This window comes from Stappia sp. MMSF_3263 (genome assembly GCF_030733745.1).
In the GTDB taxonomy this organism is placed as follows: domain Bacteria; phylum Pseudomonadota; class Alphaproteobacteria; order Rhizobiales; family Stappiaceae; genus Stappia.
In genome coordinates this window covers 282,550-338,249 of sequence record NZ_JASHIK010000001.1, presented here as the reverse complement: position 1 = coordinate 338,249, position 55,700 = coordinate 282,550, and the positions used below count along the sequence as shown (strand labels likewise).

Annotated in this window: 55 protein-coding genes (2 of these 55 only partly in view); 30 read left to right on the top strand and 25 right to left on the bottom strand. The window is 67.6% G+C overall.

Annotated elements, in window-relative coordinates; translation table 11 throughout:
- The 9 genes from RBB46_RS01610 to coxB all read right to left on the bottom strand — a co-directional run.
- Window positions 1–144, bottom strand: partial view of an SURF1 family protein gene (locus RBB46_RS01610; RefSeq protein WP_306027088.1) — the 5' portion only. 624 nt of this gene lie to the left of the window's left edge; only the first 144 of its 768 coding nucleotides appear in the window; the start codon lies at window positions 142–144; the stop codon falls past the left edge of the window.
- Complete coding sequence (locus RBB46_RS01605; protein ID WP_306027087.1) at window positions 134–565, bottom strand: DUF983 domain-containing protein; 432 nt, start codon at window positions 563–565, stop codon at window positions 134–136. The genes RBB46_RS01610 and RBB46_RS01605 overlap by 11 nt, the downstream gene beginning before the upstream one ends.
- Before the next feature lie 58 nt (window positions 566–623).
- Entirely contained in the window at window positions 624–1,112 is a 489-nt protein-coding gene (locus RBB46_RS01600) for a murein L,D-transpeptidase family protein (protein WP_306027086.1), read from the bottom strand.
- Window positions 1,113–1,150: 38 nt separating this feature from the next.
- Window positions 1,151–2,011 carry a cytochrome c oxidase subunit 3 gene (locus RBB46_RS01595; protein WP_306027085.1) on the bottom strand — a complete coding sequence of 287 codons (861 nt, stop codon included), beginning with the start codon at window positions 2,009–2,011 and terminating at the stop codon, window positions 1,151–1,153.
- A 68-nt stretch (window positions 2,012–2,079) separates the two neighbouring features.
- On the bottom strand, window positions 2,080–2,658 hold the full coding sequence (locus tag RBB46_RS01590) for a cytochrome c oxidase assembly protein (RefSeq protein ID WP_306027339.1): 579 nt from the start codon (window positions 2,656–2,658) through the stop codon (window positions 2,080–2,082).
- 103 nt (window positions 2,659–2,761) lie between these two features.
- Entirely contained in the window at window positions 2,762–2,917 is a 156-nt protein-coding gene (locus RBB46_RS01585) for a hypothetical protein (protein ID WP_306027084.1), read from the bottom strand.
- A complete protein-coding gene (locus RBB46_RS01580; protein ID WP_306027083.1) occupies window positions 2,914–3,864 on the bottom strand; it encodes a heme o synthase in 951 nt (316 codons plus the stop codon). The genes RBB46_RS01585 and RBB46_RS01580 overlap by 4 nt, the downstream gene beginning before the upstream one ends.
- A 97-nt stretch (window positions 3,865–3,961) precedes the next feature.
- Window positions 3,962–5,560 carry a cytochrome c oxidase subunit I gene (gene ctaD, locus RBB46_RS01575; RefSeq protein ID WP_306027082.1) on the bottom strand — a complete coding sequence of 533 codons (1,599 nt, stop codon included), beginning with the start codon at window positions 5,558–5,560 and terminating at the stop codon, window positions 3,962–3,964.
- Window positions 5,561–5,668: 108 nt separating this feature from the next.
- Window positions 5,669–6,556, bottom strand: a complete 888-nt coding sequence (gene coxB, locus RBB46_RS01570) for a cytochrome c oxidase subunit II (protein ID WP_306027338.1) — start codon at window positions 6,554–6,556, stop codon at window positions 5,669–5,671.
- Window positions 6,557–7,163: 607 nt separating this feature from the next.
- On the opposite strand from coxB, the gene RBB46_RS01565 reads away from it, so the two are divergent.
- The gene (locus RBB46_RS01565; RefSeq protein WP_306027337.1) at window positions 7,164–7,616 is read left to right on the top strand and encodes an invasion associated locus B family protein; all 453 of its coding nucleotides are present in this window, start codon (window positions 7,164–7,166) and stop codon (window positions 7,614–7,616) included.
- Window positions 7,617–7,689: 73 nt separating this feature from the next.
- Window positions 7,690–9,114, top strand: a complete 1,425-nt coding sequence (gene tldD / locus RBB46_RS01560) for a metalloprotease TldD (protein ID WP_306027081.1) — start codon at window positions 7,690–7,692, stop codon at window positions 9,112–9,114.
- 34 nt (window positions 9,115–9,148) lie between these two features.
- On the opposite strand, the gene RBB46_RS01555 is transcribed toward tldD, so the two are convergent.
- The 3 genes from RBB46_RS01555 to purD form a co-directional block, all read right to left on the bottom strand.
- Window positions 9,149–10,246 (bottom strand): phosphotransferase family protein, encoded by a 1,098-nt coding sequence (locus RBB46_RS01555; protein ID WP_306027080.1) that lies wholly within the window; start codon window positions 10,244–10,246, stop codon window positions 9,149–9,151.
- A complete protein-coding gene (locus tag RBB46_RS01550; RefSeq protein WP_306027079.1) occupies window positions 10,243–11,172 on the bottom strand; it encodes an alpha/beta fold hydrolase in 930 nt (309 codons plus the stop codon). Before RBB46_RS01550 ends, RBB46_RS01555 begins: the two co-directional genes overlap by 4 nt.
- Window positions 11,173–11,290: 118 nt before the next feature.
- Window positions 11,291–12,574, bottom strand: coding sequence for a phosphoribosylamine--glycine ligase (gene purD, locus RBB46_RS01545; RefSeq protein ID WP_306027078.1), 1,284 nt, complete (start codon window positions 12,572–12,574; stop codon window positions 11,291–11,293).
- Between the two features lie 168 nt (window positions 12,575–12,742).
- Between purD and ubiA the strand changes: the two genes are divergently transcribed.
- Window positions 12,743–13,687, top strand: coding sequence for a 4-hydroxybenzoate octaprenyltransferase (ubiA, locus tag RBB46_RS01540; protein WP_306027077.1), 945 nt, complete (start codon window positions 12,743–12,745; stop codon window positions 13,685–13,687).
- Between the two features lie 20 nt (window positions 13,688–13,707).
- On the opposite strand, the gene RBB46_RS01535 is transcribed toward ubiA, so the two are convergent.
- Window positions 13,708–14,292 (bottom strand): DUF6101 family protein, encoded by a 585-nt coding sequence (locus tag RBB46_RS01535; protein WP_306027076.1) that lies wholly within the window; start codon window positions 14,290–14,292, stop codon window positions 13,708–13,710.
- 229 nt (window positions 14,293–14,521) lie between these two features.
- On the opposite strand from RBB46_RS01535, the gene RBB46_RS01530 reads away from it, so the two are divergent.
- The 6 genes from RBB46_RS01530 (at window position 14,522) to lpxK (ending at window position 20,045) form a co-directional block, all read left to right on the top strand.
- Window positions 14,522–15,865, top strand: a complete 1,344-nt coding sequence (locus RBB46_RS01530) for a TldD/PmbA family protein (RefSeq protein WP_306027075.1) — start codon at window positions 14,522–14,524, stop codon at window positions 15,863–15,865.
- Window positions 15,858–16,649 carry a 3'(2'),5'-bisphosphate nucleotidase CysQ gene (locus RBB46_RS01525; protein WP_336623128.1) on the top strand — a complete coding sequence of 264 codons (792 nt, stop codon included), beginning with the start codon at window positions 15,858–15,860 and terminating at the stop codon, window positions 16,647–16,649. Before RBB46_RS01530 ends, RBB46_RS01525 begins: the two co-directional genes overlap by 8 nt.
- Window positions 16,650–16,711: 62 nt before the next feature.
- Complete coding sequence (locus RBB46_RS01520) at window positions 16,712–16,954, top strand: DUF4170 domain-containing protein (RefSeq protein ID WP_306027072.1); 243 nt, start codon at window positions 16,712–16,714, stop codon at window positions 16,952–16,954.
- A 54-nt stretch (window positions 16,955–17,008) separates the two neighbouring features.
- Window positions 17,009–17,698, top strand: coding sequence for a lysophospholipid acyltransferase family protein (locus tag RBB46_RS01515; protein WP_306027071.1), 690 nt, complete (start codon window positions 17,009–17,011; stop codon window positions 17,696–17,698).
- Complete coding sequence (locus RBB46_RS01510) at window positions 17,695–19,020, top strand: 3-deoxy-D-manno-octulosonic acid transferase (RefSeq protein ID WP_306027070.1); 1,326 nt, start codon at window positions 17,695–17,697, stop codon at window positions 19,018–19,020. The genes RBB46_RS01515 and RBB46_RS01510 overlap by 4 nt, the downstream gene beginning before the upstream one ends.
- Window positions 19,017–20,045, top strand: a complete 1,029-nt coding sequence (gene lpxK / locus RBB46_RS01505) for a tetraacyldisaccharide 4'-kinase (protein ID WP_306027069.1) — start codon at window positions 19,017–19,019, stop codon at window positions 20,043–20,045. The genes RBB46_RS01510 and lpxK overlap by 4 nt, the downstream gene beginning before the upstream one ends.
- 2 nt (window positions 20,046–20,047) lie before the next feature.
- Here lpxK and RBB46_RS01500 read toward each other — a convergent pair whose 3' ends face one another.
- On the bottom strand, window positions 20,048–20,269 hold the full coding sequence (locus RBB46_RS01500; protein WP_306027068.1) for a DUF2093 domain-containing protein: 222 nt from the start codon (window positions 20,267–20,269) through the stop codon (window positions 20,048–20,050).
- A gap of 113 nt (window positions 20,270–20,382) precedes the next feature.
- Window positions 20,383–22,176, bottom strand: a complete 1,794-nt coding sequence (locus RBB46_RS01495) for a monovalent cation:proton antiporter-2 (CPA2) family protein (protein WP_306027067.1) — start codon at window positions 22,174–22,176, stop codon at window positions 20,383–20,385.
- A 152-nt stretch (window positions 22,177–22,328) separates the two neighbouring features.
- Here RBB46_RS01495 and RBB46_RS01490 point away from each other — a divergent pair, with 152 nt between their 5' ends.
- From RBB46_RS01490 to RBB46_RS01480, 3 genes are all read left to right on the top strand, one after another.
- Complete coding sequence (locus RBB46_RS01490) at window positions 22,329–22,805, top strand: MOSC domain-containing protein (protein WP_306027065.1); 477 nt, start codon at window positions 22,329–22,331, stop codon at window positions 22,803–22,805.
- A 129-nt stretch (window positions 22,806–22,934) separates the two neighbouring features.
- Window positions 22,935–23,789 (top strand): patatin-like phospholipase family protein, encoded by an 855-nt coding sequence (locus RBB46_RS01485; protein WP_306027064.1) that lies wholly within the window; start codon window positions 22,935–22,937, stop codon window positions 23,787–23,789.
- Window positions 23,790–23,873: 84 nt separating this feature from the next.
- Window positions 23,874–24,800 carry an MBL fold metallo-hydrolase gene (locus RBB46_RS01480; RefSeq protein WP_306027063.1) on the top strand — a complete coding sequence of 309 codons (927 nt, stop codon included), beginning with the start codon at window positions 23,874–23,876 and terminating at the stop codon, window positions 24,798–24,800.
- 28 nt (window positions 24,801–24,828) lie between these two features.
- On the opposite strand, the gene RBB46_RS01475 is transcribed toward RBB46_RS01480, so the two are convergent.
- Window positions 24,829–25,173, bottom strand: coding sequence for an antibiotic biosynthesis monooxygenase (locus RBB46_RS01475; RefSeq protein ID WP_306027062.1), 345 nt, complete (start codon window positions 25,171–25,173; stop codon window positions 24,829–24,831).
- An 86-nt stretch (window positions 25,174–25,259) separates the two neighbouring features.
- Window positions 25,260–25,691: a nucleoside deaminase gene (locus tag RBB46_RS01470; RefSeq protein WP_306027061.1), complete on the bottom strand. Its 432-nt coding sequence runs from the start codon at window positions 25,689–25,691 to the stop codon at window positions 25,260–25,262.
- Between the two features lie 210 nt (window positions 25,692–25,901).
- Between RBB46_RS01470 and RBB46_RS01465 the strand changes: the two genes are divergently transcribed.
- Window positions 25,902–28,190: a pseudouridine synthase gene (locus RBB46_RS01465; RefSeq protein WP_306027060.1), complete on the top strand. Its 2,289-nt coding sequence runs from the start codon at window positions 25,902–25,904 to the stop codon at window positions 28,188–28,190.
- Window positions 28,187–28,741 carry a 16S rRNA (guanine(966)-N(2))-methyltransferase RsmD gene (gene rsmD / locus RBB46_RS01460; RefSeq protein ID WP_306027059.1) on the top strand — a complete coding sequence of 185 codons (555 nt, stop codon included), beginning with the start codon at window positions 28,187–28,189 and terminating at the stop codon, window positions 28,739–28,741. Before RBB46_RS01465 ends, rsmD begins: the two co-directional genes overlap by 4 nt.
- A 368-nt stretch (window positions 28,742–29,109) precedes the next feature.
- On the opposite strand, the gene mutL is transcribed toward rsmD, so the two are convergent.
- Window positions 29,110–30,975: a DNA mismatch repair endonuclease MutL gene (gene mutL, locus RBB46_RS01455; RefSeq protein ID WP_306027058.1), complete on the bottom strand. Its 1,866-nt coding sequence runs from the start codon at window positions 30,973–30,975 to the stop codon at window positions 29,110–29,112.
- Between the two features lie 143 nt (window positions 30,976–31,118).
- Entirely contained in the window at window positions 31,119–33,056 is a 1,938-nt protein-coding gene (locus tag RBB46_RS01450; RefSeq protein ID WP_306027057.1) for a methyl-accepting chemotaxis protein, read from the bottom strand.
- Between the two features lie 292 nt (window positions 33,057–33,348).
- On the opposite strand from RBB46_RS01450, the gene RBB46_RS01445 reads away from it, so the two are divergent.
- The 3 genes from RBB46_RS01445 (at window position 33,349) to RBB46_RS01435 (ending at window position 36,584) form a co-directional block, all read left to right on the top strand.
- Window positions 33,349–34,221 carry a TIGR01459 family HAD-type hydrolase gene (locus tag RBB46_RS01445; protein WP_306027056.1) on the top strand — a complete coding sequence of 291 codons (873 nt, stop codon included), beginning with the start codon at window positions 33,349–33,351 and terminating at the stop codon, window positions 34,219–34,221.
- Between the two features lie 175 nt (window positions 34,222–34,396).
- Window positions 34,397–35,491 carry a hypothetical protein gene (locus tag RBB46_RS01440; RefSeq protein WP_306027055.1) on the top strand — a complete coding sequence of 365 codons (1,095 nt, stop codon included), beginning with the start codon at window positions 34,397–34,399 and terminating at the stop codon, window positions 35,489–35,491.
- Window positions 35,475–36,584: a peptidoglycan-binding protein gene (locus RBB46_RS01435; protein ID WP_306027054.1), complete on the top strand. Its 1,110-nt coding sequence runs from the start codon at window positions 35,475–35,477 to the stop codon at window positions 36,582–36,584. The genes RBB46_RS01440 and RBB46_RS01435 overlap by 17 nt, the downstream gene beginning before the upstream one ends.
- A 200-nt stretch (window positions 36,585–36,784) precedes the next feature.
- Here RBB46_RS01435 and RBB46_RS01430 read toward each other — a convergent pair whose 3' ends face one another.
- Together RBB46_RS01430 and RBB46_RS01425 are read right to left on the bottom strand one after the other, a co-directional pair.
- Window positions 36,785–37,462, bottom strand: coding sequence for a protein phosphatase CheZ (locus RBB46_RS01430; RefSeq protein ID WP_306027053.1), 678 nt, complete (start codon window positions 37,460–37,462; stop codon window positions 36,785–36,787).
- A 145-nt stretch (window positions 37,463–37,607) separates the two neighbouring features.
- The gene (locus RBB46_RS01425; RefSeq protein ID WP_067220588.1) at window positions 37,608–37,991 is read right to left on the bottom strand and encodes a response regulator; all 384 of its coding nucleotides are present in this window, start codon (window positions 37,989–37,991) and stop codon (window positions 37,608–37,610) included.
- A 242-nt stretch (window positions 37,992–38,233) separates the two neighbouring features.
- Here RBB46_RS01425 and RBB46_RS01420 point away from each other — a divergent pair, with 242 nt between their 5' ends.
- From RBB46_RS01420 to RBB46_RS01390, 7 genes are all read left to right on the top strand, one after another.
- Window positions 38,234–38,689, top strand: a complete 456-nt coding sequence (locus RBB46_RS01420) for a MaoC family dehydratase (protein ID WP_306027052.1) — start codon at window positions 38,234–38,236, stop codon at window positions 38,687–38,689.
- Between the two features lie 145 nt (window positions 38,690–38,834).
- The gene (locus RBB46_RS01415; RefSeq protein ID WP_306027051.1) at window positions 38,835–39,869 is read left to right on the top strand and encodes a bifunctional riboflavin kinase/FAD synthetase; all 1,035 of its coding nucleotides are present in this window, start codon (window positions 38,835–38,837) and stop codon (window positions 39,867–39,869) included.
- Window positions 39,866–40,816: a DMT family transporter gene (locus RBB46_RS01410; protein ID WP_306027050.1), complete on the top strand. Its 951-nt coding sequence runs from the start codon at window positions 39,866–39,868 to the stop codon at window positions 40,814–40,816. The genes RBB46_RS01415 and RBB46_RS01410 overlap by 4 nt, the downstream gene beginning before the upstream one ends.
- Before the next feature lie 70 nt (window positions 40,817–40,886).
- Window positions 40,887–41,402, top strand: coding sequence for a signal peptidase II (gene lspA / locus RBB46_RS01405; RefSeq protein WP_306027049.1), 516 nt, complete (start codon window positions 40,887–40,889; stop codon window positions 41,400–41,402).
- A 118-nt stretch (window positions 41,403–41,520) separates the two neighbouring features.
- Complete coding sequence (locus RBB46_RS01400; protein ID WP_306027048.1) at window positions 41,521–42,237, top strand: hypothetical protein; 717 nt, start codon at window positions 41,521–41,523, stop codon at window positions 42,235–42,237.
- A gap of 230 nt (window positions 42,238–42,467) precedes the next feature.
- Complete coding sequence (locus tag RBB46_RS01395) at window positions 42,468–43,940, top strand: pitrilysin family protein (protein ID WP_306027047.1); 1,473 nt, start codon at window positions 42,468–42,470, stop codon at window positions 43,938–43,940.
- A gap of 80 nt (window positions 43,941–44,020) precedes the next feature.
- A complete protein-coding gene (locus tag RBB46_RS01390) occupies window positions 44,021–45,349 on the top strand; it encodes a pitrilysin family protein (protein WP_306027046.1) in 1,329 nt (442 codons plus the stop codon).
- A 177-nt stretch (window positions 45,350–45,526) separates the two neighbouring features.
- Here RBB46_RS01390 and RBB46_RS01385 read toward each other — a convergent pair whose 3' ends face one another.
- Window positions 45,527–47,062 (bottom strand): EAL domain-containing protein, encoded by a 1,536-nt coding sequence (locus tag RBB46_RS01385; RefSeq protein WP_306027045.1) that lies wholly within the window; start codon window positions 47,060–47,062, stop codon window positions 45,527–45,529.
- 548 nt (window positions 47,063–47,610) lie between these two features.
- On the opposite strand from RBB46_RS01385, the gene RBB46_RS01380 reads away from it, so the two are divergent.
- The 5 genes from RBB46_RS01380 (at window position 47,611) to RBB46_RS01360 (ending at window position 52,046) form a co-directional block, all read left to right on the top strand.
- A complete protein-coding gene (locus tag RBB46_RS01380) occupies window positions 47,611–49,668 on the top strand; it encodes a methyl-accepting chemotaxis protein (protein WP_306027044.1) in 2,058 nt (685 codons plus the stop codon).
- 260 nt (window positions 49,669–49,928) lie between these two features.
- Entirely contained in the window at window positions 49,929–50,849 is a 921-nt protein-coding gene (locus RBB46_RS01375; RefSeq protein ID WP_306027043.1) for a LysR family transcriptional regulator, read from the top strand.
- Between the two features lie 84 nt (window positions 50,850–50,933).
- Window positions 50,934–51,326 (top strand): VOC family protein, encoded by a 393-nt coding sequence (locus RBB46_RS01370; RefSeq protein WP_306027336.1) that lies wholly within the window; start codon window positions 50,934–50,936, stop codon window positions 51,324–51,326.
- A gap of 67 nt (window positions 51,327–51,393) precedes the next feature.
- The gene (locus RBB46_RS01365; protein WP_306027042.1) at window positions 51,394–51,699 is read left to right on the top strand and encodes a YciI family protein; all 306 of its coding nucleotides are present in this window, start codon (window positions 51,394–51,396) and stop codon (window positions 51,697–51,699) included.
- 149 nt (window positions 51,700–51,848) lie between these two features.
- Window positions 51,849–52,046 (top strand): heavy-metal-associated domain-containing protein, encoded by a 198-nt coding sequence (locus tag RBB46_RS01360; RefSeq protein WP_306027041.1) that lies wholly within the window; start codon window positions 51,849–51,851, stop codon window positions 52,044–52,046.
- Between the two features lie 22 nt (window positions 52,047–52,068).
- Here the strand turns inward: RBB46_RS01360 and RBB46_RS01355 are convergent, their stop codons facing one another.
- The 3 genes from RBB46_RS01355 to RBB46_RS01345 are packed head-to-tail and all read right to left on the bottom strand — an operon-like array spanning window position 52,069 to window position 55,064.
- Window positions 52,069–52,782, bottom strand: a complete 714-nt coding sequence (locus RBB46_RS01355) for an ABC transporter ATP-binding protein (RefSeq protein WP_306027040.1) — start codon at window positions 52,780–52,782, stop codon at window positions 52,069–52,071.
- Window positions 52,779–54,017 (bottom strand): ABC transporter permease, encoded by a 1,239-nt coding sequence (locus RBB46_RS01350; RefSeq protein ID WP_306027039.1) that lies wholly within the window; start codon window positions 54,015–54,017, stop codon window positions 52,779–52,781. The genes RBB46_RS01355 and RBB46_RS01350 overlap by 4 nt, the downstream gene beginning before the upstream one ends.
- 3 nt (window positions 54,018–54,020) lie before the next feature.
- Window positions 54,021–55,064 carry an efflux RND transporter periplasmic adaptor subunit gene (locus RBB46_RS01345; protein ID WP_306027038.1) on the bottom strand — a complete coding sequence of 348 codons (1,044 nt, stop codon included), beginning with the start codon at window positions 55,062–55,064 and terminating at the stop codon, window positions 54,021–54,023.
- A 216-nt stretch (window positions 55,065–55,280) separates the two neighbouring features.
- On the opposite strand from RBB46_RS01345, the gene RBB46_RS01340 reads away from it, so the two are divergent.
- Window positions 55,281–55,700 carry the 5' end (the start) of a sigma-54 dependent transcriptional regulator gene (locus tag RBB46_RS01340; protein ID WP_306027037.1) on the top strand. It continues 1,062 nt past the right edge of the window, so 420 of the gene's 1,482 nt are visible here — the first part of the coding sequence; its start codon is at window positions 55,281–55,283; its stop codon lies beyond the right edge, outside the window.

Here is a 55,700-nt window from a genome sequence, read left to right as displayed (position 1 = left end):
GACACGCTCGATCAGTTCCAGCTTCCATTTCAGCCGCTCCACCTGCCAGGTACCGAGCGCCATCAGGATGGCAAAGGCGATAGCCGTCGCGATCGCCGGCCAGAGCAGCCTGCGCCCCCCGCCTTGTGCCGTTTCACTCTTCAACACGTCCCTCCCGGGCGCTGTGGCGGTACTGCTGGGCGATCATCAGCCCTTTCAGGGGGCGGAGCATGCCGAGACCGAGGATCACCGTGAGCGGCAGCCAGAGCAGCATATGAAGCCAGATCGGCGGGCGAAAAGTCATTTCGACGGCCAGCACGAGGCCAACGACGATGAAGCCGACGATCATGATGATGAACACGGCAGGACCGTCGCCGCTGTCGGCGAAATCGAATGAAAGACCGCAGTTGGAGCAGGCCGGACGCGTCGCCAGGAACCCCTTGAAGAGCCGTCCCTGGCCGCAGCGCGGACAGCGGCCGGCAAGACCCGTGCGCATGGCGTCCTGCGGCGGATAGTGGGCCCGGTCGGCATGCGGCCGGTCACTGCCGGAACCGGTGTGACTGGTGGTATCGGCGGGATCGGTCATCGGCAAGCGCTCCCGGCGCCAGGTTCACGCTCCGGCCCGATGCCGGAGCAGCGGAGCTTCAGGGAAGGATGTCGATCGGCGTGCCGTTCGGCACCAGCCGCCAGATCTCCTCGATCTCTTTATTGGTGACGGCGATGCAGCCATCCGTCCAGTCGACATATTGATGCAGGGTGCCGAGCCAGCCAAATCCGTTGCGCATGCCATGGATCATGATCATGCCCCCGGGATCCTCCCCGCGCGCGGCGGCCTCGGCGCGGTCCCGCTCATCCGGGTAGGAAACATGCAGCGACAGATGGTAGGCGCTGTCCGGATTCCGCCAGTCGACGACATAGCGCCCCTCCGGCGTGCGGCTGTCGCCCTCCCGGCGCTTGTCTCCCTGCGGGTCGCCGCCAAGCGCCACCGTGTAGCGCCGAAGTTCCGCGCCGTCCTGGTCGAGCAACAGCAGCAGGCGGGCGGCTTTCCGGACCTCGACGCGCCCGGCCCGGGACGCTTCGCCCTCAACGAAACTGTCCGCGGCGGTTGCGACCGCCGCGGACAGGAAGAGCATAAGGGTTGCCGCGAACCGGCACCATGTTGCCGTGCGGATCAATGCGCGGGACCGGCCGCCCAGATGTAGATCGACACGAACAGGAACAGCCAGACCACGTCGACGAAGTGCCAGTACCAGGCCGCCGCCTCGAAGCCGAAATGCTTCTGCGGGGTGAACTGGCCGATGGAGGCGCGGATCAGGCAGATCAGCAGGAAGATCGTGCCGACGATGACATGGAAGCCGTGGAAACCGGTCGCCATGAAGAAGGTCGCGCCGTAGATCGAGCCGGAGAAGCCGAAGGCCGCATGGCTGTACTCGTAGGCCTGGACGAAGGAGAACAGCACGCCGAGCAGGACGGTCAGCGTCAGGCCCCACTTCAGGCCTTCGCGGTCGTCATGCAGCAGAGCGTGATGCGCCCAGGTCACCGTCGTGCCGGAGGTCAGCAGGATCAGCGTGTTGAGCAGAGGCAGGTGCCAGGGATCGAAGGTCTCGATGCCGGCCGGCGGCCAGACACCGCCGGTCGCCTCGACGCGGGCGAACTGGGCGGCGTCATTGGGGAACAGCGAGGCGTCGAAGAAGGCCCAGAACCAGGCGGCGAAGAACATCACTTCCGAGGCGATGAACAGCAGCATTCCGTAACGCAGGTGCAGCTGCACGACCGGAGTGTGGTCGCCCGCGATGGATTCGCGGATGGTGTCGCGCCACCAGCCGAACATCACGTAAAGGACGACCAGCGTGCCGACGGCGAAGATGCCCCAGCCGGCGAGGTCGACGCCGAACAGGAGGAACTCGCCGCCTTGCGTGTAGCGGAACAGGCCGACGGCGCCGAGCGCCATGATGAAGGCGCCGATGCCGCCGAGGAACGGCCACGGGCTCGGATCGACAAGATGGTAGTCGTGGTTCTTGGCGTGCGCCATGGGTACTCTCCCCCGGTTCTCTCTCATGCCGCCCGCGGGCGGAAGTCAGGCATCTAGAAATCAGGCGTCTACATGCGGTCGTTGGCGTCCGGCGTGGCGGGTGCGGCCGCGACCGGCGTTTCGGATCCCTTCACAGGGAAGAAGGTGTAGGAGAGTGTTATCTCCTTGATGTGCTTCAGTTGCTCGTCCTCGTCCATGGCCGGATCGACGAAGAACACCACCGGCATCTCGACGGATTCGCCCGCCTTCAACGGCTGCTCGGTGAAACAGAAACACTCGATCTTGTTGAAGTAGGACCCCGCCTCGAAGGGCGTGACGTTGAACACCGACGTTCCGATGGTACCGTCGCCGCCGCGGTTTGTCGCGACATAGGCAACCTGCGTGCTCTCGCCCATGCGCAGGGTGACCGTGCGCTGCTGCGGCCTGAAGTCCCAGGGCAGATCGGAATTGACGTTCCCGTCGAAACGCACGGTGATCTTGCGGTCGATGATCGTGCCGGTCGGCGCATCGGCGCGCTGCGTCGTGCCGCCGTAGCCCGTCACCTGGCAAAACAGCTCGTAAAGCGGCACAGCCGCATAGGCGGCGCCGATCATCAGCATCACGCCGCCGAGCACGGACACCGCCACGCGGCGATTGGAACGCGACAGCCGCGCAGCGCCTGCTGCGCTCCTCCCATTTCGGGAGTCGGCATCACGGTCTTCGGCATTCTGAGGTTCGGTCTCACGCGTCATGCGATGTCCCTGCCTTTCCTCAAAGCGACCGGTCGAACACGCCGGGTCCCATCTTGACCAGCGTGATCACGTAAAAGAGCAGCACCAGTCCGGCCAGCGCCAGGCCGATGGCGACCGACCGGCCGCGCTGGCGGCGCTTCTGTTCCTCGGTTGGGCGAATTCCGTCGTCGCTCACAGCCAGCCTCCCGCGACAAGGCGGCCGAAGAGGCTGTCACCGAGGAGGAGCGCAAAGACCAGGAAGAGGTAGACCAGCGAGAAGGTGAAGAGACGTACGGCCGCCTTGCGCGCCGGCTCCCCCTCCCGCACCGTGTAGACACGCAGTGCGTACCAGACGAATGCAGCGCCCAGAACAGCGGCGGCAACGCCGTAGCCGGCGGAGGCGAAGCCGAGCAGCGCCGGCGCGACGCCGATCGGGGCAAGCAGCACGGAGTAGACGAGGATCTGGGTGCGCGTTGCATCCTCGCCGGCGACGACCGGCAGCATCGGGATGCGGGCGGCCTCGTAGTCGCCGCGCTTGAACAGGGCCAACGCCCAGAAATGCGGCGGCGTCCACATGAAGATGATCAGGAACAGGACGGTGCTTTCCAACGTCACCGTCCCGGTGACCGCGGCCCAGCCGATCATCGGGGGAAAGGCGCCGGCGGCTCCGCCGATGACGATGTTCTGCGGCGTCGAGCGCTTCAGCCACATCGTGTAGACGACCGCGTAGAAGAAGATCGTGAAGGCGAGCAGCCCGGCCGCCAGCCAGTTGACGGCGAGCCCCAGCACGACGACGGAAAAGGCCGAGAGCGTCAGGCCGAAGGCGAGCGCCTCCTCGCGGGTCACCTTGCCGGCCGGGATGGGTCGCTTCACCGTGCGCGACATGACCGCGTCGATATCCGCGTCGTACCACATGTTGAGGGCGCCGGACGCGCCCGCGCCAACCGCGATGCACAGGATCGCGACCGCGCCCAGGACCGGATGGATCGAGCCGGGCGCGATCAGCAGGCCGACCAGTGCGGTGAAGATCACCAGCGACATGACGCGCGGCTTGAGCAGCGCCAGGTAATCGCCGACATCGCCCTGCCCGCCGAAGGCGGTGGCGTCGTCAAGGCTGCGGTCCTGGATATCTGCGAGCGACATTTCTGGTCCTTGCGGCGACCCGCTTGGGGTCCGATCGGTTCAAATTCCGTGACGCCACGCCAGAGAACCGGCGTGGCGTCCTGTTCGGGCCGCGCGCCTACTTGATGCGCGGCAGGGTCTCGAACTGGTGGTAGGGCGGCGGCGAGGACAGGGTCCACTCCAGCGTCGTTGCACCCTCGCCCCACGGATTGTCGGCAGCCTGGCGCTTCTTGGCGAAGGCCTCGACAATGCCCGCCAGGAACACCAGCACGGCGAAGGCCGAGATGTAGGAGCCCCAGGACGAAACCGAGTTCCAGCCGGCCAGCGCGTCCGGATAGTCGACATAGCGACGCGGCATGCCGGCCATCCCGAGGAAGTGCTGCGGGAAGAAGATCAGGTTCACGCCGATGAAGGTGATCCAGAAATGGGCCTTGCCGATCGTCTCGTTGTACATGTAGCCGAACATTTTCGGGAACCAGTAGTACCAGGCACCGAAGATGCCGAACACCGCACCCAGCGACAGCACGTAGTGGAAATGCGCGACCACGTAGTAGGTGTCGTGCATCGACCGGTCGAGGCCGGCATTGGCGAGCTGCACGCCCGTCACGCCGCCGACGGTGAACAGGAAGATGAACCCGACCGCCCACAGCATCGGCGTGCGGAAGGAGATCGATCCCTGCCACATGGTGGCGATCCAGGAGAAGATCTTCACGCCCGTCGGCACCGCGATCACCATCGTTGCGGCGACGAAATAGGCCTGCGTGTCGACGTCGAGGCCGACGGTGTACATGTGGTGGGCCCAGACGATGAAGCCGACCACGCCGATCGCGACCATGGCATAGGCCATGCCCAGATAGCCGAAGATCGGCTTGCGGGCGAAGGTCGAGATGATGTGGCTGACGATGCCGAAGGCGGGCAGGATCAGGATGTACACTTCCGGGTGACCGAAGAACCAGAACAGGTGCTGGAACAGGATCGGGTCACCGCCGCCGGCCGGATCGAAGAACGTCGTGCCGAAGTTGCGGTCGGTCAACAGCATGGTGATGCCGCCGGCGAGAACCGGGAGCGACAGGACCAGCAGGAACGCCGTCACCAGCACGGACCAGGCAAAGAGCGGCATCTTGTGCAGCGTCATGCCCGGAGCGCGCATGTTGAAGATCGTGGTGATGAAGTTGATCGCGCCCAGGATCGACGAGGCGCCGGCCACGTGAAGCGACAGGATCGCCAGATCCATCGCCGGACCGGGCTGGCCGGACGTCGACAGCGGCGGGTAGATCGTCCAGCCGCCGCCGACGCCGTTGGCGCCCGGAGGGCCCTCGACGAAGAGCGAGAGCAGCAGCAGCAGGAAGGCCGGCGGCAGCAGCCAGAAGGAGATGTTGTTCATGCGCGGGAACGCCATGTCCGGCGCGCCGATCATGATCGGCACGAAGAAGTTGGCGAAGCCGCCGATCAGCGCCGGCATCACCATGAAGAAGATCATGATCAGGCCGTGCGAGGTCGTGAACACGTTGAACGTGTGCGGATCGGAGAAATACTGCATGCCCGGCTCGTGAAGCTCCAGGCGGATGCCGACGCTGAGCGCGCCGCCGATGATGCCGGCGATGATCGCGAAGATCAGGTAGAGAACGCCGATATCCTTGTGGTTGGTCGAATAGACCCAGCGCGTCCATCCGGTAGGATGGTCATGGTCGCCTTGCGCGTGCGCAGCATAGGCCATCTTCCAGCTCCCTCGTTTGAGATTTTCGAACGGGTCCGGGATCGCGGCCATCGGCCCTCTCCCGCCCGGGTCGCGCGGGCATCACCGCCCGCGCCTTCCTTGATTTCGTCAGCGGGCGGCGACGTCGAGCGCGCCGGGTGCCGCATCGGCGGTGCTCGCCGGCTTGCCGAGCGCCGCCATCAACTGGTCGTTGGCCGCATCGACATCGGTCTTCGCCGCTTCCGCCCAGGCGTCATAGAGTTCCTGCTCGACCACCCGGATGGCGATCGGCATGAAGGCATGATCCTTGCCGCACAGCTCCGAGCACTGGCCGTAATAGATGCCGGTCTTCTCGGCCCGGAACCAGGTCTCGTTGAGACGGCCGGGAACGGCGTCCATCTTCAGGCCGAAGGCCGGCATGGCGAAGGAGTGCAGCACGTCGGCGGCGGTGACCTGGACGCGGACTGTCTTGTTGACCGGGACGACCATCTCGTAGTCGACGGCGAGCAGGCGGGGATATTCCTCGGCCGGACGGCCGTAACGGTCGGCCTTCTCGGCGCGGCCTTCGTTGTCGAGCATGTAGGAGGACAGCGAAACGCCCTCCATGCCTTCGTCCGTGTAGTCGTAGGTCCATGCCCACTGAAGGCCGGTCGCCTTGACCGTCATGTCGTATTCAGGAAGTTCGATCTGCTTGTAGAGCAGACGGAAGGAGGGGATCGAGATCGCCACCAGGACGAGGATCGGCACCAGCGTCCACACCACCTCGATGACGGTGTTGTGGGAGGTGCGCGACGGGGTCGGGTTGGCCTTCGAATTGAAGCGGAAGATGCACCACAGGAGCAGGCCGAGGACGAACAGCGTGATCACGGTGATGATCACCAGCGTGAAGTCGCTGAACCAGGTGATGTCTTCCATGACTTCCGTCACAGCCGGCTGAAAGCCCATCTGCCACGGTTCCGGCTGCGCGGCCGATGCCGCGCCTGCAAAGCCCAGCGGGGCCAGTGCCGCCGCCGCGATCGTCGTCAGACGCTTGACCAGTCCTGTCACGTCCGTGCTCCCTTCCTGACCCCCGGAGATCCATGCCGGAGGTCTATTACCCAATTCTTGCGGCGCTGTCGCCGTGCCCGTCTCGCGAAAGCCGTCTCGCGCTGCCAGCCGTTTTCTAGCTTATCGCATGACGACATGACAGAAAGGGGCGTCAAAACGCCGCAAGACCGCTTGATCGACGTCAAAGTCGGGATGAAAAACCATAAGCCGCCACGTAGCGCAATGCACGAGTTGCGGCAATGCCCAAATTCCGGCCCAATCCTGCCATCCCCTCCCGCATGTTCCCGAAAAGGTGGTTCGGCGTCTTCGCCATGCGGGAAAGCGGGCCGTTGCGGTACCTTTCGCCTTGAAATCGGCTTTTCAAGGGTCGACAAAGCTCTGCATGCGCGACGAACCGCGAATCAGGCGACAGTCGCCCGGCTGACGCGGCGAAGTTCCGGCGCCGCGCCACCCGACCGCGGCGGTACTGTCGCCGATCGACCGATTGCCGCGAACCAACGGAGTTCTGACCGTGCCAGTTTTCACCAAGCCGATGAGTTTCCGCATCGCGGCCGTGCTTGCCGTCCTTGCCCAGATCATGGCGGCGCCTTTGGCGCATGCGCAAGGCGCGGTCCGCTCGGTCCATGGCGACTGGCAGATGCGGTGCGACACGCCGGCCGGCGCCCAGGAAGAGCAATGCGCGCTCATCCAGAACGTCACCGCGGACGACCGCGAGAATGTCGGCCTTTCGGTGATCGTGCTGAAGACGGCCGACAAGAACTCGCGTTTGCTCAGGGTTCTAGCACCGCTCGGCGTGCTGTTGCCGATGGGGCTTGGCCTGAGGGTCGACAACGCGGATGTCGGGCGGGCAGGCTTCGTGCGCTGCCTGCCGAACGGATGCATCGTCGAGGTGGTGATGCAGGACGATCTGGTGAACAAGATGCAGACCGGACAGGCTGCCACCTTCGTCATCTTCCAGACGCCCGAGGAAGGCATCGGCATTCCGATCTCGCTGAACGGCTTCTCCGAGGGATTCGCCGCCCTGCCCTGATGCGGGCGCTCCTGCGCAATGAACCCGGCCGCGATGTCGCGGCGATCGCGACTGTCCCGAAGGAAGCGAATCGATGACCGACACGGCAACCGATCTTCTTTCCGGCGCGGGCCTCTCCGAGGACCGGGCGCGCGCCATTGTCGGCGCGGCGCTTGCCGGTGCCGATGACGGCGAGCTCTTCCTCGAGTACCGGCAATCGGAAAGCCTCGTCTTCGACAATGGCCGCCTGAAGGGCGCCAATTACGACACGACGCAAGGGTTCGGCCTGCGTGCCGTCGCCGGCGAGGCCGCCGGTTACGCCCATTCCGGCGAGATCTCGGAAGCGGCCTTGAAGCGCGCCGCCGATGCGGTCTCCGCCGTCACTTCCGGGCATTCGGGAACCTATGCCGCCGCACCCCAGCGCACCAATGCGCGGCTTTACGGCGATGCCAATCCGCTGCAAACCCCCGCCTTCGCCGACAAGGTCGCGCTGCTGCAGGCGATCGATGCCTATGCAAGGGCCCGCGATCCCAAGGTCCGCCAGGTGAGCGTCTCGCTCGCCACCTCCTGGCAGGTGGTCGACATCCTGCGCGCCGACGGCCACCGGGTCCGCGACATCCGTCCCCTGGTCCGCTTCGGCGTCTCCGTCGTCGCTGGCGAGGGCGCGCGACAGGAAAGCGGCTCGCACGGGTTCGGCGGCCGCGACATGGTCGAGGCCTTCGTCACCGAGGAGAGCTGGAAGGGCGCCGTCGACGAGGCACTGCGGCAGGCGCTGGTCAATCTGGAGGCGGTGCCCGCCCCGGCCGGCAGTTTCGACGTGGTGCTCGGGGCCGGCTGGCCCGGCATCCTGCTGCACGAGGCGGTCGGGCACGGGCTGGAAGGCGATTTCAACCGAAAGAAGACCTCGGCCTTTGCCGGGTTGATGGGGCAGCGCGTCGCCTCCAAGGGCGTCACCATCGTTGACGACGGCACCATCGGCGGTCGGCGCGGCTCGCTGACCATCGACGACGAAGGAACGCCGACCGGCCGCACCGTGCTGATCGAGGACGGCATTCTCACCGGTTACATGCAGGACCGTCAGAACGCCCGGCTGATGGGCACCCGGTCCACCGGCAACGGCCGGCGGCAGTCCTTCGCCCATATCCCGATGCCACGCATGACCAACACGATCATGCTGGCCGGCGACCGCGACCCGGGCGAGATCCTGGAAGGCGTCAAGGACGGCATCTATGCCGTTTCCTTCGGCGGTGGCCAGGTCGACATCACGTCCGGCAAGTTCGTGTTTTCCTGCACGGAGGCTTACCGGGTCGAGAACGGCCGCATCGGCGCACCGGTCAAGGGCGCGATGCTGATCGGCAACGGCCCGGACGCGTTGACCCGGATCAGCGCCATCGGCAACGACATGGCGCTCGATCCCGGTATCGGCACCTGCGGCAAGCAGGGTCAGGGCGTTCCGGTCGGCGTCGGCCAGCCGACACTGAGAATCAACGCGATGACGATCGGCGGCACGGCCGTCTGATCCCGGGCACGGCGGTCTCCGCCACCAGCGCCCCTCACGCCCCCGCGCGAATCGCAAAGCCCCAGGCGGTCTCGGCGAGCGGCCGGACTTGGCGTTCCATCACCGCTGCATTCGCATTGGCGGCGGTGCCGTCGCGCACCCGCCCGGCAATGCCCTGCAGGATCGCGGCGATGCGGAAGAAATTGTAGGCGAAGAAAAAGTCGAGATCCGCGGCAACGGAGAAACCCGTCGCCCGCTCATAGGCGGTGATGTAGCCGGCAAGCTCCGGCAGGCCGAGCGCCTCGATGTCATGCCCTTTCAACGTTCCGATGCCGCCGCCGTCCGGACCTTCCGGCATCACCCATTGCATGCAGTGATAGGTGAAGTCGGCGACCGGATCGCCGAGCGTCGACAGTTCCCAGTCGAGCACGGCGGCAACCTCGGCACGGTCGGGCGCGACGATCAGGTTGTCGAGGCGGAAGTCTCCGTGCACGACCCGGACCGGGCCGGCCTGGGGCAACCGCGTCGGCAGCCAGTCGATCAACCGGTCCATCTCGTCGATCCGCTCGATTTCCGAAGCGCGGTATTGTTTCGACCAACGGGCGATCTGGCGGGCGACATAGCCCTCGCCCTTGCCGAAATCGCCGAGCCCCGCCGCCGCCGGCTCGATCCCGTGCAAATGCGCCAGGGTCGCGTTCATGGCACCGTAGACGGAGGCGCGCGTTGCCCGGTCCTCGCCCGGCATGGACGGGTCCCAGAAGATCCGCCCCTCCACCTTGTCCATCACATAGAAGGACGTGCCGATCACCGCCTCGTCCTCGCACAGGCAATGGACGCGCGGCACGGGAAAGCCCGCTTCGCCAAGCGCCTTCATCACCCGGTACTCCCGGTCGATCGCATGGGCGGAGGGAAGCAGCTTGCCCGGCGGCTTGCGGCGCAGCACATAGGCGGCGCCCGGCGTCTCGAGCAGATAGGTCGGGTTGGACTGGCCGCCCTTGAACTGGCTGGCGCTGAGCGGCCCGGCAAAGCCCGGCACGGTAACCGAGAGGAAGTCGGCCAGCCGCTCCGTATCGATGGCCAGCGCGTCCGGCACCTCCCGTGTTCCGGAAAAGGCCTGCTGCCGGTCGAAGCCCCCGGTTTCGCCGGAACTCACGCCAGCGCTTCCTGCAGAAAGAAGGGAAGCATCGCATCGAGCGTTCCGGCCGGGTTCTCCTCCACCAGGAAATGGCCGGCATCGACGCCGGTGCCGCGCACGTCGTCGGCCCAGCGCGACCACGTGCCGAGCGGGGTCGAGGTTTTTTCGGCAATGCCCCGGTTGCCGTAGAGCACCAGCACCGGAGAGCCGATACGCCGGCCCGCCTCGCGGTCGGCCGTGTCGAGCTCCATGTCGATCGTGGCGCCGGCCCGGTAGTCCTCGCAGGCCGCGTGCTGGCGCGCCTCCTGCAGGAAGGAGGCACGATAGGCGGCAAGTGCCCGCGCATCGAAGGCGGACAGGTCCTTGCTTGCCGTCCAGCTCGCCAGCGTGTGCTCGAGATAGAAATCCGCCGCCCCGGCGATCAGCCGCTCGGGCAGTGGCCGGGGCTGGGCCAGGAACAGCCAGTGGTAGATCGCCATCCCGTAGTGCCAGTCCATGTTCCGCCAGTAGTCATAGGTCGGCAGGATGTCGAGCACGGCAAGCCGCGCGACACGGTCGGGATGGTCAAGCGCCATGCGGTAGGCGACGCGTCCGCCCCGGTCGTGGCCGGCGACGGCGAACCGTTCGTGGCCGAGCCCGGCCATCACCGCGATCATGTCGGCCGCCATCGCCCGCTTGGAATACAGATGATGCCGCACGTCGCCCTCCGGCGCGTCCGATGCGCCATAGCCGCGGAGATCGGCAACAACCACGGTGAAATCACCGGCCAGTTCGCCCGCCATCTTGTGCCACATCGCATGGGTCTGGGGATATCCGTGCAGCAGCAGCAGCGGCGGTCCCGAGCCGCCGATCCGGCAGAAGATGTCGACGCCATCGCCGCGCAGCATCTCGCTGCGGAAGCCGGGAAAGAGATCGTCCGCCTGTCCGCTTGTACCGATGCCCATGATCTGCCTCCCGCGTTGCCCCGGCGGCATGCGCCCGGGCCCGTCCTTCCCGCGAGAATGGCGGCTTTTGCGTTCTGCTTCAAGACGATCGCCGGGAGACGGTCAGCTCCGGCCGGCCTCAGCCACGCGTTTCCTCGCGCGCCACCGCGCGCCAGCCGATATCGCGGCGGCAGAAGCCCTCCGGCCAGTCGATGCGCTCGATCGCGGCATAGGCGCGCGCGCGCGCCTCGGCCACCGTCGCCCCGAGCGCCGTGACGTTGAGCACCCGTCCGCCATTGGCCAGCACGGCACCGTCCTCGGCTCGGGTTCCGGCATGGAAGACCTTCAGCGCCGGATCGCCACCCAGTTCGGCAAGACCGCAGATCTCGCTGCCCTTCTCATAGATTCCCGGATAGCCCTTCGCCGCCAGCACAACGGTCAGCGCCACCTCGTCGCGCCAGCGGGCGCCGACCCTGTCGAGCGTGCCGTCGACACAAGCAAGCATCAACGTGACGATGTCATCCTTGAGACGCATCATCATCACCTGGCATTCGGGATCGCCAAAACGGGCATTGTACTCGATCAGCTGCGGCCCCTTGTCGGTGATCATCAGCCCGGCGTAGAGAACGCCGGCAAAAGGCGTTCCTTCCGCCGCGAGCCTTGCCACGGTCGGCTCGACGATCTCGCGCATGGCGCGCGCCGTCATCTCCTCGGTCATCACCGGCGCGGGAGAGTAGGCCCCCATGCCGCCGGTATTGGGACCGGTGTCGCCCTCGCCGACGCGCTTGTGGTCCTGCGCGGTGGCCAGCATCAGGGCGTTGCGCCCGTCCGACAGAACGAAGAGGCTCGCCTCCTCGCCTTCCAGGAACTCCTCGACCACCACCTCGGCACCGGCCGCGCCGAACTCGCCGTCGAAACACGCGTCGATGGCGGCGAGCGCATCGTCCTCGGTCATCGCCACGACGACACCCTTGCCGGCGGCAAGCCCGTCCGCCTTGACCACGATCGGCGCGCCCTGCTCGCGCACATAGGCGCGGGCCGTTTCGGCATCGGTGAACCGGCCGTAGCCGGCGGTCGGGATGCCGGCCCTGGCACACAGGTCCTTGGTGAACCCCTTCGAGCCCTCCAGAGCGGCGGCCGCCTTCTTCGGCCCGAAGGCCTTGATGCCGGCCCCGGCCAGATCGTCGACGAGACCCGCCACCAACGGCCCTTCCGGCCCGACGACGACAAGGCCGATGTCGTGGTCGCGGCAGAAGGTGATGACGGCGGAGGAATCGCTCGTGTCGAGGGCGACGCAGGTCGCCTCCGCGGCGATGCCGGCATTTCCCGGGGCGGCATAGAGCGTGTCCGTCAGCGGCGAATTGGCGATCGCCCAGGCAAGCGCGTGCTCCCGTCCACCGGATCCGATCAGCAGGATATTCATCTGACGCTCACCCCGTTCCTTCGCATCGCCGCGCCTGCCCCCTGCAACGCGCCGCGTTTCACAGGCCGCGTCGTACAGGCAGGCCCGGCAAGAGACAAGCCCTGCCCTTTCATCCCCGCGACAAAGGCTTTATCACCGCTCGGGACACGGGTTGCGACAGGTGAGGCAATGCAGGACGACACGATTACCGGCCGGGTGGCCGACGCGGTTCGCGGGCATTGGGTCGATACCCATGCGCCGGACTGGCTGCGCCCCTATGCAAGGCTTGCCCGCTGGGAGCGCCCGATCGGCTGGTGGCTGCTGCTTTGGCCCTGCTGGTGGTCGGCAGCGCTCGCCGCGATCGCCGGCGGCAAGGCCTTCCCCGATCCCTGGCACCTGGCGCTCTTTCTCATCGGTGCCGTGGCGATGCGCGGCGCCGGCTGCACCTATAACGACCTTGTTGACCAGGACATCGACGACAAGGTGGCGCGCACCCGCTCGCGCCCGCTCCCGTCCGGCCAGGTGTCGCGCCTGCAGGCCAAGGCGTTTCTCGCCGCCCAGGCGCTGACGGGACTTGCCGTGCTGCTGCAGTTCAACGGCTTCGCCGTGATGCTCGGCATCGCCTCGCTGGCGGTGGTCGCCGTCTATCCGTTCATGAAGCGGGTGACAAACTGGCCGCAGCTGTTTCTCGGCCTCGCCTTCTCCTGGGGCGCGCTGATGGGCTGGGCGGCGGCCTTCGGCCGGCTCGACTGGCCGGCGGTGGCGCTTTATGCCGGCGGCATCCTGTGGACCATCGGCTACGACACGATCTATGCCCATCAGGACAAGGAAGACGACGCGCTGGTCGGGGTGCACTCGACAGCAAGGCTTTTCGGGGAATGGACCAAGCCCGCGCTCGCCGCCCTTTATGGCGGGGCGACCGCGCTCTTCGCGCTGGCGCTGTTCGGGGTGGACGCCGGGCCGGCGGCATTCCTGGGGCTGGCGCTTGGCCTCGGCCATCTGGTCTGGCAGATCGTCCGGCTCGACATCGACGATCCGGACCAGTGCCTGAAGCTCTTCCGCTCCAACACCAGCTACGGCTGGATCGTGTTCGCGGGGCTGGTGATCGAGGCGATGGTGCAGGGGCTGCTCTAGCTGTCAGCCCCCGGTCCGGCTCAGGTCCGGGCGATGATCTCGCGCTCCGCCCGGTGCACGCGCGGCGCCCCGTCGGCCTTGCCCGGCTTGCGCCGCAGCAGGAAGCGCGGACGGCGCCCGGTCAGCGCGGCGACGCGGCGGCGCGCCGGCACCAGCGGCGTCCGTGCGGGATGCTCCGGCCCGTCGACGCGGGAGACGGACCCGTCCGGCTCCACCAGCAGCAGCGGCAGGCCGAGCGCCTCGCCCCAGCCGCACCAGTCGTCGGCAAGGCCCTCGAGCCGGTCGTCGACGGCCAGTTCGATCGACATGGCCGGATCGCGGTGCATGAGCCCAATACGGGCTTTCAGCGTGCCCGGCTCCTTGCCGGGAACAACCTGGGCGAAAACGCCGAGGAAGACGTTGACCGGCTGGACCAGTGTCAGCGGCAGGCCGGCGAGCCGACGTTTGACGATGACCTGCTGGCGGTCGATATAGACGTCGAACGTCGTCGGTTCGCAGGCGGTGCCGCGGGTCGCGAAGCGGTGCGGCATCTGCGCGGGATCGAGCCGCGCGGTGCGGCCCGATCCGTTTGCAGTGGCGTCCTGATGTGCTGTTTGACGGCTCAATTCGCTCTCCATCGGGCCATTTTTCTGTTGGCCTCTGATGGGTTCAATCTAGCAGCGAGCCCTCCCGATACGCTTAACAAGCACGGTTAAGTTTTTCTGTTTGCAACCAGGGTTAGCCATTGGTCACCGAAGAGGGCAAACAAATCGTGACCAGGCCGGCGCGGCCGCGCTTGCCGTTGGCGGCGGCGATGACTAGAGCTTTGAGCGCAACTCTTTCAGGGACGACATGATGCAAACACCGATCGACCAGGGCAAGCTGATGGACGAGGCACGCCGGCTGGTCGCCGCTGCCCGGGCCGCCGGCGCCGACGCGGCCGACGTCGTGGCGGCAACCGGTGTCGCCTTCTCCGCCGACCTGCGCGACGGCAGGGTCGAGGAAAGCGAGCGGGCCGAAGGCGACGACGTCACCTTGCGCGTCTTCTGCGGCCGGCGCGTCGCCAGCGTCTCGGCCAACTCCTTCCAGGATGGCGAGCGCCTTGCCGAGCGGGCGGTCGCCATGGCGCGCGTGGCGCCGGAAGACCCGTTTTCCGGGCTGGTTCCCGCCGACGAGATCGCCACCGACTTTCCCGAACTCGACCTTCTCGACCCCGCAACAGTCGATGCGGCGATGCTTGCCGAGCGCGCACGGGCGGCGGAGGCCGCCGCGCTCGCCGTTGCCGGCGTCACCAAGTCGGGCGGGGCCAGCGCCTCCTGGCGCCTGGGCGGACTGGTGCTGGCAACGAGCGAGGGCTTTTGCGGAGGCTATCTGGTGTCCCGCCACGGTGTCTCGGCTACCGCGATCGCCGGCGATGGCACGGCAATGGAGCGCGACTACGACTATGACAGCCGCGGCTTCCTCGCCGACCTGGACGATGCCGCGGATATCGGCCGGCGTGCCGGCGAGCGGGCGGTCGCGCGCGTCAATCCGCGCCGGCTGTCGACACGCACCGCCGACATTGTCTACGAGCCGCGCGCGGCGCGCTCCCTGCTCGGTCACCTTGCCGGCGCCATCAACGGCGCGGCCATCGCCCGCGGCACAAGCTTCCTGAAGGACCGGCTCGGCCAGGCCATCCTGCCCGCCTCCATCTCCGTCATCGACGATCCGACCCGGCCGCGCGGGGCGGCCAGCCGTCCCTTCGACGGCGAAGGGCGCCCGGTTGCCCCGCTGACGCTTGTCGAGAACGGCGTCCTCACCCAGTGGCTCTTGGACACGCCCGCGGCCCGCGAGCTCGGCCTTGCGCCGAATGCCCGCGCCTCGCGCGCCGGTGCCGGCACCAGCCCCTCGGCCACCAACCTGACGCTCTCGCCCGGCACCCGGTCGCAGGCCGAACTGCTGGCAGGCATCGGCACAGGCCTCTTCGTCACCGACCTGATCGGCCACGGCGTCAACGGGGTCACCGGCGACTATTCGCGCGGTGCATCGGGCTTCTGGGTGGAGGACGGCCAGATCGCCTTCCCCGTGTCGGAGATCACCATCGCCGGCAACCTTGTGGACATGTTCGCCTCGCTTGTCGCCGGCAGCGATCTCGACACGCGTTCGGCCTACGCGGTTCCAAGCCTCCTGGTGAAGGACATGACCATTGCCGGTGAGTGACCGCCACGCCAACCTGGCCGACATGGAGCTGATCGCCAGCGCCGCGCGCAGCGGCGGCGAGATCGCGCTGTCCTACTTCCGCAAGGATCCGCGGCGATGGACGAAGGAAAACGATTCGCCCGTCTCCGAGGCCGACCTTGCCGTCGACCGCCATCTCGCCGAGGTGCTGCGCGCCGCCAGACCGGACTACGGCTGGCTTTCGGAAGAGACCGCCGACGACCGCTCGCGGCTGGGAACGACGCGCAGCTTCGTCGTCGATCCGATCGACGGTACCCGTGGCTTTCTCTCCGGCTCCGGCGAATGGACCGTGGCGATCGCGGTCGTCGAGGCCGGCCGGCCGGTCGCCGCGGCACTGTACCGGCCCGTCGGCGACGATCTCTACGTGGCGATCCCGGGACACGGGACCCGGCTCAACGGACAGCCCGTGTCGATTTCCTCGCGGGACCGGCTGAAGGGTTCGAGCGTCGCCGGACCCAAGAGCATCGCGGCACGCGCCGGGCTGACCGCGACCGGCCTTTCCCATGCCGGCTATGTTCCCTCACTCGCCCTGCGCCTGGCGCTGGTCGCGGAAGGGCGCATCGACCTTGCCGTGGTGCGCGAGAACGCCTGCGACTGGGACCTTGCGGCGGCCGACCTTTTGGTGCAGGAAGCGGGCGGTCGGCTCGAGGACCTTGACGGTCGCGCGCTTGCCTACAACCGGGCCAGTGTCCGGCACCCGGCGCTCGTGGCCGGTCCGGCGGCGCTTGTCGATCCGTTGCGACCGATCCTCGCCGAACTGATGTAGCCCTGTCCGTACGGCCGGATGATCCGGCCAGCCCTGCGATACCCGTTCTCGGAGAGACGTCCATGACGACCACGGAATCCGGCAAGCAACTGCTCCACCTCGTATTCGGCGGCGAGCTCGAACAGGTCGACGGCCTTACCTTCCGCGATCTCGAAGACCTCGACCTCGTCGGCATCTACCCGAACTACGCCAGCGCCTACGCGGTCTGGAAGCAGAAGGCGCAACAGTCCGTCGACAACGCCCACATGCGCTACTTCATCGTCCACATGCATCGCCTGCTGGACCCGGAAACCGACGGGAAGTAGGCGCTTGCGGCAGTTCCCTCCCAGGCTGGGCCCGGTGCGGGCGCGGAGCGCATCATGCTGAAGCGTATCGGCCGCAGCCCGGTCGTGCAGCGCCTGCTCGGCACCGCGCTCGCCGCCTATCTGAAGCTGGTCTACAGGACGAGCTCGGTTCGCCTCGATCCGCCCGACCGGTTCGAACGGATCGACGAGGAGATGCCGGCGATCGTCGCCACCTGGCATGGCCAGCATTTCGCCGTGCCGCTGCACCGCCCTCCCGGTCATGCCTTCCGGGTGATGGTCTCGCGCTCCGGCGACGGCGAAATCAACGCGGTTGCCGCGCGCCGCCTCGGCCTCGGCGTGATCCGCGCGTCCGGTGCCCACCATGCCCATCAGGTCGCAAAACGCGGAGGCATGCGCGGCTTCATCGAGGCGCTGCGCTGCCTGCGCGAGGGCGACAGCATCGCGATGACGGCGGACGTGCCCAAGGTGTCGCGGATAGCCGGTCTCGGCGTCGTGCAGCTCGCCCGCCATTCCGGTCGCCCGATCCTGCCGGTCGCCGTCGCCACCAACCGCCATATCGACCTTCCGAGTTGGGACCGGGCGACGATCAACCTGCCTTTCGGCCGACTGGCCGTCGTGGTCGGCGAGCCGATCCGTGTCGCCGCCGATGCTGACGAGGACACACTCGAAGCGGCCCGCCTTGCCGTCGAGGCCGGCGTCAACGCGGCGACCGAGCGCGCCTATGCCCTGGCGAAACGCAGATGAGCGACGCGCCGGTCCGGACATCGCCGGTCTCCCGTCTTGCCGGCACCTTCCTGCTGGGCGCCTATCGGGCGTTCGGGCTGGTGGTGACGCCCTTCCTGCCGATCCTGTTTGCCCGGCGCGCCGCGCGCGGCAAGGAAGACCCGTCGCGGCGGGGGGAGCGTTTCGGCCGCGCCGGGAGAGCTCGCCCGCCCGGACGGCTTGCCTGGCTGCATGCCGCCAGCGTCGGCGAGATGAATGCCGCCCGGCCGCTGATGCAGGCGCTGCGCGCCAGGGATTTCACCGTGCTTTTGACGACCGGCACGGTCACCTCGGCGCGGATCGCGGCCGGCGAGAGCGATCCCGGTGTCATCCATCAGTTCGTGCCCTATGACACCCCGTCCAACTTTGCCCGTTTCCTGCGACACTGGCGACCTGACCTCGCGATCACGCTGGAATCGGAAGTCTGGCCGGCGATGATCGCGGCACTTGCCGCGCGCCGCATCCCGCTGGTCGTGGCCAGCGCCAGCATGTCGGAACGCACCGCGCGCGGCTGGTCGCGCATGCTGCCCCTGGCACGCGCGGTGTTTTCGCGCATCCCGCTCTGCCTTGCGCAGACCGCCGCAGATGCCGAGCGCCTGCATCATCTCGGCGTTCCCCGGGTCGAGATCTGCGGCAACCTGAAATTCGACGGCACGAGGCTGCCCGTCGACGAAGATGCCCTTGCCGCGCTGCGCGCCCGCATCGCGGACCGGCCCGTGTGGCTTGCCGCCAGCACCCATGACGGGGAGGAGTTGCTGGCCGCCCGCGTGCACCAGGCGCTCACCACCGATTTTCCCGCGCTCCTGACCATCATCGTGCCGCGCCATCCCGAACGGGGCGATGCCATCGCGGCGAGCCTTGCGGCGCGCGGGCTGAGGCTTTCGCGCCGCTCGCATGGCGAGCTGCCGTCGCCCGACGGCGACATCTATCTTGGCGACACGATCGGCGAGATGGGCCTGTTCCACAGGGTCGCGCCGGTCGCCTTCATCGGCAAGTCGCTTGTGCCGGAAGGCGGTCAGAACCCGCTCGAGGCGGCCCGGCTGGAAACCGCCATCCTGACCGGACCGCATGTCTTCAACCTGCAGGACATCTACCGTCCGCTGATCGCCGCGCAGGGTGCGGAAGTCGTCGAGGATGCGGACGCGCTTGCCAGGGCTCTTGCGCGCCTGCTCGCCGATCCGGAGCTGAGGCGCGCGCGCGCAGCAACGGCCGCCAGCGTCGTTGCCGCGGGAAGCGGCGCGCTTGCCGCCTCGCTGGACGCGCTGACGCCTCTGCTTGCCGCCCTGCCGGAGACGGGAAGGTGAGCGGTGGCTGGCACAGCCCGGCCTTCTGGTGGCGGGCCCGCCCGAGCCTTGCAGCGCGCCTGCTCTTTCCCCTTGGCCTCGTCTACGGGGCGGTCACGGCGGCACGCATGGACCGCAAGCCTCGTGCCCGCCCGAAAATTCCGGTGATCTGCATCGGCAACCTTGTTGCCGGCGGCAGTGGCAAGACCCCCTTCGCGCTGGCGCTGGCAAGCCTGCTCGCCGATGCGGGCGAGCAGCCGGTGTTTCTCACGCGCGGCTATGGCGGAAGCCTGTCGGGAGCCGCGCCTGTCCAGGTCGATCCGCGCCGTCACACGGCCGGCGAGGTCGGCGACGAGGCGTTGCTGCTGGCTCGCTGCCGGCCCACCGTGATCTGTCCCGACAGGATCGCCGGCGCGCGGCTTTCCGAAACGCTCGGGTCGGTGATCCTCATGGATGACGGATTCCAGAACCCGTCTTTGGAAAAGACCGTCTCGCTGGTGCTCGTCGATGCCGCCAGCGGCATTGGCAACGGGCAGTGTCTTCCCGCCGGTCCGCTGCGCGCGCCGGTCGCCCGCCAGCTCCCGCATGCGCACGCGCTTGTCGTCGTCGGCGAGGGCGCAAGGGTCGCGCCGGTTCTCGGCGCCGCTCAGGCACGGACCCTGCCGGTGTTCCAGGCACGGATTGAACCCTGCAACGGCGCGATGGTCGAAGGACTTACCGTGCTCGCTTTTTCCGGCATCGGACGGCCGGAAAAATTCGTCGAGAGCCTGATCGGTGCCGGGGCAAAGGTCGCCGAGCAGCGGTTTTTCGGCGACCACCATGCTTTCCGCGAGGCCGAGGCGCGGCAGCTTCTGGACACGGCGGATGCGGGCGGGTTGATGCTGGTAACCACGTCCAAGGACCACGTCCGCCTCGGCGGCGCCCAAGGAACCGCGCTGAACGAACTGGCGGCGCGCAGTCTGGTCCTGGAGGTGGAGATGCGCGTCAGCGAGCCGGCCGGCCTCGTTGCGCTGCTTCTTGAGCGGATCGCCGCGTTCAGAGCCTGATTTCAGGCGGTGTCGCCGTTTTCCCTGTAGCGGGCAAGCGCGCTTTGCGCGTCGACATAGGCTTCCTGGCGCGAGACGCTCCAGTATTTCAGCTCGTCCAGCGGTATCGACTGGCCGGTCACCGCACAGCGCACGAAAGTGCCCGGCGACAGGATCTGGAAATCGGCGTCCAGATAGCGGATGCGCGCCTCGCCCGGCACGCGCGGTGTTTCGTATCGGTTCATGCGTCTGCTGCCTCTGGCTGCCGTTCTCCGGCGCCTTTCGGTCCTCAATACAGGGCCGTCATCACCTTGACCACCCCCTGCCATGCCGCCGCCGCCCACAGCCGGGCTCCGGCTCACTCGCCGCGCTCCCCGGCCGCGTCCCCGTCGCCCGCCGGCCGGCGCGGCGTCACCCGATGCAGCGTGTCGCTGCCCGCCATCACGCCCTCGCGCATCTGGATCTCCATGCGTTCGCCATCCCGGCGGCGCACATCCTCCTCGATCTCCGCGATGCGGTCGGCGGCAATGCCGAGCTCGCCCAGCGCCGCACGGGCGAAGGAGATGCTGGATTCGAACGTCTCGCGGATATGATAATCGACCCCGCGCCGGGTCAGTTCCAGCGCGTGCACCCGGTCGGTGGCCCTGCAGAACAGCTTCGCGGCCGGGAAACTGGCCCGGATCAGCTCGATCGCCTGTCCCATGACCTTGTCGTTCTCGATGCACAGCGCGACGAGCACCGCCTTGTCGGCGCCGGCCGCCTTCAGCACGTCCGGCCTTGTCGCGTCGCCCACATAGACCTTGTAGCCAAGCTTGCGGGCATAGGCGACGCGCTCGGCGCGGTTGTCGAGCGCGATGATCTCGACCTCCTCGGAGGTGAGCATCTGCGCCACCATCATGCCGAAGCGGCCGAACCCGATGACCAGCACCGCCGGCCGCGCCTCCTCGAATGTCTCGACCGCGTCGGTGACAACGCCCCGGCGCTGCAGGCGGCGCACCATCATGTCGTGAAAGGAACACCCGACCGGGGTGAGCAGCATGGTCAGCACCACGATGGCGATCAGCAGGGTGAGCATGTCGCGGCCCAGGATGCCGGCCGTCGCCGCGGCGGTGAACAGCACGAAGGCGAACTCGCCGCCCTGGGGCAGCGTGAAGGCAATCTTCAGCGCATCCGCGTTGCTCGATCCGAAGATCCGCGACAGCGCCCAGATCAGCACGCCCTTGACGCCCATCACGGCGATGACGCCGAGCGCCACGACTTGCCAGTTGTCGACGACGAGGCCGAGATCGAGCGACATTCCCACGGAGATGAAGAACAGGCCCATCAGCAGTGAGCGGAACGGCTCGATATCGGCTTCCAGCGTGTGGCGGAAGCTCGATTCGGCCAGCATCACGCCGGCGAGGAAGGCGCCGAGCGCCATCGACAGGCCGGCCGCGTGCATGATGCCGCCGCTGCCAAGCGCCACCAGCAGCGCCGCCGCCAGCATCACCTCTCGGGCGCGCACCCGCGACAGCAGCGTGAACAGCGGCGTCAGCAGGTAGCGCCCCGCGACGATCACGCCGCCGACCGCGACGATGGTGATCGTCATCTGGAGCAGCACGTCGGAGCCGCCACCGCCCTCCTCGCGCGGCGACAGGATCGGGATCAGTGCCAGCAGCGGCACGATCGCCATGTCCTGAAGGAGCAGGATGCCGAACGCGCGCTGGCCGTAAGGCGTCGTCAGCTGGCCGCGTTCCTGAAGGATCTGCAGGGCAAAGGCGGTGGAGGACAGAGCCAGTCCGAGGCCGGCAATCACCGCCAGTTCGCCCGGTTGCCCGGCAAGCAGCAGCAGTCCGACCAGGGCCGCGCCGCAGGCCAGCACCTGCGAGGTGCCGAGCCCGAAAATGTCGCCCTTCATCTTCCAAAGGCGCGCCGGTTCCAGCTCCAGCCCGATGACGAAGAGAAGCAGCACCACGCCGAGTTCGGCAACGCCCCGGACCTCCTCGGCCGAACGGATGAAATCGAGCCCGAAGGGGCCGATCGCAAGACCCGCCCCCAGATAGCCGACGACGGAGCCGAGGCCGACGCGCTTGGCGAACGGCACGGCAACCACCGTCGCCGACAGGAACAGGAGGGATTCGACAAAGAAGGGGGGTGCAGCTTCGCTGGCCATGATGTCTCTTGCTGCCTCGTCCGGGCCGTCCGGACGGCGGAATCGATTGTCTGTCGAGACTAGCGAGTTTCGCTTCACCGCACCATCTTGACTGCAGACGCGCATGCTTGACTGCAGGCGCGCATGACACCCCAAGGACAGGACCGCAAGGCATGGAGTTGAAGCAACTGCTGGCCCGTCATGCCGGCGAAGGCAGGGTCGAGTGGATCGGCGTGCGCCCCGCCCGCCTTGAGCCAGTGCGTGTGGTTGAGAGCGCCGAGATCGGCGACGGCGGCATTGCCGGCGACCACTATACAAGCGGCGGCAAACGCGCCGTCACCCTGATCCAGGCGGAGCATCTGCCGCTGATCGCCGGCTTCGCCGGGCAGGCCGGCATCGACCCCGCGCTGCTGCGGCGAAACATCGTCGTTTCCGGCATCAATCTGGCCGCCTTGCGCCACCGCGACATGCAGATCGGGGCTGCGCGCCTGCGTATCACAGGCCCCTGCGCGCCCTGCAGCCGGATGGAGACCGCCATCGGCTTTGGCGGCTACAACGCGATGCGCGGGCATGGCGGCTTCTATGCCGAGGTGCTCGCAGCCGGCCGGATATCGCTCGGCGACACGGTGCGGCCCCTTGGCGACAGCTGATCGCGCCCGCCCGCCACGTGGCAACCGCGACGGTGACGGCCGCCATATTGCGCCCCCAATCCTGCGTTTCCTGTCAGGCAGCGCGTCATCGACACGGCATTCCGGCACGCAACTTCAAACGGAGGACACATGAGCAGACCCCGGATCGGGCTGGCACTGGGCGGCGGCGGAGCGCGCGGCATGGCGCATGTTCCGGTGATCGAGGCCTTCGGCGATCTCGGCATCGTCCCAGATGCCATCACCGGCACCTCGATAGGCGCGATCTTCGGCGCGGGCTTTGCCGGGGGCCTCGACGGAGAGGCCCTGCGCGAGGTTTCGGAGGCGATCTTCCGCGACCGCAACGCGGTGCTTGCCCGGCTGTGGAAGCTCAGGCCGCGCAAGCTCGGCGACTTCTTCGGCAGTCCCCGCATCATGCAGTTCGACGCCGGCAAGGTGCTTGAGCAGTTCGTCGGTCCCCATATCCCCGCCACCTTCGAGGAACTGCAGGTTCCCCTGTCGGTGATCGCCACGGATTTCTTCCGCTGCCGCGAGGTGCAGCTTTCCTCCGGCCCGCTGCATGCCGCCGTCGCCGCCTCGATGGCGATCCCCGCCCTGTTCAAGCCGGTGACCCTCGATGAGCGGATCCTGGTCGACGGCGGGCTGGTCAATCCCCTGCCCTTCGACGCGCTGCCGGACGACATCGACATTGTCGTCGCCTCCGACGTCGTCGGCTCGCCGATCCCGCGCAAGGGGCGGATGGTGCCCGGCGCCACCGATGCCGTCTTCGGGGCAACCCAGATCCTGATGCAGTCCATCACCCAGGAGAAGCTCAAGAACCGGCAACCGGATATCCTGATCAAGCCCGACATTGCCGGCTTCCGCGTTCTCGACTTCATGAAGACCGACCGCATCCTCGCCGCCGCCGAGCCCATGCGCGAGACAACCAAACAGCGCATCGCGGCGGCGATCGAGGCGTTCGAGAGGCGCGGCGGAGCCTCCTCCTGAGGCGCAACCGGCGCCAAGGGGTTCTTGAAGCCCTTCGTGCCGGCCCTATCCTTCCAAGGCGGAGCGACCCGAAGGAGCCCTGCCATGGCCTTGCCGCCCTCATCGCCTGCCCCTGCCCATGCCCATGCCCATGATCTCTTTGCATCCGGTGTGCATGACACCCGCAGGCGCGGGGCACGCAATCGCCGGCCCGCGCGCCTCGCTCTTTCCTGCCTGCGCGCTGTCATCCTCGCACTTGCCGTGCCGCTTGGCCTGATGCTCGCCTTCGGGGGCAGCGCCCTTGCCTCCTGCCAGTTGCTGGCCGGGGGCGACTGGATCACCGGGGCGGCGCCTGTCCACCTGGCCGCCCTCGAGCGCGACCAGGTCGGCATCACCTATATCGGCCACGCGACTTTCGAGCTCGAGACCCCGACAGGCGTGCGCATCGCCACCGACTACAACAATGTCCACCGTCCCGCCCGGCTGCCGCGGGTCATCACCATGAACGGCGCCCATTCCACCCATTTCACCCTCAATCCGGATCCTGACATCGAGCATGTTCTGTTCGGCTGGAACCCGGATGGCGGGCCGATGGACCACGATCTCACCGTCGGCGACGTGCGCATCCGCAACCTGCAGACCAACATTCGCGGCTGGGACGGGGAAACGCGCCGGCTCGGCAATTCGATCTTCGTCTTCGAGGTGGCGGATCTTTGCATCGCCCATCTCGGTCACCTGCATCACCGCCTGACCCAGGACGACCTTGCCCGCCTCGGCACGATCGACATCGTCTTCGCTCCGGTCGACAACGCTTCCACCCTGCGGCTCGACAGCCTCGTCGAGGTCATCAAGGCGGTGTCGCCGCGCATCGTCATCCCGATGCACGCCTATACCTACGGCTCACGCGAGAGCTTCACCGCGCGCATGGCGAGCGAGGGCTTCCGGATCGAGACCTCGGCGAGCCCGCTCTATGTGGCAAGCCGCGCCGCACTGCCGGCGGAACAGACCGTTCTGGTGCTGCCCGAAAGGTGAGCGGGCGCCGTCGCGGCACCCCCCCGTCTCACCCGTGCAGGGCGACGCTGTCGCTTGGCGCCTCGTCACGCGCGTCCATGCCGTAGTCGCGGATGACGCCGGCGACGCGCAGGCGATAGTTGGCGAAATGCTTGCCGCGACCCGCCGCCTGGGCGATGCGGTGCTCGGCCTCGTGCCGCCAGTTCGACAGCGCCTCCTCGTCGCGCCAGAAAGAAACCGAGAGAAGCTTGCCCGGCTCGCTCAGGCTCTCGAAGCGCTCGACCGAGATGAAACCGTCCTGCTCGGCAAGCAGCGGCTTCAGGCTGGCGGCAATGTCGAGATAGGGTTCCTTGTGGCCGTCCTTCGGCCAGACCTCGAAAATAACGGCGATCATCGTCTCTCCCTCCCCTCGCGAACCGGTCGCGGATGTCACCCCGATATAGCGCCGGGCGGCGGCCGGGGTCGAGCCGGGGAAACGCCTCAGGCCCTGCGGCCGCGGAAAAACGCCTTCAACAACTCGGCCGCGTCGCGCCCGGCAAGGCCCGAATAAACCTCCGGCGCGTGATGGCAGGTGGGCTGGCCATAGAACCGCACGCCGTTTTCCACCGCGCCGCCCTTCTCGTCGGAAGCGCCGAAATAGAGCCGGCGGATGCGGGCGAAGGAGATGGCGGCGGCGCACATCGGGCAGGGCTCCAGCGTCACGTAGAGATCGCAATCCGGCAGCCGCTGGCTGCCGGCCGCCGCGCAGGCCGCGCGCAGCACGAGAACCTCTGCATGGGCCGTCGGATCGGCAAGCTCCAGCGTCCGGTTGCCGGCGGCGGCGATCACCTCGCCGTCGCGCACCAGGACGGCACCGACAGGCACCTCGCCGCGCGCAGCCGCGGCCCGCGCCTCGGCCAGCGCAAGGTCCATGAAACCGCCCCCGGACAGGGGTTGTCCGGGATCTTTCGGAAGGGCTTTCGGGGTGTCGTCCGCACTGCTCATCGCGGCAGACCCTACAGCGGCGACATGGCAAAGAAAATCCCGCAGGCGGGCGCTGCGGGCCGACCGGCGGAAAACGCATGACGCCTCGCCGAAAAAGCCTGCTTCCCCGCATCTTGCGGCTCTGGTATGACGCGCGCCATGACCAAAGACAAACGACCCTCGCGGCCCGAGCGCCGCTCCTCCGCTCCGGCAGGCTCCGGCAGCGGACGATCCGGCAACGGCAAGCCGCGCGACGGCGCTTCCAAGTTCGGCTCCGGCCGGCCCCCGGGCAAGTCCGGCGGCGGGAAGTCCTTCGGCGACCGGCCTTCCGGCGGGCGCGGGGGCAAGCCCGGCGGCGACAGGCCGCACGGCGACCGGCAACAGGGTGACAGGCCCCGGAATGACAGCCCCCGGGGTGACAGGCCTCAGGGCCGGGGAGCCGGCGGAGAGCGATCGTTCGGCGACCGGTCGCAAGCTGGCCAGGGCTCCGGCGAACGTTCATTCGGCGACCGCCCGTTCCGCGACCGTCCGTCGGGCGAGCGCGGCGGCGGCGGCCGTCCGTTCGGCAACCGCCCGGGCGGCGGCAAGTTCGGCGGCGACAGGTCCGGCGGCAGCCGGCCGGCCGGCGGCGGGTTCGGAGCCCGGAAGTCCGGGGATGCACAAGGCGACGGGCGTCCGCGCGGCGAGCGCCCGCAGGGCACCGGATATCGAGGCGACAGGCCGCGCGACGACGGGCCCCAAAGAGACCGGCCCCACCGCGACAGGCCGCAAGGCGGCCGCTCGTTCGGCGACCGTCCCCGTGGCGACCGGCCCTACGGCGAACGGCAGGGCGGCGACGGTCGTCCCCGTCGCGATGCGGCCGGCACCGGCGGCATGGCGCCACGGCGCGGGCCGAAGCCCGGCGCACCGAAGCGCGACAAGACCCCGCCTCCGGGTGCAGCCCCCATCGCGGCGCGTGCCGACGGCGCCGAGCGCGTCGCCAAGGTGATGGCGCGCGCGGGGCTCTGCTCGCGGCGCACGGCGGAAAGCTGGGTGATCGCCGGGCGCGTTGCCATCAACGGCACCGTGCTCATCTCGCCGGCCGTGACGGTCACCGATGCCGACACGGTCACGGTCGACGGCGTGCCGCTGCCCGAGCGGGAGCGCACCCGGCTGTGGCTCTATCACAAGCCGCGCGGGCTGGTGACCACCAACTCCGATCCGGAGGGCCGCCCGACCGTCTTCGACCACCTGCCGAAGGAATTGCCGCGCGTCCTCACCATCGGCCGGCTCGACATCAACACCGAAGGCCTGCTGCTGCTGACCAATGACGGCGGGCTGGGGCGGGTCCTTGAGCTTCCCGCCACCGGCTGGCTGCGCCGCTACCGGGTGCGCGCCTATGGCCGCATCACGCAGGCGGAACTCGACAAGCTTGCCGACGGCATCGCCATCGACGATGTGCTCTACGGCTCGATCGAGGCCGAGATCGACAAGGAACAGGGCGACAATGTCTGGATGACGATCGCGCTGCGGGAAGGCAAGAACCGCGAGATCAAGAAGGTGCTCGAGCATCTGGGTCTTGCGGTGAACCGCCTGATCCGCGTCTCCTTCGGTCCGTTCCAGCTCGCCGACCTGCCCGAGGGCGACGTGCGCGAGATTCGCGGCCGGGTGCTGCGCGACCAGTTGGGCGACCGGCTGGCGGAAGAGGCCGGCGTGGATTTCGAGGCACCGCTCCTCACCAATGTTCCCGGCGGCGAGACCGTTCCCGGCAAAACGGCCGGCAAGGCGCCGGCGAAGGGCGGCGCGGCACCGCGCGGCGCCGTGCGCCAGGAAGGCCGCTATCTCAGCGCCCGCGAGGGCGAGGACGCCAGCGACCGGCGCGCGAAAAAGCGCGGCCAGGACAAGGATGGCGGTGGGCGCGGCAAGGGTGGCGGCCGCGATGCCGGACGGCGTGACGAGGGCGAACGCGCACCCGCAAAGCCGCAGCATGTGTCGCCACGCTCACGCTTCCGTTTCACGCCCGAGACCATGCCGCGCGGCCCCAAGGATGACGCCCAGCGCAAGGGACGCCGCCGGCGTATCTGGGACGAGGACGGCGCGCTCGTCGTCGACACCGCTCCGGTGGACGACGACGCCAAGGGCGGCGCACGCGGCCCGGCTCGTGGCGGCGCCGGCCGGCCGCAAGGCAGGGGCGGCGATGATCGCGGCTTCCGGCCGCGCACCGATGCCCGGCCCGGCGATTTCGGCAATGACAGGGACGGCGGCAAGGGCGGTGAACGTGGCGGAGACCGGGGCGGCGAAAGGTCCTTCGCGCCGCGCGGCGGCCCTTCCCGGGGCGGCCCCTCCCGCGGTGGTCCGTCTCGCGGCGGTCCTGCGAAAGGCGGCGGCGGCCGCGGCGGACCCGGCAAGGGTGGACCTTCGCGTGGCGGACCCGGCAAGGGTGGAGCAGGACGGGGCCGCAAGCCGTGAGGATCGTTGCCGGGCGCTTCCGGGGAACAGCCATCGAGGCGCCGCGCAGCGCCTCGACCCGCCCGACCAGCGACCGGCTTCGGGAAAACGTCTTCAACGTATTGGCGCACACCTATCCCGAAGCGCTTGACGAGACCCGCGTGCTCGACCTGTTCGCCGGCAGCGGCGCGCTCGGCCTGGAAGCGCTCAGCCGGGGCGCGCGCACCTGCCTGTTCGTCGAGGAAGCCAGCCCGGCGCGCGCCGCGATCCGAGCCAATGTCGAGGCGCTAGGCCTGACCGGCGCGACGAAGATCTTCCGACGCGACGCCACCCGTCTCGGTCCGGCCGGCACGATTGCCCCCTTCGATCTCGTCTTCACCGACCCCCCCTATCGCCAGGGGCTGGGCGAGCAGGCGCTCGCCGCCGCCCGCGAGGGCGGCTGGCTGGCGCCCGGCGCTCTCGTCCTTCTCGAGGAGGATGCCCGCACGGATGTCGAGGACATCGAGGGGTTCGAGCTTGTCGACCGGCGCAAGGTCGGAGACAGCCAGGTGCTGTTCTTCCGCGCCGACTGACGGCGTTTCCCGGCCGGCCGGTTTGCGCCTGGGCCGGGTGCGGCGCAGGACGGGCGCAAGGGCGCGGGGCGCGCGCGTTTCCAGCCAGATGAACGTCCCGTCGAGACCGGCCCAGCGGCGGCGACGGCCGCGCAGCCAGCGGTTGGCCTGACGGCTGGTGCCCAGGATCAGGATCATGCCGCCGACCAGCATCGGCACCCCGGTCGGCAACGGCGTCCATACGGTCAGCAGGCCGAGCAGGATCAGGATGGCCGCCGCCGCCCAGGCAAGAACCCTCATCGCGACTCATCCTCTGCGGGACCGACGTGTGATTCCGCAGATGACACGTGGCCTGCGACAGCCGCGTGACGGGCTGTCGCAAAAAGCCGCTACTTGCGGCCGAACAGTCGCTCGATGTCCGAGAGTTTCAGTTCGATCCAGGTCGGCCGGCCGTGGTTGCACTGGCCGGAATTGGGCGTCGCCTCCATCTCCCGAAGCAACGCGTCCATTTCCTCCGGCCGCAGCCTGCGCCCGGCGCGCACCGATCCGTGGCAGGCCATGGTCGCCGCCACATGGTCGAGCCGCTCGCGCAGCCGCGTCGTCTCGTCCCATTCGGCAAGGTCGTCGGCCAGATCGCGCACCAGCCCGCGAATGTCGATCTGGCCGAGCATCGCCGGCGTCTCGCGCACGGCGACGGCGCCCGGACCGAACGGTTCGATGACGAGGCCGACCTCCTGCAGATCGTCGGCGCGCGCGACGAGACGGGCAATGTCCTCCTCCGGCAGTTCGACCACTTCCGGGATCAGCAGGCCCTGGCGGGCGACGGCCTTGCGGCCGAGCGCCTCCTTCAGCCGCTCGTAGACAAGCCGCTCATGCGCGGCATGCTGGTCGACGATCACCAGCCCGTCCTCGGTCTGGGAGATCACATAGGTCGCGTGCAACTGGGCCCGCGCCGCGCCGAGCGGGCGCGCCAGGCGCTCCGCCTCGATCTCTCCGGAATGCGCGCGCGCGTCGGCGGACGGCCGGTCGACGCTGGCAAATCCCGCCTGCGGCGCCTCGCCGAACCCGGTCATCGATCGCGGCATGCCAACGCTGCCGCCATCTGCATCCAGCGGGCGAAACGCGGAAGCGCGCCAGTCGGAGGGCGGCGATGCGTTGCCGCGCCCGTATCCGCCAGGTCCGCCCTGCCCCGTCCCCGTTGCCGCGCCGCCCGTCGCGAAGGCCGCCAACGCCGCCTGCGCATTGTGGGTGGAAGATCGGTAGCCGGCCTCGGCGAACACCTGCCGCAGGGCGCCGACGACAAGGCCGCGCACCAGCTGCGCGTCGCGGAAGCGGACGTCCGCCTTGGCCGGGTGCACATTGACGTCGACAAGGCGCGGATCGAGCTCGATGAACAGCGCCGCGACAGGATGACGGTCGCGGGCGAGCACGTCCGCATAGGCGCCGCGCAGGGCCGACATCAACAGCTTGTCGCGCACCGGCCGGCCGTTGACGAAGAAGAACTGGGCCAGAGAGTTCGCCCTGTGAAAGGTCGGCAGGCCGGCGAGCCCGTGCAGGCGCACGCCCTCGCGCACGGCATCGACGGGACGGGCGTTCTCGACGAATTCCGTGCCCATCACCTGGGCGATGCGGGCGGCAAGGGCGGTCTCGCCGCTGGCCGAGGCAAAGGTCAGCGTCTGCCGGTCGGAGCCGGAAAGCTCGAAGCGGACGGACGGGTTGGCAAGCGCCAGGCGCTTGACCACATCGGTCACCGCCGCCCCTTCCGCCCGGTCGGACTTGAGGAACTTGAGCCGCGCGGGCGTTGCGAAGAAGAGATCGCGCACCTCGACCCGGGTGCCGGGCGGCCGCCCGGCGGGCTCGGGACCGCGCTTGACGCCGCCCTCCACCGTGACCGTCCAGCCATGCGGATCGCCCGCGTGGCGAGAGGTGAGTGAAAGCCTTGCGATGGCACCGATGGAGGGCAGCGCCTCGCCACGAAAGCCCAGGCTGCGGATATCGAACAGGTCGTCCTCGGAGAGTTTCGAGGTGCAGTGCCGCTCGACAGCCAGCGGCAGCTCCGCGCCGGGAATGCCGGACCCGTCGTCATCGACCCGGATCAGCGTCTTGCCGCCGGCCGAGGTGACGACGGAGATGCGGCCCGCGCCCGCGTCGAGCGCGTTCTCGACCAGTTCCTTGACGACGCTGGCCGGGCGCTCGATCACCTCGCCGGCGGCAATCTGATTGATCGCGTGGTCGCTCAATTGCCGGATGGTCATTCCCGGGTTCCGCTCCGAATCGTGCCCCTGTCCGGCGACAGCATCCTCCTTTTGCCTGCGCAAGGCCACCCGTGCGCCAGCATCCTCCCCGCAACAGAAAGGGGCGCCGCAGCGCCCCTTGTTTTCCCTTGTCGCTTGCCGGCTCAGGCCGCTGCCACGCCCTGCAGAAAGCGTTCGATCTCCTGCCGGAAGCGGGCGGTGTGGCGGGAGGCCTCGCCGGTCGCCCCGAGCACGGATTTCGCCGAGCGGTTGGTCTCGTCCACCGCCTCGTCCAGCTCTCCGATGCTGTCGACGACCGAGCGGGTGCGGGTTGCGGCAAGCTGGATGTTGGAACTGATCTCCGTCGTCGCCGCGCCCTGCTGGACCACGGCGGCGGCGATGGCGCTGGTGTGGTCGTTCACCTCGCCCATCGTCTCGGCGATCTCGGCAATCGCGTTGGCCGTGTCCGATGTCGCCGACTGGATCGCGACGATCTGGCCGGAGATCTCGCCGGTTGCCCGCGACGTCTGGTCGGCAAGCTGCTTGACCTCGGCGGCGACGACGGCAAAGCCGCGCCCGGCCTCGCCGGCGCGCGCCGCCTCGATGGTGGCGTTCAGCGCCAGGAGGTTGGTCTGCTCGGCAATCGCCTGGATCAGGGTCACAACCTCGCCGATCTTGGCGGCAGAGGCCGCCAGGCCGCCAACCTTGGCGTTGGTCGCCTGGGTTCCTTCCGCTGCCTTGGCGACCACTGCTGTGGTGCGCTCGACCTGGGCGGAGATCTCGCGGATCGAGGAGGCCAGTTCCTCGGCCGCGCCGGCCACCGACTGGACGTTGCCCGACGCCTCGCGCGAGGCAGACGACGCCTCGTCCGCCTGGGCCGCGCTGGAGGAGGCGACCGCTTCCAGCGTCCGCGCCGTCGCATCAAGGCTGGACGTTGCACCGTCGACAGCTGCAAGCACCTCGCGAGACGTCGCCTGGAAGCCGGAGATCAGGGCATCGACCCGCTTCTGGCGCTCGTCGCGTGCCCTCTGGTCGCCAAGCTGCTGTCCCTCCAGCCGCTCCTGCTCCACCCGGTTGTCGCGGCACACCTCGATGGCGCGGGCGATGTCGCCGATCTCGTCGGACCGCTCGCGCCCGGCCGCCTCGAAACCGGTATGGCCACCGGCCAGCTCCATGATCTGCCCGGTCACGGTGCGCAGCGGGTTGCAGATCGAGCGAACCGCGTAGAGCACGGCGGCGCCGGCAATGGCCAGCAGCAAGAGGCCGACGACGAGGCCGGCAAGCTGCGCCCTCCCGGCGATCGCCACATAGGCCGTGCGGTCGACCGCGATCACTGCCACGGCGACCTGATTGCCCGAATAGTCGCCAATGCTGAGCTGGTCGACATAATAGTCGCCCGATGCCGAAACCATGCCGCCCGAGACCGTCGCCCCGACGAGTGCGACCGGATCCATCTTCTCCGGCAGCCGGTTGCCGATCACCTCGAGCCCGCTCTCACCCTCGCGCAGGACCGCGACCGGATAGCCGGTCTTTTCGGTGAATTCGCCGACGAACATCTCGTGGAACCCCAGGCCGAACTCCACCGAACCCAGGTGCCGGCCCTCGCGCAGCACCGGCACGACACCGCGGATACCAATGCCGGCCACGCCTTTTTCCAGGCCCGAGATGTCGGTCACGCCGGCATTCGTCCCCACCACCGTGGCGCGGAAGGACGACAGGTCGTCGCCGAACTTCTCCGGCTTGTGGACCCGCAGGAAGGACGTTGCAGGCGGCAGGTGGAACTGGAACTGGCGAATGCCGAAACCGTCCTTCAGTGTCTTGAAGACGGGTACGAACTCGCCGGCGAGCGCCTCGCGGTCGCCGGCCTCGAACAGCGCCTGGATGTTGCTCTGCCCGGCAACCAGCTTGGCCATTGCCAGCGCCTGGCGGCTTTCCGCCTCGACCTGCGCCTGAAACTGTCTCTTGGCGCCTTCCACCTCGCGCTGCAGGGCGGTGTCGATCAGGCTTCCGGCGACCCATTGCGAGATCAGGACGGCGGAGACGGCGCCCAGAAGCGCGAGCGCCACCGTCACCAGGATCATTCGGGCACGTATCGTCTTCATCAATGCCTCCGCAGGAAGGGGGAAGGAAGGAAAGGTGGGAGATTTTCTCAGGCGAGGTGACCCGCAAACGAGCGGAATTCATCGTCAGGTTGCAGCCGGCAAGCTGAACAATTTCTTAACCAAACTCGCCTTCCGTAGCGGAAATTTCATCGAAAACAAGGCGTTGACGGCGTTTATCGCGCAGCAGACGCCTCCGCCCCTTCCCTTTCGGCGGCGATCAATTATGGTCCGCCGGCACAGCCGCCGCGTCGTTCCCGCCTGTTCGCGTTCCGCTTTTTCAAACGAGGTCCAGATGACCCAGCCCGCGCCGCTTCTCGTTCCCGGCCTTTCCGCCCTCGCGCCGTCCTATCGTGCCGTCCTGTGCGACGTCTGGGGCGTGCTGCACAACGGCGTCGTCTCCTTTCCCGCCGCCTGCGAGGCGCTTGCCACCTATCGCCGGGACGCCGGCGGCACCGTCGTTCTGATCACCAACTCGCCGCGCCCGGCCGGTCCGGTGGTGGAGCAGCTTGCCGGTTTCGGCGTGCCGCGCGAAGCCTATGACGACGTCGTCACATCCGGAGACGTGACGCGCGGGATGATCGATGCGACCCGGGACAAGCCGATCCTGCATATCGGCCCGGCCAGGGACCATGCCCTGTTCGACGGGCTCGACGTCCGTCTCGTCGGAGAGGCGGAGGCCGAGCAGGTGGTGTGCACCGGCTTCATGGACGACGAGAACGAGACGCCGGACGACTACCGCGAGCAGCTCGCCCGCCTGGTGGCGCGCGGGTTGCCCTTCCTGTGCGCCAATCCGGACATCGTGGTGGAACGCGGCGACCGGCTGGTGTGGTGCGCCGGTGCGCTGGCGCGGCTTTACGAGGATCTCGGCGGCACGGTGACGATCCTCGGCAAGCCGCACGCCCCGATCTACCAGGAGGCGATTGCCCGCGTCGAACGGATCGCCGGCGCGCCGGTGCCGCGCGGCGACATCCTGGCGATCGGCGACGGCCTGCCGACCGACATCCGTGGCGCCGTCGCCAACCAGCTCGACGTGCTGTTCATCACCGGTGGCATCCATGCCGCGGACTTCGGTCCGGTCGCGGAGCCGGACGAGGCCCTTGTGCGCCGCAGGCTTGCGGAGGAAGGCCTGTCGGCGCGCGCCGCCGTTCCGCATCTGGTCTGGTGAGCCAGGAAAGACCGGTTCACTACCCGGGAAGATCGCCCCCTTCCGCCTGCCGAATTCCTGCGGGAAGAGGGTAGCGCTACGTAACCCCAGTTTGTATGCTGCCCTCTGAAATAACGTTTTTGGAGACGCGATCCGTCGTTTCCGCAGTGATTGACACGCAGGGCTGGGGGGCTTCATGCGGGTTCTTGCATTCATGCCGCGGTTTGCGCGGATGGCGATGTTTGCCAGCGCGGTTCTGGCGGCAGCTCTTGCCGCATCCGGCGAGGCCACGGCCAAGAACGATGCCACGCCGCTGCAGACGTTCCAGGGCTATGTCATCAACAACGACCTGCAGGCGGCGCAGTTCTTTCTCCAGAACGGCATCGTCAAGGCCGAGGATGTCGACACCAGCACCCTGTTCCTGAAGGCGCTGTTCGCCAACAACCGCAACAGCGGGGACGCGCGGGCGCTCGACTTCGACAATATCGAGCAGGTCGGCCGGCTCTACGACTACCTGTCGGGGATCGCTCCGCTCGACCTCAACGGCCGTACCCGCTGCTGGCGGCGCGACAGGTGGACGAGCGACCGCTGGTGCGGGCTGGCGACGGTCATGCTGGCGCAGGGCGTCCGGCCGGCGACCATTTCCTTCTTTCTCCAGCGCGGCCTCGACCTGTCGGCACGCCCCGGCGAGGTCGCCTCCCCCGCTCTCGCCCTGATCGCCAATCTCGGCAGCCGCTATTCGCTGGAGGACCTAAACTGGTTCGCGCAGAACGGCCTGGAACTGGGCAAGGAGACCTTCCCCCTGTCGCAGTTCACCCGTCTGCAGGAGTTCTACGAGCTCGATCTGGAAGACGCCTACAAGATCCCCGAAGCGCGGCTGGACAGCCAGCCCTTCAACTTCCTCGACGCCCTGTCGATGACGCTGACGAGCCGCCGCTTCCGCAACCAGGAACGCAGCGCCAACCAGGACTTCCTGTGCCGCTACATCATGTTCGTGGCCGGCCAGATGCCGCCGACCTTCGATCATTTCTCCTTCCTGATGCTCAATGTGGGCGAGTTTCGCGGCGCCAATATCGGCAAGACCGACGAGGCGCGCAGCCGGCAATCCGGGCGTTTCTATTACGAAGTCTTTCCCCAGACCTGCATTTCCATGATCGGCGCGATGGCACTCAGCAGCGCCCGGCTCGACCAGATGATCAGTCATTTCGCGGCCGAGCAGGACATTTCGACGGCCCAATGGCTGGTCAACCTCAAGCAAGGAGCCTTGCAGAGCAATGTTCAGAACAACTAGCCTTCTCGTCGCCGCGGCGAGCCTCACCCTCGTTCCCCTGACCGCGCCCGAGCCGGCCCATGCCGGCGGCGAAGGGGTGGCAGCCGGCATCATCGGTTTCGCCGCCGGCGCCATCGTCGGAAGCCAGATCAACAGGAACCGGCCGCGCCGCGTCTATCGCGAGCGGGTATACCGGCCGCGGCGCACCGCCGAGGAACGCCAGTACTGGAAAAACGTCCAGGCATCGCTCAACGCGCTCGGCTTCGACGCCGGGCCTGTCGACGGTGCGCCCGGCCGCAAGACCCGCGCCGCCGTGACGCAATTCCAGATGAGCATCAATGCCGTTCCCAACGGCAAGCTGACCTCCGAACAGGCAGGCGTCCTGTTCGCGCGGATCAATTCCGGCGGCACGATGGCGACCGCACCGGCTCCCTACATGATGCCGGGCGCCGTCCCCGCCTATCAGGCGCAGGGCCAGCAGCAGGTCTATGGCGCGCCGGGCGCCCAGACCCATCAGGGCCAGACTTATCAGGGTCAGGCGTACCAAGGTCAGGCGTATCAGGGTCAGGCATACCCGGCACCGACCCAGCAGCCCGGCGCCTTTCCCCAGGCCGGCCAGCAAACGACCTTTCCGGCGCTTGCCCCGCAGCAGGGCGGCCAGCCGCAACAGGGCGGACAGCCAGTCTTCCCCGCAGCCGCCCCCTCGTCGGGCCCGGGTACGGCAACCGCCGGCACCGCCGCCTTCCCGCTGGTAGGCGGCGCGGTTGCCGGATCGGCTCCGGCCGCGGCCTCCGCCTTCCCCCCGCTTGCCGGCGCGAATGCGCAACAGCCGGCGCCGGCCATGGAGGCTCCCGCGCAGGCCGTCCCCACCGCACCGGCTCCCGTTCAGGCCGCTCCCGTTCAGGCCGCTCCGGTTCAGACCGTCTCAGCCCCGGCCGCCCCGGCCCAGAGCACGGCGCAGCCGGTGGTCCAGGTCGACGACAACGGCAACCAGTTCGTCGAGGTCAACGGCCAGCGCTTCTATCTCAATGCCGCCCCGGCGGTACCGGCCCCTTCCGCGCCCGGCGGCATGGTGGTCACGGCAGAGACCGAAAGCGTCCCGCAGCAGCAGTGACGCCTGCCGCCGTCACCGGCGGTTCGTGCCGAGATACCCACCTGTTGTCATGAAAAAAGGCCGGATCCTTGCGGATCCGGCCTTGTACGTCAGTTTCCGGCCGCTCGCGGGGGCGGGCCAGGCGGTCGCCGCGTCTCTTGGCGGACGCGGAAAACAGGCGGACATGCGTCCGGCGCGGGCAATCGCCTCGCGCGGCGCCTTTATCCGAAAAGCTTGTCGATGTCGTCCTGCGAGCCGCTGGCCAGCATGTTGTCGACATCGTCCTGCGAAACGCCCTCGCCGGCGTGCTGCGGGCCATGCAGGATCAGGTCGCGGCGGCGGCGGTCCGCCTCGCTCTCCTCGCCCGGCGCGTCGTCGCCTTCGGTGATCCTCAGCCGCTCGACGAAGGAGGTGACCCGCTCGTCGATCATGTTGAGCGTGTTGACCACCTTGGAGATGCGCTGGCCGGTGATGTCCTGGAAGGCACAGGCCTCGAACACCTCGATCATCTTGTCGTTGACCAGGTTCTGGTAATCGCCCGGCGCCATGTCGCCGGCGCCCATGATCGTCTCGGCCGCTTCCATGATCGTGTGCGTGGCGGACTCCGTCGCCTCGACAATGGCATCCAGCTCGCGCCCCGCCTCGGGGATCTGGTTGTCCTTCATGTCGTTCGGGCGCAGGTTCAGGATCTCGACCTTGAGGCGCGCGATCTCGTCGGCGATCGCGGTCAGCTCGGCGGCGATCGTCGGCTGCACGGCGCCGAGAAACTCGCGCATCGAGCCGGTCATGACCCCGGCAAGGTCGATCACGTCGTTGAGCGTGACGTCCCCCTGCCTGTCCCGGTTCTGTTCCAGGAACGAGATCAGGCCCTCGACATCCTTCTTCTTCAATGCGCCCATATCGGTCGTTGTCCTTATTGGCACGGCCGGGTTGCTGGCCGCGCATCGCCGCGTACAAGCGCTGGAGCGCATGCACCTCTCCCGTTGCCGGCAGCAAGGCCGCCGGCTTCCTCGCTCGGGCGTCCGTCCGGCGCCCGGGCCCGGATCAGTCGGAGAAGACCGCCTCGATCTTGCCCTTCAGCGTCTGCGCGTTGAACGGCTTCACGATGTAGTTGTTCACGCCGGCCTTCTTGGCGGCGATCACGTTCTCGGTCTTGGATTCGGCCGTAACCATGATGAACGGCGTCTTGCAGAGACCGGCGTCGGCGCGAACCTGCTTGAGCAGCTCGTATCCGGTCATCGGCTCCATGTTCCAGTCGGAGATGACCAGGCCATAGCGGCGCTGCTTCATCTTCTCGAGCGCTTCCGTGCCGTCCGCCGCATCGTCGATATCCTCGAAGCCAAGCTGCTTCAGGAGGTTACGAATGATACGGATCATGGTCTTGTAGTCGTCGACCACGAGGACCGGCATCTGAACATCAAGGGCCATTGTCTACTCCATACTGTCAATCTGCCCGACCCGCTTGAGCGAGCGTCTGATGCTTTTTAGATCTTCAGGAGGACGACACGTCTTTCGTGTCTCCGCCTCCCCACGCTGGCTGACCTTAGCCCGGCGCACCTGAAAACTCCGTTAATGCGCATCGGCCTATCTGCCTCGAAAGCTCAATTGCCGAGAAACGCAGGACCGGCTAGCTTCCGCCCGGCCTGGTGGACAAGGGACGGGAGGGGACCATGCTGGCGTTGCAGACACTCTATTTCGAAGATCTCGAAACGGGGCAGAGCGAAACCCTGACGAAGATTGTAAGTTCTTCGGATGTCATTGGTTTCGCCGAAGTATCCGGCGACCGCAATCCGATACACCTGTCGGAGCATTTCGCCGCCCGCACCCCGTTCCGCACCCGCATCGCGCATGGCCTTTACACCGCCAGCCTGATCTCGGCCGTGCTGGGCACGCGGCTGCCGGGACCCGGCGCGATTTATCTTTCCCAGACGCTGAATTTTCGCGCGCCGGTGCGAATCGACGACGTCGTCACGGTGACTGTGACCGTCGCGGAGCTGATCGAGCGCGGCAACCGGGCCCGCCTCGACTGCCGCTGCATGGTCGGCGACACGGTCGTCCTGGAGGGCGAGGCGATGGTCAAGGTGCCCTCGCGCCTCGAGGCCGAGGACGGCGACCCGCGCGGCTGAGGCGCGGGCCGCCCGCCGCCCGCAAGAAGGCTCCCGCGCCATCCGCGCTTGACCTTTCCCGGGCGAATGGGCAGGGTCCGCCGGCAACCCCGGCGGTCGTCTCTGCGGTCGGGAAATTCAGCCCCGGCCGCGCGCCGATGACCGAATGCCGATGACCCAGTTCGCTCCCCTTCCCTTCGTCTCGATTGCCGATCTCGACGCCTTTCCGGCAGCGCTGGAACATGGCGTGGTCGCCATCGGAAATTTCGACGGCGTGCATCGGGGCCACCGGGCGGTGCTCGACATTGCGCTTTCCGTCGCGCGCGAGGCCGGCGCGCCCGCCTATGCGCTGACCTTCGAGCCGCATCCGCGCAGCGTCTTCAACCCCGACCGGCCCGTGTTTCGCCTGACGCCGGCGGAGATGAAGGCCCGCGTTCTGGCCGCCACCGGGCTCAACGGCGTGGTCAGCCTGCCCTTCACGCGTGAATTCGCCGGCATCGAGGCCGAGGCCTTCGTCCATGACATCTTGCGCGGACAGCTGAAGATCCGCCACGCGGTCACCGGCTACGACTTCCACTTCGGCCGGGCCCGCCGCGGCACGCCCGGGTTTCTCGAGGAAGCCGGACGGACGGACGGGTTCGGCGTGACCATCGTCTCGCCGGAGAACGACGAGGCCGGCGAGGCCGTCTCCTCGACCCGCATTCGTGCAGCCCTTGCCGAGGGCGACATCGCACTCGCCAACGCGCTGCTCGGCTATCGCTGGTCGGTGGAGGCGGAAGTGCGCCACGGCGACAAGCGGGGTCGCGACCTCGGCTATCCGACCGCCAACCTGGCCCTGCCGCCCGAAACGGGGCTCGCCCACGGCATCTATGCGGTGCGCGCGGAGGTCGACGGCAGATGGATCGACGGGGTCGCCAGCCATGGCCGGCGGCCGACCTTCGACAATGGCGCACCGCTCTTCGAGGTGCATCTCTTCGACTTTTCCGGCGATCTCTACGGCCGGCGGATGCGGGTGATGATTGCCGCCTATCTGCGCCCCGAAGAGCAGTTCGACAGCATCGAGGCGCTGATCGCGCAGATGGACCGGGACAGCGCCGAGGCGCGCGCCGCGCTTGCCAGCCTCGTGCCGCTTGGATCGGTCGACCTTGCCGTCAACGGCGCGGCGGCCGGCGGCGGCGGAGATGGAGACGGCGGGGCATGACAGCGCACATCCCGGCACCGGCCGCATCGGTGATGCGGGGCATCGCCCTGATGTCGGCGGCGATGCTGCTCGTGCCGCTGATGGACGTCACCGCCAAATACCTCACCGCGACCCAGCCGCCGCTGCAGATCACCCTTGGCCGCTTCGCCTTCCAGATGCTGTTTGCGCTGCTCACCGCCGCGATCGGCCCCGGGCTTGCCGTGCTGCACGCACCGCGCCTTTGGCCGCACCTCTTGCGCGGGTTCTTCCTGTCGGGCGCAAGCGTGTGCTTCTTCACGGCTCTGGCGACGATGCCGGTCGCCGACGCCATCGCCATTTTCTTCGTCGAGCCGATGATCCTGACAATCCTGTCGGCGGTACTGCTCAAGGAACCGGTTGGCCCGCGTCGCTGGGCCGCCGTTGCCGTCGGCCTGGTCGGCGCGATGATCATCATCCGACCCGGATTCGCCAATTTCGGACTGACGGCGCTGCTGCCGCTGGCCGCGGCCCTCCTGTTCGCGCTGTATCTCGTGATCACCCGCAAACTGTCCGGCGAGGGCGGCATGCTCTGCGTCCAGTTCACCGCCGGGGTCGGCGGCGTGATGCTGCTCGGCACGCTGTTTCTCATCGCCAATGTCGCCGGCTACGAGCCCGGCCTTGCGGTGATGCCGGACCTGCCCGGCTGGGGGCTCCTGGCCATCGTCGGGGCGCTGTCCTTCTTCGCCCACGGGCTGATCGTCAAGGCCTTCGCGGCCGCGCCCGCGTCCGTGCTGGCTCCGTTCAACTATCTGGAGATCGTCAGCGCGACCCTGTTCGGCTATCTCGTCTTCGGCGATTTCCCCGACGGCCCGACCTGGGTCGGCATTGCCCTCATCGTCGCCAGCGGCATCTACATCGCCCATCGCGAGAACCGGCAGAGCCGCGAGGAACTGGCCGCACGCATCAACCGCACCGGCCCGCCCGACTGATCGCACCGACAGGAGCCCTTGCGCAGGCTCCGGCGCCCGCTCGTCCTGTCCGCCGCCTTGAGGATACCCGATGACCCGCTTCCGTTTCTGGGGACACGCCAGCCTTCCCGTCCTGTGCATCGCCGTTGCCGGCATGCTTGTCGACCAGGCCTTCAAGGCCTGGATGCTCTACGGCTTCGACATCGCGGCGCGCGGCCGGGTCGCGGTGACCCCGTTCCTCGATCTCGTCATGGTCTGGAACTACGGGATATCCTACGGTCTGTTTCAGCAAGAAGCCGATCTCGGCCGCTGGTTGCTGGTCGGCGTCACGCTCGTCGTCGCGGCGCTGTTCTGGGTCTGGGGCAGCCATGCGACCAGAAAGATGCAGGTCGCCGGCTTCGCGTTGGTGATCGCCGGCGCGCTCGGCAACGGCATCGACAGGGTCGTCCATGGCGCGGTCGCCGACTTCTTCCATTTTCACGTCGGCAGCTTCTCGTGGTATGTCTTCAACCTTGCCGACGTGTGGATCGTTGCCGGTGTGGCCGCTCTGCTGTATGACAGTTTCCTTGGCGGCCCCAATGATGCCGCAAAGAGTCCGTCTGAGTAGGCGAGAGATTTTCCGCGCGCTCGACCGGCGTGCCCCGCTTGCAGGATCGGCGACCGCCATGACAGCGAGCAGGGCCATGCAGGCCGTGTCGCGCCAGAACCGTTGAAGGATCGCCGCCGTGTCGCGTCGTAACCAGACCGAAAGCCCTGCAAGCCCGACCCTCCGCCGCGGCCGGCTTGCCCTTGTCGTTGCAGGCGCGCTCGTGCTCGCGGGCTGCCAGCACGGTGCGGACGGCTTCAACGACGGATCGTCCTCCGACGAGGCTCCGGATGTCGCGATGGTCCGCTCCCTGATGGAAGGTCTCGGCGCGGTCGATGCCAAGACCGAGGCGAAGATCGAGTACAAGCCGCGCGCCCCGCTCGCCATGCCCGCGTCGATGGATTCTCTCCCCCAGCCGGAGGAAGAGAAGGTCGTCGCCAACTGGCCCGAGCAGGATGACGCCCAGCTCAAGAAGATTCAGGAAATCTACCGGGACAAGGCCGACATCGACAAGCAGGGCCGCAGCAACATCTACCAGTCGCGCGGCATCAAGGAGCTTGCCAGCGGCGGCGCCAACCGCGACATCCAGGCCGAGATCCGCCAGGAAGAGAAGCTCGACGACGCCAGGATGAAGCCGAACGAGCTCAACCAGCGCGTTGGCGTGGCCAAGGAGCAGACCGGGATCTTCGACGCCAATGGTCAGCCCGTCCGGCGCTACCTGATCGAACCGCCGACGGAATATTCCAAGCCTTCGCCCGACGCGCCGATGGCCGAGCCGACCCGGACCGCGCAGCAGCCGCAGAAGTCCGATATCGAACTGCTGATGGATGGCCGCTCGGCACGCACGCTTCGCTGAGCGCCGCCGTCGTTCGAACGCCAGGCTGACATGCGCCGGGACAGCGATGCCCCGGCGTTTTCATTGGCGGCACCCGGCTTCCGAACCCCGCGGGCCATGCGTCCGGCCGGGCGCCGGACCGGTCGGCACGACAGACCCGGCAACCTTACCAAAAGTTCACGGGCTTTTGCGCCGCCGCTGCCTATATCTCGATACATCGCAGCATTGCCATGATCCCGGAGGTCGTTCCCTTGTCGCAATCCGCTAGAGCCTTGCCGCGCCGCATTCGGCAGACCGCACTGCTTGCCGGCGCCTGCGCGCTGCTGGCGCTCGCGCCCGCCGCCGCGCGTGCCGAAGTTCCGCAGGCGGCGGACGCCGCCGCCTTCGCCGACATCAAGATCGGTGGCGAGATGAGCTCCTTCAGCCTCGACAACGGGCTTCAGGTGGTGGTTATCCCCGACACGCGGGCTCCGGTCGCCACCCACATGATCTGGTACAAGGTCGGCGCCGCCGACGAGCCGGACGGCATGTCGGGCATTGCCCATTTCCTCGAGCACCTGATGTTCAAGGGCACGCCGACCAACCCGAACGGCGCCTTCTCCAAGCGGGTTGCCGAGATCGGCGGACAGGAGAACGCCTTCACCTCCAACGACTACACGGCCTATTACCAGCGCGTCGCCAAGGAGCATCTCGCCGAGATGATGGCACTCGAGGCCGATCGCATGGAAAACCTCGTGCTCTCGGATGAGGTCGTGCTGCCCGAGCGCGATGTCGTTCTGGAGGAGCGCCGTCAGCGGGTGGAGAACGATCCCAGCTCGATGCTCGGCGAAACGCTCGATGCGATGCTCTATGTGAACCACCCCTACGGCACGCCGGTGATCGGCTGGCCGGGCGAGATTTCCGCCCTCGACCGCGAGGACGCCATCTCCTTCTACGACCGCTTCTACACCCCCAACAACGCCATCCTGATCGTTGCCGGCGACGTCACCGCCGACGAGGTGCGCCGCCTTGCGCAAGAGACCTACGGCAAGGTCGCGCGCCGGGCCGAGCCGGGCGAGCGCGATCGTCCGCGGCCGCAGGCCTTGCCGGGCGCGATGGAGGTCAGCTACGCCGATCCGCGCGTCAACCAGCCGAGCCTGCGCAAGGCCTGGATCGTGCCGAGCTATACCAGCGGCGAAACGCGGCAGGCGGCCAGCCTCGACCTGCTCGCCGAGATCCTCGGCGGCGGCAGCACCAGCCGGCTCTATCGCGACCTCGTCATCGACAAGGGCATCGCCACCTCGGCCGGCGGCTGGTACCAGTCGAGCTCGCTCGACGACACCCGCTTCATGATCTACGCGGTGCCCGCCGACGGCACCACGCTGGAAGACGCCGGCGCTGCCGCGCTCGACGTGCTGCGCAACGTTGCCGAGGCCGGCGTCACCGACGAAGAGCTGGAGCGGGCCAAGAAAAGTCTCCTGTCCTCCGCCCTTTATGCCCAGGACAGCCAGACCAGCCTTGCGCGCATCTTCGGTGTGGCGCTGACCACCGGATCGACCATCGACGAGGTGCGCGACTGGCCGGCGGAGATCGCCGCGGTTACCGCCCAGGACGTGCAGGAGGCCGCCCGCACCCATCTCGCAGCGGCTCCGGTGACCGCCTATCTGCGGCCCTCGCCGGCACCCGCACCGGCCACCGCCGATGCGGCCGCGCCGGCCGGTTCCGGAGAGGCCGCCAAGCAATGACACATACGGGCCCCATGCCGCGCCACGGATCCCGTCCGAGCCGCGCGCCCTCAGACGACCGCCATCCAGGGAGCTTCCCGATGACCGCTTTCACCGCAACCGGACGCCGCCTCGCCGCCGCCGGGTTCCTTGTTGCCGGCCTGTTCGCCGCGACACTGCCCGCCGCCGCAATGGACATCCAGGAGATCACCACCCCCGGCGGGCTGACCGCCTGGCTGGTGCAGGACGACACGGTTCCCATCGTCGCCATCAAGTTCGCCTTTGCCGGCGGCGCCTCCCAGGACCCGGACGGCAAGGAGGGTCTTGCCAACCTCCTTTCGGCGACGCTGGACGAGGGCGCCGGGGATCTCGATTCCCAGGCCTTCCAGACGCGGCTCGAGGACCTTTCGGTACGCATCGGCTTCGATACGGGCCGCGACAATTTCTACGGCTCGCTGCGCACGCTGACCCCCAATATCGACGATGCGTTCGAGATGCTGCGACTTGCGGTCAACGAACCGCGCTTCGACACGGACGCGGTCGAGCGGATGAAGCGGCAGATCGTCTCCGGCCTGCGCCGCGAGGCCAACGATCCCGATGCCATCGCCGGCCGGGTCTGGGCCGAGGCCGCCTTTCCGGGCCACCCCTATGGCCGCCCCTCCAGCGGCACGCAGGACAGTGTCACGGCGCTCTCGCCCGAGGATCTCGCCGCGTTGCACGGCCGCCTCTTCGCGCGCAAGGACCTGAAGATCTCGGTCGTCGGCGCCATCGGGCCGGAGCGCCTCGCGGCGCTGCTCGACAGCGTCTTCGGCGCACTGCCGGAGGCCGGCGAACTGGTCGCCGTCGCCGACACGGCGCTGTCGCCGGAAGGCGAGCGCAAGAGCATCGCGCTCGACGTGCCGCAGACATCGATCCGCCTCGGCCTGCCGGCGCTGAAGCGTGACGATCCGGACTTCATCCCGGCCTTCGTCATGAATCACATCCTGGGCGGCGGCTCCTTCTCTTCCTGGCTCTACGAGGAAGTGCGCGAGAAGCGGGGGCTTGCCTATTCGGTCGGGTCGTACCTCATCCCTTATGAGCATGCCGGTCTGTGGATGGCGGCAACCGGCACCCGCTCCGACCGGGCGGAGGAGACGCTGGCGATCATCCAGGCGCAGATCGCCCGGATGGTGAGCGAGGGGCCGAGCGCGGAGGAACTGACCAAGGCCAAGGCCTACATGACCGGTTCCTATGCCCTGCGCTTTGACACGTCCGACAAGATCGCCGACCAGCTTCTCGGCCTCCAGGTGGAAGAGCTCGGGATGGACTATATCGACACGAGAAACAGCCTGATCGAGGCGGTAACGCTTGAGGACGTGCGCCGCGTGGCCGACCGGTTGTTGAAGGATGCAAGGCCGCTCGTGGTCACGGTGGGCTCGGGGGCAAGCTGAACCCGCGACCCGGCGGCGGCTCGGACCCAGACCCGGACCCGGGCCGGCCGCATCGCCTGAAAACGTCAAAGGCGGCGGGCTTTTGCCCTGCCGCCTTTTGCATGTCCGCCTTTTGCATGTCTGCCTGCCATCTGCCTGCGAGGCAGGACGCGCCACCTGAAAGGCGCCCGGTCCCGCCTATTCGGCGGCGCGGCGCACCGGTTTTTGCGCAGGCCTTGCCTGCAGCACTTCAGGGCGCACCGGGCGCGGCGGCGAGAACAGGTAGCCCTGGCCGATGCGCGCGTCGTAGTCGAGGATCTCCAGGACCTGCGCCTCGGTCTCGACATGGTCGACGATCAGCTCCATGGCGAAGCGGCGCAAGAGGTCTCCCAGGTCGGCCGGATGGATATGGCTTGCCGGCATGTGCTCGGTGCCGATCAGGCGGCTGGCATGCAGCTTCACGAAGCGGAAGCCGCGGTCCGAGAGGTTCTTGAAATCCATCTTCAGGTCCGAGACCCGGTCCATGGAGAAGCGGTATCCGAGCTCGGCGAGCGCGGCGAGGCTCTCCAGCTCCAGCGCGCCCATCTCGTTGACGTCGTCCTGGGTGAATTCGAAGGTGAGCTGACCGGCGAAACCGTCATTGGCACGCAGGAAGTCGAGGAAGCCGGGGAAGAAGCGCTCGTCCACCAGCGTCTGCGACGACAGGTTGACGAAGAGCCCCGAGCGCCGGTTGCGGCTGGTCAGGCGGCGCAGCACCTGGACCGCGCGAAACAGCATCAGGTTGTCGATCGCCGGCATCATCCGGGCACGGATCGCCTCGGCGATGAAATCGACCGGCTCCAGGTAATTGTCGTTCGCGTCGCGGATGCGGGTCAGCGCCTCGTAGTCACGCACCTGGCGCTGCGGCAGGCTGACCAGCGGCTGCATGAACAGGTCGACGCGATTGTTGTCGAGCGCATCCTGGATGACGCGGCGCAGTTCCGGGTCCGGGCGCGGCTCCTCGCGGGCGCGCGGCATGCCTGCACGGGGGTCGTGACGCGGCGCGGGGCGTGTGTCCCTGCCGGGATCGCCGCGATGGCCGGCGCCGGCGTCCCTGCGGCCTTCGTCCCTGCGCCCTTCGTCCCTGTGACCATCATCCCTGTGGCCGTCATCCCGGTACCCGGCGTCTCCATGTCCCGAATGCCCGCCCCCGATGCGCTCGGGCGTGACATGATCGAGCCCCGCCCCCTGCCCGCTGCCGGCCGGGCGTGTCTGCCCGGTATAGCCCAGCGCACGCGGCGCCTCTTCGTAGCGGGCGAAGCGCTCCTGCGGCGGCGGCGGAAGCTGGCGGGTTTCCTGTTCGTCGATCCGGTCTTCCATGCCGGCCATGGCCTCGGCCATCTGCTTGATCAGGCTGCCAAGCACCTCGACCTCGGCAAAGAGCGGGTCGATCTCCTCGCGGGTCCGGCGCGGCAGGTTCGTCTCCATGCCGGAAAGACGCCCCTCGAGATTGCCGATGTCCTCGTCGACCTCGAGCACGCGTTCCTCCAGCATCGACACCTTTTCGGAGATGTCGCTGCGTTCGCGTTGACGGGCAAAGACGAGCTGCAGCACCGCCATGGTGCACAAAAGCGCAAGGCCGAGCGAAATCGCCTCGCCCGCGGGACGGGAGAACTGGAAGATCATGATCGCGGCGACAGAGGCGGCGATCACCCCCATGCAGAGGAAAATGAAGATGCTTGTCGCGCGTGCCATACCTGTCCGGCCATGCTCGAGCTTCCGAGGAAGCCGAATCAAACCTACCCCTAATAATGCATGAATACGACGATTCTTCCGAGTCTCCAGCCCCGACTGGCGATGAACGCAGTGCGTGACCCGGTGTTGCCCGCCGCTCCGGGTGCCGGTCGGCTCTTTCCCGGGTCCGCTGCTTCGGGCACGCGACAGGCGCGCGCGCTCCCCGGGACTTTCCGCTAGACGCTTGCGTTTCCAGCCAAACGGCATGCCGTCGATTTCGCCATGAAACCATGGAGCGACGGAAAGTATTAAAGTATGAAATTTCAAACAACATCAAAAATGAAGCACGCTCATGAAAGTGAATTTATTTCACTTTCCGCAATTAACGATTTTTGTTGCGTGAAATATATTGTTAATCAACATTCAGATTAAATATACGCAGGAATACTTAGAAGAATCGTCTCGAACTAAGGAAGAATTGGCGCAGGCGGACTGCGCGAGAAGCGAAATCACCCCTCGTTCCAGAACGGGTGAGACGTCTCAAATTCTTGCCTGGAGGGTGCCCCATCATGAACTTGAGTGTCAGCAAGAAGATCTCCCTGCCGCTGGCGGCCCTGCTGCTGGTCGTCGGAGCTGCCTCGCTTGCGATCCAGAAGGTCAACTTCGACGCGACGGCCGACGCCAGATTGATCAGCGAACGCGACGTTCCCGCGGTCCTCAACAGCCTTCAGATGCTGGACGAGATCGGCCAAATGAACTCCAACGTCCTCGAATACATTTCCGGCGAGATGGACGAACGCGCGGCCTTCGCCGAAAACTACAAGGCGTTTGAGCAGTATCTCGCCCGTTTCAAAGACGCCGTAGGAGCCGATCACTCCGCGGTGGCGCCTCTCGCCGCGCTGGCGGCCGAGTATCGGAAACAGGCGATGACACGCGTCTTCGATACGTTCGATCCAGGCGGAGAGGCTCTCGCCAGGCAGCAGGTCGATGCGCTGCAGGCAACAGGCGGCGAAATCCAGTCCCTGCTGCGGGAGCTGAAGGACAGCGAAGTCGCGGAGGCCGGCAGTTCCAGCGACATGGCCGAGATCATCGGCGACGACATCCCGGGCATGCGCCTCTATTACGAGCTGATCGACAAGGCCACCCACATGGCCTTTGCGCTCAACGCGCACCTGCGGGGTACCGCGGACATGCCGGCGGCCTTCGAGGCCGACGTGAAGGACTTCGCCTCTCTTCTCGCCGCATTGCGGCCGCTCGAGCGCAAGCCTTTGGAGACCGAGGCCCTCGACAAGGTCGAAGCCCTTTTCGGAACCCTTGTCGTGGGTGGCCGGGAGGTGTTCGCGGCCTTCGATCCGGCGGCAAAACAATCCGCTCTCGCGGCCGTCAACGAGATGGAGCACAAACTCTACGCCAAGCTGCAGGCACATATCGACGATGTTTCATCGACCGGCGAAGCGGAGAGCATTGCTTTGCTCGACCGCCTCCAGGAGGAGGTCGAGTTGTCGATGATGGCGGTATGGGGGTTGCTCGCCGCATCGCTGGCGATCGGCGGCGGCATCCTGCTGCTTGTCAACCGCGCAGTTGCCTCGCCACTGCGCTCGCTGACCGGGACGATGACGGAACTCTCTTCCGGCAATCTGGAGACGGAGATCCAGATCGACGACCGGCGCGACGAGATCGGCGACATGGCCCGCGCGCTCTCCGTCTTCAAGGACAGCATGATCGAGGCCCGCGACCTGGCTGCGCGCGAGAAGCGCGACCTGGCCGGGCGGGAGCAGCGCTCCCAGCGTATCGCGGCGGCCACAGCCGAGTTCGAGGAAAGCATCAACGACCTTCTGGGCACGGTTGCCGACGCCTCCCGGGAGATGGAAAAGACGGCCCACTCGATGCGCGAGACTGCCGGAGACACCAGCGAGCGCGCGTCGAACGTGGCAAGTGCGGCGGAGGAAGCCTCGACCAACGTCCAGACCGTTGCCAGCGCGGCGGAGGAGTTGACGGCATCCATCCAGGAGATCGCCCGGCAGGTGGTTCAATCCTCCGAAATCGCCAGCCAGGCAACACAGCAGGCGGAAGCGACCAACCGCCAGATCCAGGGCCTGTCCCAGGCGGCGCAGCGGATCGGCGACGTCGTCGCGCTCATCTCGGCCATCGCCGAGCAGACGAATCTTTTGGCGCTTAACGCCACGATCGAGGCGGCGCGCGCCGGGGAAGCGGGCAAGGGCTTTGCCGTCGTCGCCACCGAGGTCAAGGAACTTGCCAGCCAGACTGCAAAGGCCACCAGCGACATCAGCCAGCAGATCACCGACGTCCAGCAGGAGACGGAGAACGCCGTCGGGGCGATCGAAAGGATCAGCTCCGTGATTGTCGACATCAACCGGATCTCGGCCAGCATCTCGGCCGCGGTGGAGGAGCAAAGCAGTGCCACCGGCGAGATCGCCCGCAATGTCGAGCAGGCATCGATCGGCACGCGGGAAGTTACCAGCAACATAGCCGAGGTGACACGTGCAGTCGGCGAATCCCGAACCGCCTCGGAGCAGGTGACCTCCGTCGCCCTGCAGGTGAGCAATCAGGCCGACCTGCTCAAGATGCATATCGAGGCTTATCTCGAAAAGGTTACGGCAGCCTGAGTGCCGTAAGGGAATGGCCGGTGCTCCACCCCTCCCGTCTTCCACCGGCACCGGCCATTCCTGCCAAGCGCCCGGCCCATTCCCGCCGGTTTCCAAACGCCGCCCGGAATGCGAGGCGACGCGCACGTTGATTTGACCGGAACGCGGACCCCGCCTGGGTAATATCGGCTTCCGGAGCAAGATTGCTTCAGGCAACCGTGCGCGTTCCGGGGGTTTTCGTCAGGTCGGGCAGACCGTGGCGACCACTTGTGGAGTGACCGATGACCACCAAATATCCCTTGCGCAGCCTCCAGGTCTTCGAATCCGTTGCACGCCACCTGTCCTACGGACTGGCCGCGACGGAACTCAACATCTCGCCCAGCGCCATCAGTCATCAGATCAACAACCTGCGGAGCCAGGTCGGCGAGGAGCTGTTCACCCGCGAAAAGGGCGCCATCCTGCTGACGCCCAAGGGTCAGCGGCTGGCGGACTCGCTCAACATCGCCTTCGAGCAGATCAACGAATCCGTGCGCGACTGCATCGGCGGTAGCGAGAAGCGGACGGTCCGCATCGCCGTGTGCAGCTGCTTCGGTTTCGGCTGGATCTCGCGCCGGATCAGCAAGTTCGCCGAGCACTATCCGGATATCGACCTGCAATTGCGCATGTATACGGGCGACCCGCTGAAGACGGACGCGGTGGCCGATATCTTCGTTTCGATCATGCCGTTCGACAGCGGCTTCTATTCGGCACACCTGCTGGACGAGGATCTCGTCTGCGTGGCGCCTTGGCCGATGAACCTTGCCGCGCTGCGCGCGAGCCCGTTGCCGCTGATCACCACAAGCATCGACGAGCAGGTCTTCTGCCGCGACTGGACCGGCTATGTGCGGGCGTGCAATCTCGACCTGCCGCAAATCGGGGCCGGTCACCTGGTGCAGTGCTCCCACTACATCCTGGCGTTGTCCATGGTGCGCGAAGGGGTGGGCATCGGCCTGCTGCCAGGCTTCCTCGCCCAGGACGACCTGCAACGCCACTGCGTGCATGTCGTCGAGGGAACCCGGACGATCCCCTCCGGCAAGACCTATCATATCGGCTACAAGCTGGCGCGGCGGGACGACCGGAACCTCAGGCAGGTTGTCGACTGGATCCGTCGCGAAACCTCCCTCTCGCTCGCCGAGCCGGCGCAACTGGCCCGGGGGGCCTGAACCGGTCGACCAACCGGCATCCGACCGTTGCCATATCCTGGTCTCGCTGAGATCATGCAGGTACCGCAACCGGAGGTCGCCACCGTGCCGCAATCCCTTGCCCATGTCGCCATCGTCGTGAGGGACTATGACGAGGCGATCGGCTTTTATGTAGGCACGCTGGGTTTCGAACTCGTCGAGGACAGCGACCAGCCCGAACAGGACAAGCGCTGGGTCGTCGTCAGACCGAAAGGCGCGGGCAGCACGTCCCTGCTTCTCGCCCGCGCCTCGACGCCCCACCAGGAGCAATACATCGGCGACCAGGCCGGCGGGCGGGTGTTCCTGTTCCTCGCCACCGACGATTTCGACCGTGATCATGCCGCCTATCTTGCCGCCGGGATCACCTTCGTCCGCGAACCGAAGCAGGCCGACTACGGCAAGGTCGCCGTCTTCCGCGATCTCTACGGCAACCTTTGGGATCTGGTGCAGTTCGCCTGACACACCGCGCAGGATGGGGTATGCCCCTTGCCCGGCGCCTGGTGCGCGCCGCCGAAGGAGACCGCCAATGCCGCTGATCGCCGAGGGACAGAACCTTTTCATCGTCGACATCGAGTATGTCGTGCCGCTGGGCGAGGTCGAGCCGCTGATCCCCGACCATGTCGCCTTTCTCGAGCGCAACTATGCGCAAGGCCGCTTTCTCGCCTCCGGGGCCAAGGTGCCCCGAACCGGCGGCGTCATCGTCGCCGTTGCGCAGAGTCGGGAGAGCGTGGAGGAGATCATCGGCGCCGATCCGTTCCATGCCCGTGGCATTGCCCGCTACACGATCACCGAGTTCCGCCCGACGCGAACCGCCCCCGGCCTTGCCGGCTGACAGTCTTTCCGGCCGGCGGAACGGCCGCGCGTTTTGCGCTTGACCTTCCAGTTGCCGGAAGCTCCATCCTCCGCCCGATCAGGCAGCCGTCCCGCCGCCGCCATATCGAGGGCGTCTTCGCGGACCGGCACGAGCAAACGGAAACCACGATGATCGAAATCAGGATCGAAGGCATGACCTGCGGCGGATGCGTCGCCTCGGTGAAAAAGGCGATCCTCGCCGCCGACCAGGCGGCAAGCGCCGAGATCGACCTGGCCAGCGGCAAGGCGGCGATCGAGACCACCCTGCCGCAGGCCCGCATCGTCGAGGCGATCGAGGCGGCCGGCTACGACGTCGTCGCCGGCTGAGCCTCCCTTCCCCCGTTCGTCCTCACGGGTCGGCCAGCATCCCGTCGACCAGGTGCAGGCGTCGGTCCATGCGTGCCGCCATGTCGAGATCGTGGGTGACGGCGATCACCGTCTTGCCGTGGTCGTCGACCAGCGCGCGCAGGATCTCGAACACCTGTTCGGAGGACTTGCTGTCGAGGCTGCCGGTCGGCTCGTCGGCGAGAATCGCCGGCGGCTCGTTGGCCAGCGCCCGGGCCACCGCGACGCGCTGGCGCTGACCGCCGGAGAGCTGGTCGGGCAGCTTGTCGGCGTGGTCGGCCAGGCCAAGCTCGGCAAGCAGGCTTTCGGCACGCGCGCGCATTTCGCCGCGCGACAGGCGGGCGAGCTTTCGCATCGGGATCATCACGTTCTCCGCCACCGTGAATTCCGGCAGGAGAAAGTGGAACTGGAAGACGAAGCCGAGAGACGCGAGGCGCATGCGCGCGCGGCGCGCCTCCGACAGGCGGTGCGTCGCCTCGCCCTCGACCAGCACCTCGCCTTCGCTGGGCACGTCGAGCAGGCCGAGCAGATAAAGCAGCGACGACTTGCCCGAGCCCGACGGACCGGTGATGGCGACGAACTCGCCCGGCTGGATCGCAAGGTCGATGCCGCGCACCAGCGTCACAGGCACGGTGCCGGGCAGCACGCGGGTCAGCCCGCGCGCTTCGATGAGCGGCACCCGGGCGGCATCGGAGCCGGTTGCCGGCGGCGCGCTCACGAGGCCCCCCGGATGATCTCGACCGGATTGAGGGAGGCCGCCTTGCGCGCCGGCACGTAGCCGGCGATGCCGGAGGAAAACAGCGCGAAGCCGCAGGCAATCGCATAGTGCAGCGGGCTGTAGGCGAGCGGCAGCGAGGTCATCTCGATGTTGGTTTTCACCTCGAAGGTCAGCGACCCGAGGCCCACGCACAACCCGTAGCCGAGAGCGGAGCCGAGAACGGAGCCCAGCGCCCCGATCGCCAGTCCCTCGGTCAGGAAGATCCGACGGATATCGCGCTGCTCGAAACCCAGCGACTTGAGAATGGCAATGTCGCGCGCCTTTTCGTGGACGATGGTCGAGACGATTGTGAAGATGCCGAAACCGGCGACCAGCAGGATCGCTCCAACCACCGTGTACATGATGATGTTGCGCACCACGAGCACCTCCATCAGGCTCTCGTTGGCCTCCTGCCAGGAGGTCGCGCGGTAGCCGGTCATGCGCTCGACGCGGGCGGCGACCGCGCGCGCCGCGTTGACGTCGTCGAGGCGGATGGCCAGCCGGTTGATCACGTTCGGCCGGGCGAACAGCACCTGCGCCGTCTTCAGCACCGTGAAGCCGGTGGCCTCGTCCGCCTGGGTCACGCCGGTGTGGAAGGTGCCGACGATCTTCAGCCGCCGGACCGCGCCGGCCGAGGTCGAGACCGCGATCGTGTCGCCGAGCCTGGCACCGAGCTTTTCGGTCACGCCGTCGCCGACGACGATGCCGTTGAGATTGGCGGCAAGCTCCATGAACGAGCCTTCGCGCATGTCCTCGCCGATGGTGGAGACGCGCAGGTAGGTGGCCGGATCGATGCCCGTCAGCGACAGCGCCACGTCGCGCCCGCCGTAGCGCAGCACCGCCTGGCCGGAAAGCGAGGCGGCCATGCGGCCCGGCAGCCAGCTTTCCAGCATCGCCTCCAGCCGGACGGGATTGCGCAGGCCGCGCGTGTCGTCGTCGGGCCTTGCGCCGATGACATTGACGGCGCCGAAGCGTTCCGCCGCAGGCGGCGGGGCGGCCTCGCGGCGGTCGTCGCTCACCTCGACATGCGGGATCGCATCTATCAGGGTGGCGATGAAGTCGTCCTGCGAGCCCTGCATCAGCGAGGCCATGGCGATGGAAAAGCCGACGCCGAGCATCACCCCGAGCACCGAGATGATGCTTTGCCGCAGCCGACCGCCGATATGAGTGAGGGCGATGGACAAGACCAGGGGCATGGTTCAGCCGCCAGTCCTGCCAGCGTCATCACCCGCTTCATCGCCAGCGGCGGGGCGGGCGCGCATCCCCGCTGCCAGCCCTTCCGCCCAGGGGGAGACGACGCGCTCGTCAAGCGTCAGGCCCGACAGCACCTCGACCTCGTCGACGCCGCGAATGCCCACCTCCAACACCCGTTCCTCCAGCATGCCGTCAGCTCCCAGCACCAGCACCTTGTCGCCGTCGAGCGCGGCAAGCGGCACCAGCATGGTCTCGGGCACCTCGCGCACGACGATGTTGACGTCGCTGGTCATGCCGATCATCAGCGGCGTCTCCTGCGGGAAGGCGAGATAGACCCGGTAGGTCTTGAGCACCGGATCGCCTTTCGGCGTGATCCTGTCGACCCTGGCATCGAAGGTCGCCTGCGGAAAGGCGTCGGCACGCACCACTGTCTCCTGGCCGGTGCGCACCAGCGGGATGTCCTCCTCGTTGACGTCGGCGACGATCTGCAACGGCCGGGCCTGGCCGACCCAGAACAGCACGGAGCCGGGCTCGGCCACCTCGCCGACCTCGCCGTCGCGGCGCAGCACCTGGCCGTCCATCGGCGCGCGCAGCTCGTAGTCGCCGAGCCGCGCCCGCTGCGCGGCGACCAGCGCGATGTTGCGGGAATGGTCGTTCTCCGCCTTGTCGAAGGCGCTGCGCGAGGTCACCCGCCGCTCGAGCAGGCCCGCGGCACGCTCGAGCTCCTGTTCCGAAAGCTGGGCGCGGGCTTCCAGTTCGGCGAGCGTGGCGCGGGCGGCGGAGGAATCCAGCCGGCCGATGACCTCGCCCGCCTCCACCGCCTCGCCCTCGCAGCTGCACAGCTCGACGATCCGCTCGCGCAGGACGCTCGTCACCTTGGCCCAGCGCACCGGCTCGACCACGCCGGTGGCGTAGACGACGTCCGCGGCGCTTCCCATGTGCGGGCGCACGATCGTCACCTCGAGCGGACGTGACGACCAGACATGATAGGCCGCGTAGGCACCGCTACCAGCAAGAACCAGCAGGAGCAGGGTCAGGAGGCGTCTCATCTGCAAGAATCCCTGGATGTCTTGAAACCGGATGGTCGAACCGACCGGCGGCGACCCTAGCACCACCGGGCCGGAGCACCTATCCGCAGAACTTCGCAACCCATACGGGCCAATAGCGCGGGCGGAAACACTTTGTTTACCATGTGCGATCAAGAATCTGACGGCAAATCAAATCGATGCCGTTCGTTCGGCTGCAAAGAAGGGGGTCGCCAAAGCATGGAATCCATGCATGGCGCTGCGGGGCAAATCCGACTGGCCATACTCGATGGCGAGGGTGTCACGCGCACGCTCGCCGGTTCCATCGTCGATGCGATGGACCACGCGTGTGCGGCACCGGTCGCCTATCACAGTTTCGAGCCATTCTACGCCGCGAGCACCCAGGTCCGTCCCGACGTGATGATCGTCGACCTGGAGACGCTCGGGCAGGACGGGCACCTTTCGCGGCTTGCCGCCGCCCAGCCGCAAGCCATGCTGATGGCGGTGAGTTCGCGCGGTTCGCTGACCCGCAGCCTGGCCGCGATGGAGGCCGGCGCGCATGACGTCATCTCCGTTCCCGCCGACCCTGTTGCCGTGGCCGAGCGCATCGACCGCTTCCTGATCCAGAACATCCGCGTTCCGCGCGACGAGGCCGGCCGG

What these genes read in the sequence shown, in the direction of transcription:
- RBB46_RS01605 (WP_306027087.1), bottom strand. Translation starts at nt 565, where the DNA reads ATGACCGATCCCGCCGATACCACCAGTCACACCGGTTCCGGCAGTGAC.
- RBB46_RS01600 (WP_306027086.1), bottom strand. Translation starts at nt 1,112, where the DNA reads ATGCTCTTCCTGTCCGCGGCGGTCGCAACCGCCGCGGACAGTTTCGTT.
- RBB46_RS01595 (WP_306027085.1), bottom strand. Translation starts at nt 2,011, where the DNA reads ATGGCGCACGCCAAGAACCACGACTACCATCTTGTCGATCCGAGCCCG.
- RBB46_RS01580 (WP_306027083.1), bottom strand. Translation starts at nt 3,864, where the DNA reads ATGTCGCTCGCAGATATCCAGGACCGCAGCCTTGACGACGCCACCGCC.
- ctaD (WP_306027082.1), bottom strand. Translation starts at nt 5,560, where the DNA reads ATGGCCTATGCTGCGCACGCGCAAGGCGACCATGACCATCCTACCGGA.
- RBB46_RS01565 (WP_306027337.1), top strand. Translation starts at nt 7,164, where the DNA reads ATGGCGGCGCCTTTGGCGCATGCGCAAGGCGCGGTCCGCTCGGTCCAT.
- tldD (WP_306027081.1), top strand. Translation starts at nt 7,690, where the DNA reads ATGACCGACACGGCAACCGATCTTCTTTCCGGCGCGGGCCTCTCCGAG.
- RBB46_RS01550 (WP_306027079.1), bottom strand. Translation starts at nt 11,172, where the DNA reads ATGGGCATCGGTACAAGCGGACAGGCGGACGATCTCTTTCCCGGCTTC.
- purD (WP_306027078.1), bottom strand. Translation starts at nt 12,574, where the DNA reads ATGAATATCCTGCTGATCGGATCCGGTGGACGGGAGCACGCGCTTGCC.
- ubiA (WP_306027077.1), top strand. Translation starts at nt 12,743, where the DNA reads ATGCAGGACGACACGATTACCGGCCGGGTGGCCGACGCGGTTCGCGGG.
- RBB46_RS01530 (WP_306027075.1), top strand. Translation starts at nt 14,522, where the DNA reads ATGCAAACACCGATCGACCAGGGCAAGCTGATGGACGAGGCACGCCGG.
- RBB46_RS01520 (WP_306027072.1), top strand. Translation starts at nt 16,712, where the DNA reads ATGACGACCACGGAATCCGGCAAGCAACTGCTCCACCTCGTATTCGGC.
- RBB46_RS01515 (WP_306027071.1), top strand. Translation starts at nt 17,009, where the DNA reads ATGCTGAAGCGTATCGGCCGCAGCCCGGTCGTGCAGCGCCTGCTCGGC.
- RBB46_RS01510 (WP_306027070.1), top strand. Translation starts at nt 17,695, where the DNA reads ATGAGCGACGCGCCGGTCCGGACATCGCCGGTCTCCCGTCTTGCCGGC.
- RBB46_RS01500 (WP_306027068.1), bottom strand. Translation starts at nt 20,269, where the DNA reads ATGAACCGATACGAAACACCGCGCGTGCCGGGCGAGGCGCGCATCCGC.
- RBB46_RS01495 (WP_306027067.1), bottom strand. Translation starts at nt 22,176, where the DNA reads ATGGCCAGCGAAGCTGCACCCCCCTTCTTTGTCGAATCCCTCCTGTTC.
- RBB46_RS01490 (WP_306027065.1), top strand. Translation starts at nt 22,329, where the DNA reads ATGGAGTTGAAGCAACTGCTGGCCCGTCATGCCGGCGAAGGCAGGGTC.
- RBB46_RS01485 (WP_306027064.1), top strand. Translation starts at nt 22,935, where the DNA reads ATGAGCAGACCCCGGATCGGGCTGGCACTGGGCGGCGGCGGAGCGCGC.
- RBB46_RS01480 (WP_306027063.1), top strand. Translation starts at nt 23,874, where the DNA reads ATGGCCTTGCCGCCCTCATCGCCTGCCCCTGCCCATGCCCATGCCCAT.
- RBB46_RS01475 (WP_306027062.1), bottom strand. Translation starts at nt 25,173, where the DNA reads ATGATCGCCGTTATTTTCGAGGTCTGGCCGAAGGACGGCCACAAGGAA.
- RBB46_RS01470 (WP_306027061.1), bottom strand. Translation starts at nt 25,691, where the DNA reads ATGGACCTTGCGCTGGCCGAGGCGCGGGCCGCGGCTGCGCGCGGCGAG.
- RBB46_RS01465 (WP_306027060.1), top strand. Translation starts at nt 25,902, where the DNA reads ATGACCAAAGACAAACGACCCTCGCGGCCCGAGCGCCGCTCCTCCGCT.
- mutL (WP_306027058.1), bottom strand. Translation starts at nt 30,975, where the DNA reads ATGACCATCCGGCAATTGAGCGACCACGCGATCAATCAGATTGCCGCC.
- RBB46_RS01450 (WP_306027057.1), bottom strand. Translation starts at nt 33,056, where the DNA reads ATGAAGACGATACGTGCCCGAATGATCCTGGTGACGGTGGCGCTCGCG.
- RBB46_RS01445 (WP_306027056.1), top strand. Translation starts at nt 33,349, where the DNA reads ATGACCCAGCCCGCGCCGCTTCTCGTTCCCGGCCTTTCCGCCCTCGCG.
- RBB46_RS01440 (WP_306027055.1), top strand. Translation starts at nt 34,397, where the DNA reads ATGCGGGTTCTTGCATTCATGCCGCGGTTTGCGCGGATGGCGATGTTT.
- RBB46_RS01435 (WP_306027054.1), top strand. Translation starts at nt 35,475, where the DNA reads ATGTTCAGAACAACTAGCCTTCTCGTCGCCGCGGCGAGCCTCACCCTC.
- RBB46_RS01430 (WP_306027053.1), bottom strand. Translation starts at nt 37,462, where the DNA reads ATGGGCGCATTGAAGAAGAAGGATGTCGAGGGCCTGATCTCGTTCCTG.
- RBB46_RS01425 (WP_067220588.1), bottom strand. Translation starts at nt 37,991, where the DNA reads ATGGCCCTTGATGTTCAGATGCCGGTCCTCGTGGTCGACGACTACAAG.
- RBB46_RS01420 (WP_306027052.1), top strand. Translation starts at nt 38,234, where the DNA reads ATGCTGGCGTTGCAGACACTCTATTTCGAAGATCTCGAAACGGGGCAG.
- RBB46_RS01415 (WP_306027051.1), top strand. Translation starts at nt 38,835, where the DNA reads ATGCCGATGACCCAGTTCGCTCCCCTTCCCTTCGTCTCGATTGCCGAT.
- RBB46_RS01410 (WP_306027050.1), top strand. Translation starts at nt 39,866, where the DNA reads ATGACAGCGCACATCCCGGCACCGGCCGCATCGGTGATGCGGGGCATC.
- lspA (WP_306027049.1), top strand. Translation starts at nt 40,887, where the DNA reads ATGACCCGCTTCCGTTTCTGGGGACACGCCAGCCTTCCCGTCCTGTGC.
- RBB46_RS01390 (WP_306027046.1), top strand. Translation starts at nt 44,021, where the DNA reads ATGACCGCTTTCACCGCAACCGGACGCCGCCTCGCCGCCGCCGGGTTC.
- RBB46_RS01385 (WP_306027045.1), bottom strand. Translation starts at nt 47,062, where the DNA reads ATGGCACGCGCGACAAGCATCTTCATTTTCCTCTGCATGGGGGTGATC.
- RBB46_RS01380 (WP_306027044.1), top strand. Translation starts at nt 47,611, where the DNA reads ATGAACTTGAGTGTCAGCAAGAAGATCTCCCTGCCGCTGGCGGCCCTG.
- RBB46_RS01375 (WP_306027043.1), top strand. Translation starts at nt 49,929, where the DNA reads ATGACCACCAAATATCCCTTGCGCAGCCTCCAGGTCTTCGAATCCGTT.
- RBB46_RS01365 (WP_306027042.1), top strand. Translation starts at nt 51,394, where the DNA reads ATGCCGCTGATCGCCGAGGGACAGAACCTTTTCATCGTCGACATCGAG.
- RBB46_RS01360 (WP_306027041.1), top strand. Translation starts at nt 51,849, where the DNA reads ATGATCGAAATCAGGATCGAAGGCATGACCTGCGGCGGATGCGTCGCC.
- RBB46_RS01350 (WP_306027039.1), bottom strand. Translation starts at nt 54,017, where the DNA reads ATGCCCCTGGTCTTGTCCATCGCCCTCACTCATATCGGCGGTCGGCTG.
- RBB46_RS01345 (WP_306027038.1), bottom strand. Translation starts at nt 55,064, where the DNA reads ATGAGACGCCTCCTGACCCTGCTCCTGCTGGTTCTTGCTGGTAGCGGT.